The sequence below is a fragment of the Streptomyces sp. NPDC048106 genome (assembly GCF_040706415.1).
Classification (GTDB): domain Bacteria; phylum Actinomycetota; class Actinomycetes; order Streptomycetales; family Streptomycetaceae; genus Streptomyces.
The window spans coordinates 1-47,628 of the sequence record NZ_JBEZND010000057.1 but is presented as its reverse complement, the minus strand read 5'-3'; the positions used below and the strand labels follow the sequence as shown (position 1 = coordinate 47,628).

General features: G+C 73.0%; 40 protein-coding genes, 5 tRNA genes and 4 pseudogenes. 22 read left to right on the top strand and 27 right to left on the bottom strand.

Annotation, left to right across the window (positions count from 1 at the left end; translation table 11 throughout):
- Window positions 1–128 (top strand): annotated as a pseudogene (locus AB0927_RS37220) (DsbA family protein); the annotation flags it as partial.
- Window positions 129–190: 62 nt separating this feature from the next.
- On the opposite strand, the gene AB0927_RS37215 reads toward AB0927_RS37220, so the two are convergent.
- The 3 genes from AB0927_RS37215 to AB0927_RS37205 form a co-directional block, all read right to left on the bottom strand.
- Window positions 191–1,018, bottom strand: a complete 828-nt coding sequence (locus AB0927_RS37215) for a GNAT family N-acetyltransferase (RefSeq protein WP_366672262.1) — start codon at window positions 1,016–1,018, stop codon at window positions 191–193.
- Between the two features lie 70 nt (window positions 1,019–1,088).
- On the bottom strand, window positions 1,089–1,910 hold the full coding sequence (locus tag AB0927_RS37210; protein ID WP_366672261.1) for an aminodeoxychorismate lyase: 822 nt from the start codon (window positions 1,908–1,910) through the stop codon (window positions 1,089–1,091).
- On the bottom strand, window positions 1,907–2,962 hold the full coding sequence (locus tag AB0927_RS37205; RefSeq protein WP_366672260.1) for a chorismate-binding protein: 1,056 nt from the start codon (window positions 2,960–2,962) through the stop codon (window positions 1,907–1,909). The genes AB0927_RS37210 and AB0927_RS37205 overlap by 4 nt, the downstream gene beginning before the upstream one ends.
- Before the next feature lie 177 nt (window positions 2,963–3,139).
- Here AB0927_RS37205 and AB0927_RS37200 point away from each other — a divergent pair.
- The 5 genes from AB0927_RS37200 (at window position 3,140) to AB0927_RS37180 (ending at window position 3,620) form a co-directional block, all read left to right on the top strand.
- Window positions 3,140–3,212 (top strand) — tRNA-Gly (locus tag AB0927_RS37200).
- Window positions 3,213–3,250: 38 nt separating this feature from the next.
- A tRNA-Cys gene (locus AB0927_RS37195) sits at window positions 3,251–3,324 on the top strand.
- Window position 3,325: 1 nt separating this feature from the next.
- Window positions 3,326–3,397: transfer RNA gene (locus AB0927_RS37190), tRNA-Val, on the top strand.
- A 50-nt stretch (window positions 3,398–3,447) separates the two neighbouring features.
- Window positions 3,448–3,519, top strand: a tRNA-Val gene (locus AB0927_RS37185).
- A gap of 29 nt (window positions 3,520–3,548) precedes the next feature.
- Window positions 3,549–3,620, top strand: a tRNA-Val gene (locus AB0927_RS37180).
- 53 nt (window positions 3,621–3,673) lie between these two features.
- On the opposite strand, the gene AB0927_RS37175 is transcribed toward AB0927_RS37180, so the two are convergent.
- Both AB0927_RS37175 and AB0927_RS37170 read right to left on the bottom strand, forming a co-directional pair.
- Entirely contained in the window at window positions 3,674–3,979 is a 306-nt protein-coding gene (locus AB0927_RS37175) for a zf-TFIIB domain-containing protein (RefSeq protein WP_366672259.1), read from the bottom strand.
- Between the two features lie 101 nt (window positions 3,980–4,080).
- Window positions 4,081–4,965, bottom strand: coding sequence for an aminoglycoside phosphotransferase family protein (locus AB0927_RS37170; protein WP_366672264.1), 885 nt, complete (start codon window positions 4,963–4,965; stop codon window positions 4,081–4,083).
- Window positions 4,966–6,038: 1,073 nt separating this feature from the next.
- Here AB0927_RS37170 and AB0927_RS37165 point away from each other — a divergent pair.
- Window positions 6,039–7,469 (top strand): serine/threonine-protein kinase, encoded by a 1,431-nt coding sequence (locus AB0927_RS37165; RefSeq protein ID WP_366672258.1) that lies wholly within the window; start codon window positions 6,039–6,041, stop codon window positions 7,467–7,469.
- A gap of 109 nt (window positions 7,470–7,578) precedes the next feature.
- Window positions 7,579–8,061, top strand: coding sequence for an SMI1/KNR4 family protein (locus AB0927_RS37160; RefSeq protein ID WP_366672257.1), 483 nt, complete (start codon window positions 7,579–7,581; stop codon window positions 8,059–8,061).
- 22 nt (window positions 8,062–8,083) lie between these two features.
- Here the strand turns inward: AB0927_RS37160 and AB0927_RS37155 are convergent, their stop codons facing one another.
- From AB0927_RS37155 to AB0927_RS37120, 8 genes are all read right to left on the bottom strand, one after another.
- Window positions 8,084–8,902 (bottom strand): RNA methyltransferase, encoded by an 819-nt coding sequence (locus AB0927_RS37155; RefSeq protein ID WP_366672256.1) that lies wholly within the window; start codon window positions 8,900–8,902, stop codon window positions 8,084–8,086.
- Between the two features lie 89 nt (window positions 8,903–8,991).
- Window positions 8,992–10,224: a uroporphyrinogen-III C-methyltransferase gene (cobA, locus tag AB0927_RS37150; protein WP_366672255.1), complete on the bottom strand. Its 1,233-nt coding sequence runs from the start codon at window positions 10,222–10,224 to the stop codon at window positions 8,992–8,994.
- Window positions 10,225–10,436: 212 nt separating this feature from the next.
- Complete coding sequence (gene cobT, locus AB0927_RS37145; RefSeq protein WP_366672254.1) at window positions 10,437–14,261, bottom strand: nicotinate-nucleotide--dimethylbenzimidazole phosphoribosyltransferase; 3,825 nt, start codon at window positions 14,259–14,261, stop codon at window positions 10,437–10,439.
- A 392-nt stretch (window positions 14,262–14,653) separates the two neighbouring features.
- Window positions 14,654–15,877 carry a precorrin-6y C5,15-methyltransferase (decarboxylating) subunit CbiE gene (gene cbiE / locus AB0927_RS37140; protein ID WP_366672253.1) on the bottom strand — a complete coding sequence of 408 codons (1,224 nt, stop codon included), beginning with the start codon at window positions 15,875–15,877 and terminating at the stop codon, window positions 14,654–14,656.
- Window positions 15,878–15,990: 113 nt separating this feature from the next.
- Window positions 15,991–16,629: a GNAT family N-acetyltransferase gene (locus AB0927_RS37135; RefSeq protein ID WP_366672252.1), complete on the bottom strand. Its 639-nt coding sequence runs from the start codon at window positions 16,627–16,629 to the stop codon at window positions 15,991–15,993.
- Window positions 16,630–16,822: 193 nt separating this feature from the next.
- Window positions 16,823–17,653 carry a MetQ/NlpA family ABC transporter substrate-binding protein gene (locus AB0927_RS37130; protein ID WP_366672251.1) on the bottom strand — a complete coding sequence of 277 codons (831 nt, stop codon included), beginning with the start codon at window positions 17,651–17,653 and terminating at the stop codon, window positions 16,823–16,825.
- A 119-nt stretch (window positions 17,654–17,772) separates the two neighbouring features.
- Complete coding sequence (locus AB0927_RS37125) at window positions 17,773–18,510, bottom strand: methionine ABC transporter permease (RefSeq protein ID WP_366672250.1); 738 nt, start codon at window positions 18,508–18,510, stop codon at window positions 17,773–17,775.
- On the bottom strand, window positions 18,507–19,550 hold the full coding sequence (locus AB0927_RS37120) for an ATP-binding cassette domain-containing protein (protein WP_366672249.1): 1,044 nt from the start codon (window positions 19,548–19,550) through the stop codon (window positions 18,507–18,509). Before AB0927_RS37120 ends, AB0927_RS37125 begins: the two co-directional genes overlap by 4 nt.
- Before the next feature lie 599 nt (window positions 19,551–20,149).
- Here AB0927_RS37120 and AB0927_RS37115 point away from each other — a divergent pair.
- Together AB0927_RS37115 and AB0927_RS37110 are read left to right on the top strand one after the other, a co-directional pair.
- The gene (locus AB0927_RS37115) at window positions 20,150–20,509 is read left to right on the top strand and encodes a hypothetical protein (RefSeq protein WP_145483871.1); all 360 of its coding nucleotides are present in this window, start codon (window positions 20,150–20,152) and stop codon (window positions 20,507–20,509) included.
- Window positions 20,510–20,511: 2 nt separating this feature from the next.
- Complete coding sequence (locus tag AB0927_RS37110) at window positions 20,512–20,931, top strand: hypothetical protein (protein ID WP_366672248.1); 420 nt, start codon at window positions 20,512–20,514, stop codon at window positions 20,929–20,931.
- Window positions 20,932–20,944: 13 nt separating this feature from the next.
- Here the strand turns inward: AB0927_RS37110 and AB0927_RS37105 are convergent, their stop codons facing one another.
- Entirely contained in the window at window positions 20,945–21,442 is a 498-nt protein-coding gene (locus AB0927_RS37105; protein ID WP_366672247.1) for a GNAT family N-acetyltransferase, read from the bottom strand.
- 120 nt (window positions 21,443–21,562) lie between these two features.
- Window positions 21,563–22,744 (bottom strand): glycerophosphodiester phosphodiesterase, encoded by a 1,182-nt coding sequence (locus AB0927_RS37100; RefSeq protein ID WP_366672245.1) that lies wholly within the window; start codon window positions 22,742–22,744, stop codon window positions 21,563–21,565.
- Between the two features lie 366 nt (window positions 22,745–23,110).
- On the opposite strand from AB0927_RS37100, the gene AB0927_RS37095 reads away from it, so the two are divergent.
- On the top strand, window positions 23,111–23,782 hold the full coding sequence (locus AB0927_RS37095) for a lysophospholipid acyltransferase family protein (protein WP_366672244.1): 672 nt from the start codon (window positions 23,111–23,113) through the stop codon (window positions 23,780–23,782).
- Between the two features lie 147 nt (window positions 23,783–23,929).
- Window positions 23,930–25,585: a multicopper oxidase family protein gene (locus tag AB0927_RS37090; protein WP_366672243.1), complete on the top strand. Its 1,656-nt coding sequence runs from the start codon at window positions 23,930–23,932 to the stop codon at window positions 25,583–25,585.
- Between the two features lie 15 nt (window positions 25,586–25,600).
- Here AB0927_RS37090 and AB0927_RS37085 read toward each other — a convergent pair whose 3' ends face one another.
- The 3 genes from AB0927_RS37085 to AB0927_RS37075 form a co-directional block, all read right to left on the bottom strand.
- Window positions 25,601–26,572: an aldo/keto reductase gene (locus AB0927_RS37085; protein WP_366672242.1), complete on the bottom strand. Its 972-nt coding sequence runs from the start codon at window positions 26,570–26,572 to the stop codon at window positions 25,601–25,603.
- A 110-nt stretch (window positions 26,573–26,682) separates the two neighbouring features.
- A complete protein-coding gene (gene argH / locus AB0927_RS37080; protein ID WP_366672241.1) occupies window positions 26,683–28,116 on the bottom strand; it encodes an argininosuccinate lyase in 1,434 nt (477 codons plus the stop codon).
- Between the two features lie 124 nt (window positions 28,117–28,240).
- Window positions 28,241–29,437: an argininosuccinate synthase gene (locus AB0927_RS37075; protein ID WP_366672240.1), complete on the bottom strand. Its 1,197-nt coding sequence runs from the start codon at window positions 29,435–29,437 to the stop codon at window positions 28,241–28,243.
- Window positions 29,438–29,566: 129 nt separating this feature from the next.
- On the opposite strand from AB0927_RS37075, the pseudogene AB0927_RS37070 reads away from it, so the two are divergent.
- Window positions 29,567–30,150, top strand: a pseudogene (locus AB0927_RS37070) (pyridoxamine 5'-phosphate oxidase family protein).
- Between the two features lie 2 nt (window positions 30,151–30,152).
- Window positions 30,153–30,866: a L,D-transpeptidase family protein gene (locus AB0927_RS37065; RefSeq protein WP_366672239.1), complete on the top strand. Its 714-nt coding sequence runs from the start codon at window positions 30,153–30,155 to the stop codon at window positions 30,864–30,866.
- Between the two features lie 4 nt (window positions 30,867–30,870).
- On the opposite strand, the gene AB0927_RS37060 is transcribed toward AB0927_RS37065, so the two are convergent.
- Together AB0927_RS37060 and AB0927_RS37055 are read right to left on the bottom strand one after the other, a co-directional pair.
- Complete coding sequence (locus tag AB0927_RS37060) at window positions 30,871–32,334, bottom strand: HAMP domain-containing sensor histidine kinase (protein ID WP_366672238.1); 1,464 nt, start codon at window positions 32,332–32,334, stop codon at window positions 30,871–30,873.
- A complete protein-coding gene (locus AB0927_RS37055) occupies window positions 32,331–33,077 on the bottom strand; it encodes a response regulator transcription factor (protein WP_366672237.1) in 747 nt (248 codons plus the stop codon). The genes AB0927_RS37060 and AB0927_RS37055 overlap by 4 nt, the downstream gene beginning before the upstream one ends.
- A 248-nt stretch (window positions 33,078–33,325) precedes the next feature.
- On the opposite strand from AB0927_RS37055, the gene AB0927_RS37050 reads away from it, so the two are divergent.
- The 7 genes and pseudogenes from AB0927_RS37050 (at window position 33,326) to AB0927_RS37020 (ending at window position 39,986) form a co-directional block, all read left to right on the top strand.
- Window positions 33,326–34,678 (top strand): ferric reductase-like transmembrane domain-containing protein, encoded by a 1,353-nt coding sequence (locus tag AB0927_RS37050; RefSeq protein ID WP_366672236.1) that lies wholly within the window; start codon window positions 33,326–33,328, stop codon window positions 34,676–34,678.
- Between the two features lie 10 nt (window positions 34,679–34,688).
- The gene (locus tag AB0927_RS37045) at window positions 34,689–35,144 is read left to right on the top strand and encodes an FMN-binding protein (protein WP_366672235.1); all 456 of its coding nucleotides are present in this window, start codon (window positions 34,689–34,691) and stop codon (window positions 35,142–35,144) included.
- A gap of 59 nt (window positions 35,145–35,203) precedes the next feature.
- Complete coding sequence (locus AB0927_RS37040) at window positions 35,204–36,586, top strand: ferredoxin reductase family protein (protein WP_366672234.1); 1,383 nt, start codon at window positions 35,204–35,206, stop codon at window positions 36,584–36,586.
- A gap of 19 nt (window positions 36,587–36,605) precedes the next feature.
- Window positions 36,606–37,013, top strand: a pseudogene (locus AB0927_RS37035) (FMN-binding protein); the annotation flags it as partial.
- 34 nt (window positions 37,014–37,047) lie between these two features.
- Window positions 37,048–37,788, top strand: coding sequence for an FAD:protein FMN transferase (locus AB0927_RS37030; RefSeq protein WP_366672263.1), 741 nt, complete (start codon window positions 37,048–37,050; stop codon window positions 37,786–37,788).
- A 96-nt stretch (window positions 37,789–37,884) separates the two neighbouring features.
- Complete coding sequence (locus AB0927_RS37025; RefSeq protein ID WP_366672233.1) at window positions 37,885–38,064, top strand: hypothetical protein; 180 nt, start codon at window positions 37,885–37,887, stop codon at window positions 38,062–38,064.
- Window positions 38,065–38,141: 77 nt separating this feature from the next.
- The gene (locus AB0927_RS37020; protein ID WP_366672232.1) at window positions 38,142–39,986 is read left to right on the top strand and encodes an ABC transporter ATP-binding protein; all 1,845 of its coding nucleotides are present in this window, start codon (window positions 38,142–38,144) and stop codon (window positions 39,984–39,986) included.
- 51 nt (window positions 39,987–40,037) lie between these two features.
- Here AB0927_RS37020 and AB0927_RS37015 read toward each other — a convergent pair whose 3' ends face one another.
- The 7 genes from AB0927_RS37015 to argC form a co-directional block, all read right to left on the bottom strand.
- The gene (locus tag AB0927_RS37015; protein ID WP_366672231.1) at window positions 40,038–40,823 is read right to left on the bottom strand and encodes a zf-HC2 domain-containing protein; all 786 of its coding nucleotides are present in this window, start codon (window positions 40,821–40,823) and stop codon (window positions 40,038–40,040) included.
- The gene (locus AB0927_RS37010) at window positions 40,813–41,400 is read right to left on the bottom strand and encodes a sigma-70 family RNA polymerase sigma factor (protein ID WP_366672230.1); all 588 of its coding nucleotides are present in this window, start codon (window positions 41,398–41,400) and stop codon (window positions 40,813–40,815) included. Before AB0927_RS37010 ends, AB0927_RS37015 begins: the two co-directional genes overlap by 11 nt.
- A gap of 122 nt (window positions 41,401–41,522) precedes the next feature.
- Window positions 41,523–42,068 carry an arginine repressor gene (locus AB0927_RS37005; protein WP_366672229.1) on the bottom strand — a complete coding sequence of 182 codons (546 nt, stop codon included), beginning with the start codon at window positions 42,066–42,068 and terminating at the stop codon, window positions 41,523–41,525.
- Between the two features lie 7 nt (window positions 42,069–42,075).
- The gene (locus AB0927_RS37000) at window positions 42,076–43,281 is read right to left on the bottom strand and encodes an acetylornithine transaminase (protein ID WP_366672228.1); all 1,206 of its coding nucleotides are present in this window, start codon (window positions 43,279–43,281) and stop codon (window positions 42,076–42,078) included.
- Window positions 43,278–44,186: an acetylglutamate kinase gene (argB, locus tag AB0927_RS36995; RefSeq protein WP_366672227.1), complete on the bottom strand. Its 909-nt coding sequence runs from the start codon at window positions 44,184–44,186 to the stop codon at window positions 43,278–43,280. Before argB ends, AB0927_RS37000 begins: the two co-directional genes overlap by 4 nt.
- Complete coding sequence (gene argJ / locus AB0927_RS36990; protein WP_366672226.1) at window positions 44,183–45,334, bottom strand: bifunctional glutamate N-acetyltransferase/amino-acid acetyltransferase ArgJ; 1,152 nt, start codon at window positions 45,332–45,334, stop codon at window positions 44,183–44,185. The genes argB and argJ overlap by 4 nt, the downstream gene beginning before the upstream one ends.
- On the bottom strand, window positions 45,331–46,359 hold the full coding sequence (gene argC, locus AB0927_RS36985; RefSeq protein ID WP_366672225.1) for an N-acetyl-gamma-glutamyl-phosphate reductase: 1,029 nt from the start codon (window positions 46,357–46,359) through the stop codon (window positions 45,331–45,333). Before argC ends, argJ begins: the two co-directional genes overlap by 4 nt.
- A gap of 455 nt (window positions 46,360–46,814) precedes the next feature.
- On the opposite strand from argC, the pseudogene AB0927_RS36980 reads away from it, so the two are divergent.
- A pseudogene (locus tag AB0927_RS36980) lies at window positions 46,815–47,376 on the top strand (transposase family protein); the annotation flags it as partial.
- Window positions 47,377–47,628 lie beyond the last annotated feature (252 nt).

The window sequence follows — 47,628 nt, the reverse complement described above, 5'->3', positions numbered from 1 at the left end:
TCGGCGTGACCGGCACCCCGACGTACGTCATCGGCGGCGAGCGGCTGGACGGCGGCAAGAGCCAGGAGGGGCTGCGCGAGCGGATCGAGGAGATCGCGGACCGGCTGCTGGGCGAGCGGGACGCCTGAGGCCACCTCCCAGCAGCGGGTCCGCGACACCGCGCCGCCCCCGCGAGCGGCCCCGGCCCCGCCTACAGCAGCGGCTTCGACAGGGAGTACGTCACCGTCTCGTAGCCGAGCGACTCGTACAGTCGCTCGGCCGGGATGTTGCCCGCGAACACGTTGAGGCCGAGGAGCGGCCGGCCGGCCTCCAGGGCCTGGCGTTCCGCGAGGAGCATGAGTGCCCGGCCGTGCCCCCGGCCGCGCTCGGCGGCGTCGGTCGCGACGTCGTACACGTACGCCGTGGCCTCCCGCAGGGCCAGCCACAGGGTGCCGACCCGGCTGCCCTCGCTCTCCAGGACGCTGAAGAGCATGTTCCCGGTCGCGAGCCCGTGCGGCAGCAGCCGGGCGTGGTCGTCGCGGGCCTTGGCGCGGGCGGTGGCCTCGGGGACGCCCCGCTCGGTCCACATCCGGGCGTAGCGCTCGCCCTCGCGGACCCGCCACGCCTCGAACTCGGCCTCCGTCATGGGCCGTACGCGACGGCCCGGCGGCAGCGCCGGCGGGGCGGCGTCGAGACGCTTCTCCATGCCCCGGTTGCGGAGGGTGTAGCCGAGGGCGTCGAACAGCCGCAGCGCGATGTCCGCCGAGGCCGCCGGCACGAGGACCTCGATCTGCCGGCAGCCCCAGCCGCGCGCCACCTCCTCCGCGGCGAGCGCGGCGATGGTGCCCCGGCCGCGGCGGCGGTCGGCCTCGGCGATCCGCAGCTCGTCGATGCGGGCCACCGTCTCCCCGAGGGTCGGCGAGGTGCCGAGGTGGATGTCGCCGACGGGACGGCTGTTCACGCACACCTGGTAGCGGCGCGAGCGCGTGCCGTCGGGATGCTGCTGAAGCGGCTCGACCGGCCGCAGGGTCGTGGTCATCACAGCTCTTCTACCCACGGCGCCGGGCCGATCCCCTGGGCGCCGGCGGCCCGTCGCCGCGCCGTCCGGCTCACGGGTCGAGGTCCTCGCCCGCCCGCTCCTCGAAGATCCGCATCGCCTTGGCGGTCACCGGCCCCGGCGCGCCCGGGAGTTCACGGGCGTCCACCCGGTGCACCGCCTGGATGTCGCGCAGGGTGGAGGTCAGGAAGATCTCGTCGGCCCGGTCCAGCACGTCGAGCGGGAGGTCGGTCTCCCGGGCGCCGGTCCATTCGACGGCGAGGGCGCGGGTGATGCCGGGGAGGCAGCCGGAGGCGACCGGCGGGGTGTGGATCTCGCCGTCCAGGACCACGAAGACGTTCGAACCGGTGCCCTCGCACAGCCGGCCGACCGTGTTGCCGAACAGGGCCTCGGAGGCGCCCTGTTCGTGGGCGCGGGCGAGGGCGACGACGTTCTCGGCGTACGAGGTGGTCTTCAGACCGGTGAGGGCGCCGCGCTCGTTGCGGGTCCAGGGGACGGTGATCACGGCCGTGGTGTCGGGACGGCGGGTGGTCGCGCCGAGGGCGACCAGCAGGGTCGGGCCCTGCTCGCCGCGGTCGGAGCCGAGCGGGCCGTGGCCGCCGGTGTAGGTGATCCGCAGCCGGCCGAGCGGCATCGGGTTGGCCGCGAGCACGGCGGCGCAGGCCTCGCGGACCTCGTCGTGGTCGGGCTCGGGCAGGCCGAGGCCCCGGGCGGAGCGGGTCAGCCGGTCGAGGTGCCGGGCGAGCGCGAACGTGCGCCCGTCGACCGCCTTCACGGTCTCGAAGATGCCGTCGCCGACGGTCAGCCCGTGATCGAAGACGGAGACCCGGGCGGCTTCCGCGTCCCGCAGCCCGCCGTCCAGCCAGATCCTCATGTGCACGCCTCTCCACTCTGCTCGTACGCCCCCGACGCTACCGCGAGCAGCCGGGACGCCTTCAGCTCGGTCTCCCGCCACTCCCCCTCGGGGTCCGATCCCCAGGTGATGCCGGCGCCGGAGCCGAAGCGCAGGACGCCCTCGGCGCGGTCGGTCCAGAAGGTGCGGATGCCCACGGCCAGCTCGCCGGTGCCCCGGTCGGCGTCCACCCAGCCGATGCCGCCGCAGTACGGTCCGCGCGGGGCCGGCTCCAGTGCCTCGATGATCCCGAGGGCGCTGGACTTGGGCGCGCCGGTGACGGAGCCGGGCGGGAAGGCGGCGTCGAGCAGCTCGGGCCAGCCCGCGCCGGCGCGCAGCTCGCCGCGGACGGTGGAGACGAGGTGCACGAGGCCGGGGTGCTTCTCCACCACGCACAGGTCCGGGACGGTGACGCTGCCGGTGGCGCAGACACGCCCGAGGTCGTTGCGGACCAGGTCCACGATCATCACGTTCTCGGCATGGTCCTTCTCCAGGAGGTCCGCCTCGGTGCGGCCGGTGCCCTTGATGGGGCCGGACTCCACGGTGCGGCCGGTCCGGCGCAGGAACAGCTCCGGGGAGGCGGTGGCGATCTCCACCCCGTGCGCGGGCAGGCGAATCGTTCCGGCGTACGGCGCCGGATTGCCGCGGGCGAGCAGGGCGGTCAGGGCGTCCACGTCGGCGTCGGGGGCGAGCGGCGCGCTGAGCACCCGGCAGAGGTTGGCCTGGTAGACCTCGCCGGCCGCTATGTGCGCGCGGATCCGCCGGACGGCCGCGGTGTAGGCGGCGCGGTCCAGGGAGGAGGTCCAGTCCCCCACCGCGGGGCCCCGCCAGGCGCCGGGCGCCGGGGCGGGCACCGGGGCCCGCCGTACGTCCGCGAAGCGCGCGCAGGTCAGACGGCCCTCGAAGGCCGCGCACACGGCCCAGAAGCCGGTGGACTCCAGGGCGGCGGGATCGCTGGTGACGTCGAGGAGGCCGGTGGCGAGACGGTCGCCGAAGCGGGCCAGCGGGGGGAGACCGGGAGCATGGTGGAACACGTGGCCGAGTCTAGGTGGGTGGCGCGGAGGTGACCCGGGGATGTCCCGGAGGGGGCCCCGGCCGCCGGTCCCGCCGGGCGCAGCGCAGCACGCTGCGCAAACGCGTTTTTGTACTGGCCCGGGAATCCGCTAGAGTTCAACACGTCGCCGGGACGCGCAAGCGGACCGAAACGACAGGCGGACGTAGCTCAGTTGGTAGAGCGCAACCTTGCCAAGGTTGAGGTCGCGAGTTCGAGCCTCGTCGTCCGCTCGAAGGAAGAAGGGGTCATCCCGATCCCCTACACTCCTGGTGGAGTGGCCGAGAGGCGAGGCAACGGCCTGCAAAGCCGTCTACACGGGTTCAAATCCCGTCTCCACCTCCAAGGACGATTAGCTCAGCGGGAGAGCGCTTCCCTGACACGGAAGAGGTCACTGGTTCAATCCCAGTATCGTCCACTGGATCACCGGTTCGTCCGGAGGTCCGGGTCTCTCGAAGATCCATCCCCGCGCGATTAGCTCAGCGGGAGAGCGCTTCCCTGACACGGAAGAGGTCACTGGTTCAATCCCAGTATCGCGCACTGAACGTGATCCCCGGATCACTGTCCGCGGACGATTAGCTCAGCGGGAGAGCGCTTCCCTGACACGGAAGAGGTCACTGGTTCAATCCCAGTATCGTCCACACATCGGAAAACCCCCGGCCGTCTCCACGGCCGGGGGTTTTCGCGTGGGGCCTCAGCTGGAGAACAGCATGTGCGTGAAGCTCCGGTGGCGATCGTGGTGCCCGTGGTGCCCGTGGTGCCCGTGCTCGTAGTGGCCGCCGTACGGGGCGCCCCAGGCGGGCGCGGACGGGGCCGGGTACCCCTGCGGGGCCGCGGGCGGGGCCGGCGGGACGGGCTTGGACCACTGGGATTCCAGCTGGGTCAGGGCCTCCAGCTCGCCGTAGTCGAGGAAGATGCCGCGGCACCCGCTGCACTGCTCGATCTGGACGCCGCTGCGGTTGTACGTCTGCATGGGTGCGTGGCACTTCGGACACTGCATGGTCGGCTCAACTCCTCGCCGGTCGGTACTGCTTCCTGGTTCCCCAGGACAGACTGCGTTTCGCAGCGCTTGGTTGCGACGTCCCGCGGGGAAGGGGCGCGTCACAGGGCGGACATGCGGGCGCAGGCGTCGACGAGGGCTTCCTCGGTCTCGTCCAGCGGGCGGTCCGCCGCGAGCGCCCTGGTGATCGCCAGGGCGGCCGTCTGCACGGTGAGGGCGCGGGCCGGGACGTCCAGGGCGGCCCAGGGGTCGCCGGCCGCGGGGACGGCCGGACCGTCCGCCCGCCGGTAGGCGGTCAGGAAGCGGGTCCACTCGTCGGGCGACAGGAGTCCGCAGGCGTACCAGGCGGCGGGTCGGGCGAGGTCCCAGGCGGGGACGCCGAGCCCCAGGTCGTCCACGTCGATCAGCCGCCAGGGGCCGTCGGGGGCCGGGTGCCGGACGAGTTGGCCGAGGTGGAGGTCGCCGTGGCACAGGAAGGCCGGGCCGGGCATGGGGGCCTCGGCCCGGGCCCAGGCGGGCAGGGCGGCCCAGGCGTCGAGGACGGGGCGGGCGGCGGGGTGGGTCCGTGCGCGGAGGGCGGCGTGGAGGCGGGTGACGGCACGCGCGGCCTTGGCGGGGCCGCGCATCGGGGGCAGGGCGGGGCGGGGGGCGCCGGCGTGCAGGCGGGCGAGGAGGGTGGCGACGGCTTCCCACGGGGCGGCGGCGGGTGCGTCGGGGTCCACCGGGGTGCCGTACGGCCAGGAGGTCACCAGGCGGTCGTGCAGGTGTTCCGCGGCGGGGGCGAGCGGGGGCAGGAGGATGCCGGGGAGGCGGCTGGCGGTTTCGAGGCGCCGCGTCAGGTGGGCGGGGTCGGTGCCGGGGGCGTGGGCCTTGACGACGGTGTCCCCGAGACGGATGACGGTGGCGTCGGGGCGGTCGGCGAGGGTGGTGGGCGCGGCGGACCGGGGGTGCGTGGCGCGGATGTGCGCGAGGAGCGCGGGGACGATGTTCACGGTGCCTCGGGCGGTCGGGGGCGGTGAGGTGTACGACGGTGGGGCGCGGGCCGGCGGTTGCGGTGTCCGGCGCCGCGGCCGGGGCGGGCCCGGGGGGCGCGCGGGACCGCGCGGCCGGCCGGGGCGAAGTCACCGGGGGCGCCGTCCCGGCGGGAAACGGCAATGCCGGCGCAGCTCCCCAGCTGCGCCGGCATGTGTGCCGTCCGCCGCACCCCCGTCCCCACGGGGTTTCATGGATCGATGTCCCCGCCCGGACCGCTCTTCCGGGCCTGGGGTCGCCGCTCAGCGCCCCAGCATCGCACCTACGGACGACGCCTGTGTGGCCACCGTCTCCCAGCCGTCGAAGACGAGCAGGAGCAGGGCCGCCAGGGGAAGGGCCATGAGCGTCGCCACCAAGGGGTGACGGCGACCCGTGCGGCGGGGTGCGAACGCGGTACGTCGCGGTGCCGGGTGGGTCATGGTCCCTCTCCTGACCGTTTCGGTTGTCTGTTGCCTTCGCAGCGGCGGGTGTCCGACCTCGGGGGGCGAGCGCTGCACCCGCCGCTTGACCTCAAATCTAGGCGCGGGGCGCGAACCGGGCGTCATGCCCTCGTACCGATTGCCGGGCCTCCCGGAGGATGAGCCCCCGGCCGCGATCTACTCCCCAGGGTGGAGAGCCGGTCCCCGGTCTCGGGGTCTTCCCTGAAGGGTGGCCCGCCGTGTCGGGCATGTCGGACCCGGACAGCGCCCCGGAAGGCGTGACTTCGATCACTCGAAGCGGTCGTGGGGCGGGTGCCGGGTGCTGTCCGGACGCCGGTCGGCGACGGGTGGGACGGGGTGCCCGCGGCGGGTTCCGGGACGGCGGGAGAGGACGGGGAGCCCTGGTCGCGGCGGGGTCAACCTCCGTGCGAGTGCCCCCGGTTGGCGATGACGGTCGGTCAAAGGTCCGTCTGAGGCTGCCCTCTTGACCGCGTTCCGCCCCGCCCGCGCGGCGCGCACAATCCATCGCGCCGAGAGGGCGCGGCCTCTGCGCGCGGGCGGCCCGGTAAACGTAAGCTGTGCCACGTCAGAGGGACCGGGCAGCGGGGATGAACATGGCGATGATGCGCCTGAGGCGCGAGGACCCGCGCGTCGTCGGCTCGTTCAGGCTTCACCGACGGCTCGGCGCGGGCGGAATGGGCGTGGTCTACCTCGGCTCCGACAAGAAGGGGCAGCGGGTCGCCCTGAAGGTGATCCGGCCCGACCTCGCCGAGGACCAGGAGTTCCGCTCGCGTTTCGCGCGCGAGGTCTCCGCGGCCCGTCGTATCCGGGGCGGCTGCACGGCCCGGCTGGTGGCCGCCGACCTGGAGGCCGACCGCCCCTGGTTCGCCACCCAGTACGTCCCCGGGCCCTCCCTGCACGACCGGGTCGCCGAGGAGGGCGCGCTCCTCGCGGCCGACGCGGCGGCGATCGGCGCGGCCCTGTCCGAGGGCCTGGTCGCGGTGCACGAGGCAGGGGTGGTCCACCGGGACCTGAAGCCCTCCAACATCCTGCTGTCCCCCAAGGGGCCGCGGATCATCGACTTCGGCATCGCCTGGTCCACCGGCGCGTCCACCCTCACCCACGTGGGCACCGCCGTGGGTTCCCCCGGCTTCCTCGCCCCCGAGCAGGTGCGCGGCGCCGCCGTCACCCCGGCGACCGACGTCTTCTCGCTGGGCGCGACCCTGGCCTACGCCTCGACCGGCGACTCCCCCTTCGGACACGGCAGTTCGGAGGTGATGCTGTACCGGGTGGTGCACGAGGAGCCGCACCTGCACGGCGTGCCCGACGCGCTCGCCCCGCTGATCCGGGCCTGCCTGGCGAAGGACCCCGAGGACCGGCCCAGCACCCTCCAACTGTCGCTGCGGCTCAAGGAGATCGCGGCCCGCGAGGCTCAGGGCCTGACCGAGGTACGGCCGCCCGCCCCGCGCCCGGCGGAGGCGGACCGGCCCACCGGGCGGCTCGTCGACACCTACCCCGAGCCGCAGCGCGCCGCGCGCCGCCCCGCCCCGGGCACGCCGGTGCCGCGCGGCGCCTCGCCCCGCAACGGGGCGCCCTCGCGGGGCGGCGCACGCGGTGGCGGCTCCCCCTCGCGTCCGGGCGCGGCCCGGACCGGACCGGAGCAGCGTGGCAGTGGGCCGCGTTCCGGCGGCGGGAGCCGTCCCGGCACGCGCGGCGGCGCCCGGCGGCCGGCTCAGCGCACCACGAAGACCAAGCTGCGCCCCGCCAACCCCCGGCTGCTGCGGCAGCGCCTGTTCGTGTTCGTGGTGGTGACCCTCTTCGTGGCCCTCGGCATCGCCCTGGCCCAGGGCTGCCAGGGCCCGGCCCGGGGCCTCGGCGACGGTTTCGGCAGCCTGCTCGGCGGGGCCGGCGTACGGCAGTCGCAGCAGTCTCAGCCGCAGCGGGCCGACCGACCACGGACGACCGGGGACACACGGCCGTCCGCCGGCCCGCGGGGCTCCTCCTCCGCGGCGAGCGGCGCCGGAGAGTCCGGGGAGTAAGGACGCGCACGCCTGCCGGTGTCAGACGTCGACGGGTGGGTCGGCAGCCCTCCCGGTGCGGTCCGGCAAAGCTCCCCCCATGGCATCGTCCGCCTGACAGCATGGGCGGATGACCGAAGACGAGATGGTCGAGCGCCTCCGCGTCGTCGCGCGGGCGCGGGACATGCCGCCACCGGCCACACCGGAGGCTGTCGCCGAGGCGGAACGGATCATTGGGTTCCGGGTCCCCCCGCTGCTGCGGAGGCTGTATCTGGATGTCGCCAACGGAGGATTCGGGCCCGGGCGCGGTGTGCTCGGGGTCCGGGGCGGCAACTGGGACGGCGGCAATTTCCAGCACATCGCCGAGCTCTACGAACAGGGACCGGACCCGTCCGGGCGGATCCCCGCCGGCATGGTGCTGCTTTACGACTGGGGCTGCACGATCTGGTCCATGGCGGACTTCCGCGATCCGTCAGGGCCGATGTGGTGCACGCACCAAGGAGACTTCTGGCCGCAGGGCATCACGCTGGCGGAGTGGATAGCGGACACGACCGCGGGGTCCCAGAACCTTGACACGCTCCTGGCGAGCGGGCCCGCCTCCGCACGAGAGTGACCGGACGCGCTCCCCACCGGGTTCAGGACCCCGGTCGCCCCGCCGTCACCGCGTAGAAGGAGACCGCGGCCGCCGCGCCCACGTTGAGGGAGTCGACGCCGTGGGACATCGGGATGCGGACCCATTCGTCGGCGGCGGCCAGGGCCTTGGCGGAGAGGCCGTCGCCCTCGGCGCCCAGCATCAGCGCGACCCTGTCCATCGTGTGCGGGGCGGCCTCGTCCAGGCTGCGGGCCTTCTCGTCCGGGGTGAGGGCGAGCAGCGTGAAGCCGGCCTCGCGGACCTGCTCCAGGCCCTTCGGCCAGTTGTCGAGGCGGGCGTAGGGCACCGCGAACACCGCGCCCATCGACACCTTGACGCTGCGCCGGTACAGCGGGTCGGCGCAGTCGGGCGAGAGCAGGACCGCGTCCATGCCGAGGGCGGCCGCCGAGCGGAAGATGGCGCCGATGTTGGTGTGGTCGTTGACCGCTTCCATCACCACCACGCGGCGGGCGGTGCGGAGCAGTTCGGGGGCGGTCGGCAGTTGCTTGCGCCGCATGGAGGCGAGGGCGCCGCGGTGCACGTGGTAGCCGGTGACGCGCTCGGCGAGGTCCGGGCTCACGGCGTAGACGGGCGCGGGGAGTTCGTCGATGACGTCGCGCATGGCGTCGATCCACTTGGCCGAGAGCAGCATGGAGCGCATCTCGTAGCCCGCTTCCTTGGCCCGGCGGATGACCTTCTCGCCCTCGGCGATGAACAGCCCCTCGGCGGGCTCGCGCTTGCGGCGCAGCTCGACGTCGGTGAGGTCCGTGTAGTCGAAGAGGCGGGGGTCGTCGGGATCGTCGACGGTGATGAGATCGGCCACGGGGGTGTTACTGCCTTGTCCTGGGTGTGGTGCCAACGGCTGGATGGGGATGCCTTACCCGAGGTTACGCGTGTTCCGGGGGGATTCGGTCAGGCGGTCGGCGCGGGGCCTTGCCTGACGACCTCGCCGATCACGATGACCGCCGGAGGCTTCACGTCCTCGGCGCGCACGGTCTCGGCGACCGTGGCGAGGGTGGCGTCGACCCGGCGCTGCGCGGCGGTCGTGCCCTCCTGCACCAGCGCGACCGGGGTCCCCGGGGACCTGCCGTGCGTGACGAGCGTCTCGGCGATCTTCCCGATCTTGTCGACGCCCATCAGGATCACCAGTGTGCCGGTGAGCTTGGCCAGCGACGGCCAGTCGACCAGCGAACGCGCGTCGTCGGGGGCGACATGGCCGCTGACGACCGTGAACTCGTGCGCGACGCCCCGGTGGGTGACCGGGATGCCGGCCGCGCCGGGCACCGAGATGGAGCTGGAGATGCCCGGGACGACGGTGCACGGGATGCCGGCCTCGGCGAGCGCCTGGACCTCCTCCATGCCCCGGCCGAAGACGAACGGGTCGCCGCCCTTGAGCCGTACGACCGCCTTGCCCTGCTTGGCGTGTTCGATCAGCGCGTTGTTGATGGCCTCCTGGGCCATGTAACGGCCGTAGGGGATCTTCGCCGCGTCGATCACCTCAACGTGCGGCGGGAGTTCGGCGAGCAGGTCGCGCGGGCCGAGCCGGTCGGCGATGACGACGTCCGCCTCGGCGAGCAGCCGCCGGCCGCGGACCGTGATCAGGTCGGGGTCGCCCGGACCGCCGCCGACCAGGGCGACGCCGGGGGCGCGGGTGCGGTGGTGGGGGGCGACGAGGGTGCCGTCGCGCAGGCCCTCGACGACCGCGTCCCGGATGGCGGCGGTGTGCCGGGGGTCGCGGCCGCGGGCGTCCGTGGTGAGGACGGCGACGGTGACGCCCGCGCTGGTGCCGGTGGCGGGGGTCCAGGCGGTGGCCTGGTCGGCGTCGTCGGAGCGTACGCACCAGACGCGGTGGCGCTCGGCCTCGGCGGAGGCGGCGGTGTTGGCCTCGGGGTCGCTGGTGGCGATGAGGGCGTACCAGGCGTCGGCGAGGTCGCCGTCCTCGTACCGCCGTCGGTGCCAGGCGATCTCGCCCGCGTCCGCCATCGCCTCGACCGAGGGCGTCGCCTCGGGGGAGACGAGGAGGATGTCCGCACCGGCCGCTATGAGCGCGGGCAGGCGGCGCTGGGCGACCTGGCCTGCGCCGAGGACGACCACGCGGCGGCCGGCGAGGCGGAGGCCTACGGGGTAGGCGGGGTGTTCGGCCATGGGGGGCTCCTCTGGGGACGGCGGTGCGGGGCCCTGACGTGCGGATCTTACGGTGGCGGAGAGGGGAGCCGGGAGGGTTGTCCGCAGGGTGGGCGAAGCGGCCGGTGCGCGGGGCCGTGCCGGTACGGCAGGACGGCGACCGGAACCGCCCTGCCGTAACCCCTCGGTGCCTGCTTCTCAGTACCTGCTTCTCGGTGCCTGCTTCACGGGGCCTACTTCTCGGTGACGCCGGCCGAGTCGAACGTCGCCACCTCGTGCATCGCCCGCGCCGCGCTCTGCACCAGCGGCAGGGCGAGCAGCGCGCCGGTGCCCTCGCCGAGGCGCAGGTCGAGGTCGACGAGGGGGCGCAGGCCGAGCTTGTTGAGGGCGGCGACGTGGCCGGGTTCGGCGCTGCGGTGTCCGGCGATGCAGGCCGCGAGGACCTCGGGGGCGATGGCGCGGGCCACGAGGGCCGCGGCGCCGGCGCTGACGCCGTCCAGGATGACCGGCGTGCGCAGGGACGCGCCGCCGAGCAGCAGGCCGACCATGGCCGCGTGCTCGAAGCCGCCGATGGCCGCGAGGACGCCGATGGGGTCGGCCGGGTCCGGCTGGTGGAGGTCCAGGGCGCGGCGGACCACCTCGGTCTTGCGGGCCAGCGTCTCGTCGTTGATGCCGGTGCCGCGGCCGGTGACCTCGGCCGGGTCGGTGGCGGTGAAGACGGAGATCAGCGCGGCGGACGCGGTGGTGTTGGCGATGCCCATCTCGCCGGTGAGCAGCGCCTTGTTGCCGGCCGCGACCAGGTCGCGGGCGGTCTCGATGCCGACCTCGATGGCCGCCTTGGCCTCCTCGCGGCTCATCGCGGGCCCGGCGGTCATGTCGGACGTGCCGCCGCGGATCTTGCGGGGCAGCAGGCCGGGGGTGGCGGGCAGGTCGGCGGCGACGCCGACGTCCACGACGCACACCTCGGCGCCGACCTGGGCGGCGAAGGCGTTGCAGACCGCGCCCCCGCCCAGGAAGTTGGCCACCATCTGGCCGGTGACCTCCTGGGGCCAGGGGGTGACGCCCTGGGCGTGCACGCCGTGGTCGCCCGCGAAGATGGCGACGGCGGCGGGCTCCGGGATCGGCGGCGGGCACTGCCGGGACAGCCCGGACAGCTGCGCGGAGATGATCTCCAGCATGCCGAGCGCGCCGGCCGGCTTGGTCATCCGCTTCTGGCGCTCCCAGGCCTCACCGAGGGCCTTGGCGTCGAGCGGGCGGATCTGGGCGACGGTCTCGGCAAGCAGGTCGTGGGGTTCCTCTCCGGGCAGGGCACGGCGGCCGTACGTCTCTTCGTGCACCACCCAGGACAGGGGGCGTCGCTTGGACCAGCCGGCCTGCATCAGCTCGGGCTCGTCCGGGAATTCGTCGACGTACCCGACGCACAGGTAGGCGATGACCTCCAGGTGCTCGGGCAGGCCGAGGGCGCGCACCATCTCGCGCTCGTCGAAGAAGCTGACCCAGCCGACGCCGAGGCCTTCGGCGCGGGCGGCGAGCCAGAGGTTCTCGACGGCGAGCGCGGCGGAGTAAGGCGCCATCTGGGGCTGGGTGTGCCGGCCCAGGGTGTGCCGGCCGCCGCGGGTGGGGTCGGCGGTGACGACGATGTTCACGGGGGTGTCGAGGATGGCCTCGATCTTCAGTTCCTTGAACTGCTTCGCCCGGCCCTTGGGCAGCGACTTCGCGTACGCCTCACGCTGGCGCATGGCCAGTTCGTGCATGGTGCGGCGGGTCTCGGCGGACCGGATGACGACGAAGTCCCAGGGCTGCGAGTGGCCCACGGAGGGCGCGGTGTGGGCGGCCTCCAGGACGCGGAGCAGCACCTCGTGCGGGATGGGGTCGCCGCGGAAGCCGTTGCGGATGTCGCGGCGCTCGCGCATCACCTTCAGCACGGCCTCGCGCTCGGCGTCGTCGTAGCCGGGGGCGGCGGGGCCGGTGGGCTGCTGCGGCGCGGGTGCCGCCGGGGTCTCCCCCTGCTCGGCGGCGGGGGCCTGCGGGGCCTCGGGGACCTCGGGGATCTCGGCGTGCGGCACCGTCTCGGCCTCCCGGGGCGCGGGCACGGTGGCCTGCGGCGCGGGACCCTGCGCGGGCAGGACGAGGGGGTGCGGCGGGGTCGGGGCCAGGTGCGGCGTGGTCGGCACCTGTCCCTGCACCGGCACGAACTCACCGAGCGGCAGCTCGGGGTCCGGCTCCAGGGGGACACCGCCGGGCAGGGTTTCCGCGGGAGCGGAAGCGGTCTGCTCGGGGACGTCCGCCGGTACGGGGGCCTGCTGGACCGGGGCTTCGACGGACGCCGGGGTGACCTGCGGCGGTACGGGGGCGGCGGGTGCCGGGTCGGTGACACCCTGCGGGTACCCGGTCTCGGCGTCCGCGGCTGCGGCCGGCGCCGGGGCGGCCTCGGCGGGCTGCCGGGCGCCGGGGTCGAGTACGGCGGGGTCGCCCGCCGGGACGGGCTCGGCGAGGGGAGCCGCGGGGGCCTGGGGCTGCGGCTGAGGCGTGCCGGGCACGGCCTCGGCGGCCTGGGCCACGGGTTCGGCCGGCTGCGGGGCCTGGACCTGGAGAGGGGCCGGGGCGTGCGCGGCGGGAACCTCGTCGACCTCGGCCTGCTCGACCGGGACGGCGACGGGCTCGACGGGCTCGGCGGGCTCGGCGGGCTGGGTGGGCTCGGCGGGCTCCACGGCGACGGGCTCGACGGCGACGGACTCTGCCGGGGGGATCATCGGGACGGCCTCGGCGGCGACGGGCTCGACCGGCTCGGCGGCCTGCACGACCTGCACGGCGACCGGCTCGGCCGACTGGATCACCTGGACGGCCTCGGCGGGAACCGGCTCCGCCGGCTGTGCGGCCTCGGCCGCGGGCACGACGCCCTCGGGGACCTGAAGATCCAGTGCGGGCGCGAGGGAAACCTCGCCCGTGTCCGCCTCCGGGGCGACGGCGGCGACCGGCTCGGTCGCCTGGACTGCCTCGACGGCAACCGGCTCCGACGGCTGCGCGGCCTCGGCCGCGGGCACGGCGGCAGCGGGCTGCCAAGCGTCGGCCGGGACGGCGGCACCGGCCTCCGGCGCGCCTTCCGCAGGAGCCGCCTCGGTGACCCGCGCCTCCTGGACCGGCTGGCCGGGCACGCCCGCTTCGGCAACGGCCGCGACCTGGGCGTCCGGCAACTGAGCGGACTCGACGGGCTCGGCGGCGACCGGCGCGCCCTCTCCGGCCTGCGGCGTGTACACACCGTCATGGCGGTCGGCGGGCTGCGGACCGTCGTGGCCCCGCACCACCGGCTCGGGGGCGGGCGCCTGCGCGGCGGCCTGGTGGGCCAGGCGGTCCACGGCGGCCTGTGCGGCACCCTCACCCGCGGCGGCCTCCCCCGCCCCGGCGAGCGGCACGGCCGCATCCGGCACCTCGACGGCCACCGGCACGGCCTCGGCCGCCACCGGCACCTGCACAGCGGCCACCGGCACGCCCGGCACCTGGCCGGCGAGCTGACCGGTCTCCGCCACACCAGGCACCTGGCCGGCGACCGGCGCGGTCTCCACCGCGCCCGGTACCTGACCGGCGGCCGGCGCCCCCATGGCCGTACCCGCCGGAGCAGTGCCCCAGGGGGCCGCGCTCTGCGGGCCCATGTCCCTCAGCGGCTGCGCGTCGAGGTACTCGGGGCCCCGGTCGGCGAGGGAACGGACCGGACCGGCGGAGGTGTTGGGGATGGGCGGGCCGAGGTGCAGCGGGCGGCGCGGCGCCGAGGCCTCCTGCGGAGACGGGAGGCGGACGCCGTTCAGGTCCACGGAGCCCGTGTCACGGCCGGCGGCCTCGTGCGGCCCCGGCTCGTGCAGGGCCTCGACCACCGGCTCCGGTGCGGGCGGCGGCACCTCGTTGCCCCACGCGCCCTGAGCGCCCGGCAGCAGCAGGTCCTCGTCCTCGGCGGGTGCCTCGGAGAGGTAGGTGTACGCGCCGTGCGTGTGGACGCCCGGCTGCTCCACCATGCCTGCGCTCTCCGGCTGTCCCTCGCCCGGGACCTGGCCGGTGTCGGTCATGCGTACCCCTCGCCCCATCGGTTAGTGCTCCTACGACCAGCTCACCCGGAACGGCACACCGACCGCCCCATCGTGAAGAACGAGCGTCCGTGCCCAGCGGCACGAACGACTCGCCGGAAAAGGCGACAAAGCCATTCAGTGGCATTGTCCCGGTCGTTGCGCCGTCGCGACAGCATGATCCGCGACAGGCCGCTGTGGACTGCGCCACGTTGCGCGTCCACCGGTTCGCCGTACCACACCCACCCCAAAACGGGCGTGCGTTCCGGACATTGGCGAACGAAGTTCCGGGCCGCCGGTGCGGTACAACGATCGGCCAGCCTACCGCGCGCGGTACGACTACCGGATCACGGGTTGCGATCCGGCGGTGCCGCCCGCCGCCCGGCCACCGCTCCTCAGCGAGGCGCTTCGCGCCCCGGCAGTTCCCCTGTGAGCAGGAACACCACGTTCCGCTCGGTCTCCCGCCAGGCGCGCGTGTCGAGTTCGACGGACTGGAGCAGGGCGCACTCCACGCGGTATCCGTGCTCGGTCAGGTCGCGGCCGACGAGTTCGGCCGCGTCGCGGGTCGCCGCGTGGGTCACGATGCGCTGCGGACGCCGGTCGGCGACCGCCGAGACCACGGCCGCTCCCCCGCCGCCGACCCGGACCACGTCGGGTTCGGGCAGGTCCTCCAGGACGTGCGGGGCACCGCCGTGCACCACTTGGAGCTGGACGCCGTAGCGGCGGGCGGCGCCGTCGGTGCGGGCGCAGGCGGCCGGGTCGTGGTCGACGGCGATGACGGCGGCGCCGGCGCGCGCCGCCTCGGTGGCGAACGCGCCGGAGCCGCAGCCGATGTCCCAGACGAGGTCGCCGGCCCGGGGCCCGAGGCGGGCGAGCTGGGCGGCGCGCAGCAGTTGGGTCTCGCCCTCGCCGAGGGCGGTGCCGTCGCCGTACGCCTCGTCGGGCTGGACCCAGCCGCGCGGGCCCGTGCCCGGGTCGCGGCCGGCGATCCAGCCGCCGTCCTCCGCGGCGCTCACCGGGCCGCCGATGACGATGACGACGTTGGGGTCGCGCCAGGTGTGGTCGGCGGCCTTGTCGGAGGTGACGACGGAGACCTGTTCGCGTGCGGTGCCCAGTTCCTCGCAGATGACGAACGTGCGGTGGACGCCGGCGAGGAGCAGGCCGAGTTCGGCGGGGCCCGCGCCCGGTGAGGTGAGGACGGCCACCTTGGCGTGGGCACGGCAGACGTTCACGGCCCGGCGCAGGGTGCGCGGGTGGGCGACGACGACCTGGGCGTCGTCCCAGGGCATGCCGGCCCGGGCGAAGGCGGTGGCGACGGAGGAGACGGCGGGGACGACCTCCACCTCCAGGCCGAACTCCGGTGCGCGCAGGGTGCGTACGACGCCGAAGAAGCCGGGGTCGCCGTCGGCGAGCACGACCGCGGTGCCGCGGTGGGCCGCGATGCGGCGGGCGGCGAGCGCGACGCTGCCGAGGCGGATGCGTTCGGCGGCGGGCGGGATCTCGGGCAGTGCCAGATGGTGGGCCGCGCCTGCCACGAGGGTGGAGGCGCCGAGCGCGGAGCGTGCCGCGGCGGTCAGCGGCGAGCCGTCCCAGCCGATCACCGTGACCCGGTCGGCCATCGTCGTCCATCTCCAGGTTTTCGCAGGTCGTCAGGGGTACAGGGCCCGTGGGCGCACTCCGTGAGGGTACCCGCCCCCGCCGTACCGCCGACGAGGGGCCAGGGCGGGTGGCGTCAGTTCCAGTCGGCGTACGACGTGAAGCCGTCGGCGTCGGAGAGCTGATCGTCGGCGCCCTCCAGGTCCTCCGGCAGCAGGCTCCACACGATGAAGTCGGTGCGCAGGTCGGTCCAGCCGCCGTCCTCGGTGCGCACATGGACTATGCAGGCGTTGCGCAGCACGCCCTCGCTGATGCAGCCGATCTTCTGGGCGACCTGCTGGGAGGCGGTGTTGTCGGCGGCGGTGCGCAGTTCGATGCGCTCGAAGCGCTGGTCGCCGAAGAGCCAGCGGGCGGCGGCGAGCGCGGCCTCGGAGGCGTAGCCCTCGCCGCGGGCCCAGGGGGCGACGATGTACGACAGTTCGGTGGCGCGGATGTGCCAGTTGGTCTTGGAAAGCTGGACGATGCCGACCAGGCGCTGGGTGAGGAACTCGGTGACGGCGAGGTCGAGACCGCGGCCCGCGGCGCGCTCGGCGGGCGCGTACTCGGTGATCCAGCGCCGGGCGCCGTCCTCGGTGAACGGCTGGGGCACGTCGGTCCAGGCGGCGACCTGCTCGTCGTTCATCATCTCGGCCAGGGCCGGCACGTCGTCCTCGTCGAGGGGGCGCAGCACCAACCGCTCCGTGCTGATGGAGATGTTGGGGAAGGTGCTCGTCATGCGCCGCTCCGTAACCTTCGGAAGAACTCTCGTGACATCAGGGCCGTGACACGGGCCTGCTGAACTGCCCAGCATGCAGCATGAAACCACCGAACCGCACGACGGGGTCCACACCCGGTGAGGGAGTGGACCCCGTGGGTCGCGACGCGGTGCGTGCCGGTGGCCGGATCGCGGGCGGGTGCCCGCGGGCCGGTCAGAAGGACGGGATGACCGAGCCCTGGTACTTGTCCTCGATGAACTTCTTGACCTCGGGCGAGGTGAGGAGCTTGGCGAGCTTCTTCACCCGCGGGTCGTTCTCGTTGCCCTTCTTGACGACGAGGAGGTTCACGTAGGGGTTGTTCTCCGCCTTCTCCAGGAGGATGGCGTCCTTGGCGGGCTTCAGGCCCGCGGAGATGGCGTAGTTGCCGTTGATGACCGCCGCGTCCACGTCGTCCAGGGAGCGCGGGGTCTGGGCCGCCTCGACCTCCTTGAACCGCAGGTGCTTGGGGTTCTGGGCGATGTCCTCGGGGGTGGCCTGGGCAGCGGCGCCGGACTTGAGGGTGATGAGCCCGTTGTCGACGAGCAGCTTCAGGGCGCGGGACTCGTTGTCGGCGTCGTTGGGGACGGCGATGGTCGCACCGTTCTTGAGGTCGCCGGCCTTCTTGACCTTGTGGGAGTAGAGGCCGAGCGGCTCCAGGTGGACGCCGGCGACGGACACGAGGTGGGTGCCGCGCTTCTTGTTGAAGTCGTCCAGGTACGGCTTGGTCTGGAAGTAGTTGGCGTCCACCGAGCCGTCCTCGGTCGCCGTGTTCGGCGTGATGTAGTCGGTGAACTCCTTGACCTGGAGGTCGAGTCCGGCCTTCTTCGCGAGGTTCTTCTCGACGAAGTCCAGGACCTCGGCGTGCGGCACCGGGGTGGCGGCGACGACGAGCGGGCCGGTGTGGTCCTGGGAGGCGGAGGAGTCGCCGGAGCCGCAGGCGGTCAGCCCGAAGGTGAGGGCTCCGGCGGCGAGGACGGCGGTGGTGAGCTTGGCGGTGTTACGCACGAAAAGTGCCTTTCCTTATGGGTGGTGCGACCCCGTGAGGGTGACGGGGAGTCTGGGGGGGGGAGCTGCGCGGAAACGTTTATGCGGCCTGGCCGACGGTCACGCGGCCCGGCCGACGGTCACGCGACCTTGTCGACGTCCGCCGCCTCCGGCCCCTTCGCCTTCAGCAGCCGGAGCCTGGGCGCGGGGCCGGAGCGGCCGCCGCGGCCGTGCAGGGCGCGGGCCGCGAAGTCGCCGGCGAACTGGATGAGGGAGATGACGACGGCGAGGATCGCGACGGTGATCCACATCAGCCCGGTCTCGAAGCGCTGGTAGCCGTAGCGGACGGCGAGGTCGCCGAGACCGCCGCCGCCGACCGTGCCGGCCATGGCGGAGTAGCCGATGAGGGCGATGACCGTGGTGGTGGTGCTGGCGATCAGGGAGGGCAGGGACTCCGGCACGAGCACCTTGCGGACGATGGTCCAGGTGTTGCCGCCCATGGACTGCACGGCCTCCACGAGCCCGTGGTCCACCTCGCGGACGGCCGTCTCGACCAGCCGGGCGAAGAACGGGATGCCGCCGATGGCGAGCGGCACCACCGCGGCGGCCGTACCGATCGTCGTCCCGGTGACCCAGCGGGTGAAGCTCATCAGGGCGACCATCAGGATGATGAACGGCAGGGAGCGGCCGACGTTCACTATCTGGCCGATCACCTTGTTGGCGACGATGTTCTGCAGCAGGCCCCCGCGGTCCGTGAGGACGAGGAGCAGGCCGAGCGGGAGGCCCACGACGACGGCGATCACGGTGGACCAGAACACCATGGCGAACGTCTCGGAACAGGCCTGCGAGAGCAGGGGCTGCGTCTCGGACCAGGTCACTTGGCACCGTCCTTCACCAGCACGGGCTCCTCGCCCACGACGTCGATCTGGAGCCCCTGCTCGCGCAGGAAGCCGATGGGCACCACGTTGTCCTCGTAGCGGCCCGGCAACTCGATGCGCATCCGGCCGATCTGGAGGCCGCCGACGGTGTCGATGGCGGCGCCCAGGATCGAGATGTCGATGTTGTAGGTGCGCGAGAGCTGGGAGATGACCGGCTGGGTCGCGGCCTCGCCGTGGAAGGTGACGTCGACGACGGTGCGTTCCGCGTCCGTGCGCTCGCCGCTCACCGGGAACAGGGCGGCGGCCAGCTGGGAGCCGGGGGTCGCCAGCAGCTCGCTGACCGTGCCGGACTCCACGATCCGGCCCTTCTCCATCAGGGCGGCGGAGTCGCAGATCGACTTGACCACGTCCATCTCGTGGGTGATGAGCAGGACGGTGAGGCCGAGCTGCCGGTTCAGGTCGCGCAGCAGCTGGAGGATGGAGCGGGTGGTCTCCGGGTCGAGGGCGCTGGTGGCCTCGTCGGACAGCAGCACCTTGGGGTCGCCGGCCAGGGCGCGGGCGATGCCGACGCGCTGCTTCTGGCCGCCGGAGAGCTGGGCGGGGTAGGCCTTGGCCTTGTCGGCGAGGCCGACCAGGTCCAGCAGCCCCAGCGCCTTGCGGGAACGTTCCTTCCCGGAGACGCCGAGGATTTCCAGGGGCAGCTCGACGTTGTCCTGCACGGTCCGCGAGGACAGCAGGTTGAAGTGCTGGAAGACCATGCCGATCCGGCTGCGCGCCTGGCGCAGTTCCCGGCCGGCGCGCGGGCCGCGGCCGGCCAGGGCCGTGAGGTCCCGCCCGGCGACGGTCACGGTGCCGGAGGTGGGGCGCTCCAGCAGGTTGACGCAGCGGATGAGCGAGGACTTGCCGGCGCCGGACTGCCCGATGACGCCGTAGACCTCGCCTTCGCGGACGTGGAGGTCGACGCCGTCGAGGGCGGTGACCTCGCGGCCGCGGGAGCCGCCGGCCCGGTAGATTTTGGTCAGGCCCGATGTGGTGATCACAGGATGTCCATCACTGTCGAGTGCGCGGGCGCGGGGGTGCGCCCGGCACGGGTGCGTTGCGTGCGTTCGTCGGGGCGCGGCACGGTTCTCGCGTGGCGGTGAGGCGGGGAGAACGGCGTGTGCGCGGGCGGCCCTCGGGGTCACACACACCCGGTCACGGGCGCGGGACAGGCCGCGGCTCTCGCTTCGGGGCGCGAGGCTCGGATGGTGCGGGGGCCCTCTAGAAGGCGCACATTCGCCACGGACACGCACAAACAGCACCGGGCGTCATGGTCGCCTCGGTCGCAGGGATGCGGCTGTTCGTCGTGGTCATGCGGCCCAGTAAAGCAGACGCCCGCCGAATACCGGTGACCACTGTCCGCATAGTGGACAGTGGCGGACACCGGTGGCGGGGCCCGGCCGCGGACGGCGGTCCCCGCTCCCCCGCCGGTGGCCAGCGCGCGCAAGGCCGCGAGGTCGTCCCCGACGAGGCCGGCCGGGTTCCCCGGCGCGGCCGGCTGTGGCCAACGCCACGGTCCGCCCGCGTCCCGGACCTCGACCCTACGGCGTACGGCGGGGTCGGCGGCGGTGACCCGTTTCCGCCGTAATAAGGTCACCGCATGCTCACTGTCCTGACGCTGGTGACCGGGGTCGCCGCGCTACTGCTCGCCGCATGGTGCGGCTGGGCCGCCTATCGTGACCAGCCGACGAAGGACTGGCACTTCATCGGCATGGCCGTGGTGTCGCTGCTGGCCGTGATCCAGCTGGTGATCGGGATCGTGCAGCTTGCCCGGGGCGAGAAGCCGGAGCAGGGGACCGCGATCTTCGTGGCGTATCTGCTGGGCGCGTTCGCGTGCGTCCCGGCCGCGGGGTTCATGTCGCTGGCCGAGCGGACCCGGTGGGGTTCGGTGACGGCGGCGGCGGGCGGTGTGGTGCTGGCCGTGTTGCAGGTCCGGCTCTTCGACATCTGGGGAGGCTGAGGATGACGACCGTCGAGGAGAAGCCGGCCCGGTTGATCAGCGGGCCGGGCATGCTGCTCGTGTGGTTCTACGGCGTGATGGTCGTCGGGGCGCTGTCGCGTTCCGTGTACCAGATCGCGACGGACTTCCAGCGGGCGCCGCTGGCGTACTCGCTGTCCGCCGTCGCCGGGGTGGTGTACGCGTTCATCACGTACACCCTCGTGCGGGGCGGGGAGACGGCGCGGCGGGCGGCGATGGTCTGCTGCGGCGTGGAGCTGGCCGGGGTGCTGCTGGTGGGGACGTGGACGCTGGTCGACAGCGCCGCGTTCCCCGACGCCACGGTGTGGTCGTACTACGGGATGGAGTACATCTTCATTCCCGTGCTGCTCCCCGTCTCCGCGATGTACTGGCTGCGGCGGACGCGGGCGCGGCGGACCGCCTGACGCGCCGCGCCGGTCACGCCGTGGTCGCGTAGGTGGCCGCGGGCTTCTCCAGGACGATCAGGTCCACCCCGTCCGTTCCCTTGGCGCGGCCCACCGCCTCGTAGCCGACCCGGCGGTAGAGGCGGAGGTTGCCCTCGCTGCGGTGGCCGGTCTCCAGGCGGAAGCGGGTGGCGCCGCGTTCCCCGGCCAGGGCGGCCTCGGCGGCGCGCAGCAGGCGGGCGCCGATGCCGTGGCCCTGGAGCCGGGGGTGGACGCAGAGCCGGGCGATGGCGGCGGCGCCGTCCTCGGTGACCTTGCCGCGGACGGCACCGACCACCTCGTCGCCGAGCCGGGCGACGAAGACGCAGTCGACGACGACCTCCCGGCGGACGGCGTCGAGAGTCTCGACGAGCGGGTCGATGCGGTAGTTGCCGTAGAGCTGCGCCTCGCTCTGAAAGCACAGGTACTGGAGGCGGAAGATCTCCTCCGCGTCCTGTTCGGTCGCCACCGAGATGGTCACGCTCATGCCCATGTGCGCATGCCTCCCGCTCACCTGATCATCTGTCGTCCCCCACACTCCTATCCCCGCGCTCGGCCGGAAGCAATCGCCGTCGCGCGGGGACGTCCTGTGAGATAGCCAACTCCGCGCGGGTCAGCGCAGGAAGTCGGCGCGGGCGAGGAGGCCGGTGTCGGCGTTGTCGGTGAAGACGCCGTCGATGCCGGTCGCGAAGTACGCCTGGAAGGCGCCGAAGGGGTCGCCGTAGCCGTCGGCCGCGCCGCCCTTGCGGAACTCGGCGGGCAGGAAGGGGTTCTCGTTGCGCATGGTGTAGGGGTGCAGGATCAGGCCGACCCGGTGCGCGTCGGCGACCAGGGTGGAGGGCTCGGCCAGGGTGCCGTCCGCCTTCCTCGGGATGACCAGGTCCAGGGTGGGGCCGATGCCCTGGGCGTAACCGGCGATCTCCCGCAGGCCCTTGGGCGTGATCAGGTCGGCGACCGTGCGCGGGTCGCCCGCCTCCACGAAGTCGTAGGGGCGGCTGTCGGCCGTGGACAGCAGCACCACGAGCGGGTTGTCGACCAACTGGTTCAGCCGCTGGATGCTGGTGGGCTCGAACGACTGGAGGATGACCGGGGAGTCGCGGTCGGCCTTGCCGTACTTGCGCAGCAGTTTGGCCACCCGCTCCTCCAGGGGCAGGCCCAGCTTGCGGAAGTAGGTGGGGTGCTTGGTCTCGGGGTAGATCCAGACCTGCTTGCCGCGCTTGCGGGTCTGCTCGTCCTGCCAGCGCAGGACTTCCTCGAAGGCCGGGATCTCCCAGCGGCCGTTGTAGAGGGTGTTGTGCGGGCGGTTGGCCGGGATGCGCTCGATCGCGCGCAGCGTCTTCAGCTCGGCGAGGGTGAAGTCCTCGGTGAACCAGCCGGTGGTGGGCACTCCGTCGAGCACCTTGGTGGTCTTCCGGTCGGCGAACTCGGGGTGGTCCGCGACATCGGTGGTGCCGCCGATCTCCGGTTCGTGCCGGCAGACGAGGTGGCCGTCCTTGGTGGGGCAGAGGTCGCCGGCCTCCACGATGTCGGCGCCGAAGTCGAGGGCCAGCTCGTAGGAGCCGAAGGTGTGCTCGGGGCGGTAGCCGCTGGCGCCGCGGTGGCCGATGACGGTCGGCACCGGCAGGCCCTTGAGCCCGCGCGCGGTGCGCCCCGGCGCCGGGGCCTCGGCGGCCCTGGCCGTGCCGGACAGTCCGAGGACCGCCCCGCCCGCGCCCAGCATCGCGGCGCCGAGGAGCGCCCGCCGTCCCGTGACCTGCTTCGGTGGCTGCGTCTCGTCGGTTCGCTCGGTTCCCATGGCGGCCTCCTGCCGTCTGCTGTCTTCTTCTGTCTTCGTTCTGTCTTCGCTGATCAGTCCGAGTGATCGTAGGGGTGCGTACATGACAGAAGGACGGCTTCGCGTCGAACTCCGGGGTGACGGCGGATGGCCCGTGCGTGCGGGCGGGTGACGGGCCCTCGCGTACGGCGCCGGGCCCGCGATGTCCGTCACATCGGCACCAGGGCGGCACACGCCGTCCGCCGCGCGTCACCGCAGGTAAACCCGCGTCAACACTTCGTAAGACCTCGGTGAACCGGCCGTACCCGATGTGCGTTCGCGCCCGAGCCGCGAGTAATGTCCTCACCTGCACAGACTCATATCGCTCCCCTGACATCGGAGGACCCGTTGTCCCGCTTCCGCCTCATCAAGGCAGTGCTCGGACCGATCATGCGCCTGATGTTCCGCCCACAGGTGGAGGGCGTGGAGCACATTCCCGGGGACGGCCCGGTGATTCTGGCCGGAAATCACCTCACCTTCATCGACTCGATCGTGCTGCCGGTGGTCACGAAGCGTCAGGTGCTCTTCATCGGCAAGGACGAGTACGTCACCGGCAAGGGCTTCAAGGGCCGGCTGATGGCGTGGTTCTTCACCGGCGTCGGCATGATCCCGGTGGACCGGGACGGCGCGAACGGCGGTGTGGCGGCGCTGATGACGGGGCGGCGGGTCCTGGAGGAGGGGAAGGTCTTCGGGATCTACCCGGAGGGCACCCGGTCCCCCGACGGCCGCCTCTACCGGGGGCGCACGGGCATCGCCCGGCTGACCCTGATGACCGGTGCGCCGGTGGTGCCGTTCGCCATGATCGGCACCGACAAGCTCCAGCCCGGCGGCAACGGCATCCCGCGGCCCGGCAAGGTCACCGTCCGGTTCGGCCCGGCGATGGAGTTCTCCCGCTACGACGGCATGGACCGCGACCGCTATGTGCTGCGGGCCGTCACCGACTCCGTGATGGCCGAGGTCATGCGGCTGTCCGGGCAGGAGTACGTCGACATGTACGCCACCAAGGCGAAGGCCGCCTGAGCCGCACGAGCGGATGGACGTGGGCCGTTCCGGTCGCACCGGGGCGGCCCGCGTTCGGCTGTCTGCCGGTGTGAATCTCCCCCCGGGACACGGGCATTCGGCCTACGCCCCCGCGCAGATGATCCACCGAACATGTCTGATGCAGACATGGATACACCTTCGCGGCGAACCCTCCTCCGTGTCCCTCTCGCAGCCGCCGGCGCGGGCTTCCTGGCGGCCTGCGGCTCCGGTTCAGGGCCCGAGAGCCGCTCCGGTCCCCACCACGCGGACACCGGCCCCCTCGGGGCGGGCGTCGGGGGGAACTTCGTGCCGGCGGGGCCCAAGGGGTACGTCAACCCGTCGGACCCGGAGGTCCTCGCCGCCGAACGCAGGCGGGGGGCGGGCCGCGTCCGCACCTACCGGTTCACCGCCGCGGAGGCCAAGCTCGACCTGGGCGGGCGCTCCGTGCGCACCTGGGCGTACGACGACACCGTGCCGGGGCCGCTGGTCCGGGTCACCGCGGGCGACGTCCTCGACCTGACGCTCGCCAACCGGCTGCCGACCACCACCACCCTGCACTCCCACGGGGTGCGGCTGCGCTGCGACATGGACGGCGTCCCGGACCTGACCCAGCGGCCCGTGCCCACCGGCAGGGACTTCCGCTACCGGTTCACCGTGAAGCACCCCGGCACGTATCTGCTCCACTCCCACGTCGGGATGCAGCCCGACCGCGCCCTGTACGCGCCGCTCGTGGTGGACGACCCCAAGGAGACGCTCGCCTACGACAAGGAGTGGATCGTCGTCCTGGACGACTGGCTCGACGGCGTGGACGGCTCCACCCCCGACGGCGTGCTCGAACAGCTCAAGCCGGGCGGTTCCGGGATGGCCGGCATGGGCATGGGCCCCGAGCACCCGCACCCGAGCGGGAGCCCGGGCAAGCCGGCCAAGGCGAAGTCGTCACCGTCCGCGAAGGCCCATGGCGGCCCCGACCGGGTGCTGCGCGACTCCCACAGCCGCATGCTGCACGGCGACGGCGGCAGCGTCGACTACCCGTACTACCTCGCCAACGGCCGACTGCCGCACAACCCCTCGGAGTTCCGCTGCCGTCCCGGTGAGCGCATCCGGCTGCGCTTCGTCAACGCGGGCTCGGAGACGGCCTTCCGGGTCTCGCTCGGCGGCCACTCCATGACGGTCACGCACACCGACGGTTACCCGGTGCGGCACACGGAGACCGACGCCCTGCTGATCGGGATGTCCGAGCGGTACGACGTGCTGGTGACCGCCAAGGACGGCTGCTTCCCGCTCGTCGCGCTCGCCGAGGGCAAGAAGGGCAACGCGCTCGCCGTCCTGCGCACCGACAAGGGGAAAAACCTTCCCGCACCGGATGTCCGCCCCCGGGAACTGGACGGCGAGTGCGTGCCCGCGCGGCGGCTGGAACCGGCCGACTCGGTGGCCCTGTCCGACCGGCATCCCGACCGCCAGCTCCGCATCCGGATCACCGGCGGGATGCGGCGGTTCGACTGGGGGTTCGACCACAAGCCGTACGACGTGCGGCAGCGGCACGAGATCCACGCCGGGGAGCGGGTGCGGCTCACGCTCATCAACGCGACGGACATGTGGCACCCGATGCATCTGCACGGGCACACGTTCGCGATGACGGGGCTGGACGCGGTGGGGGCGCGCAAGGACACGGCGCTGGTGCTGCCGCACCGCAAGCTGGTGGTCGAGTTCGACGCGGACAACCCGGGGCTGTGGATGCTGCACTGCCACAACCAGTACCACTCGGAGAGCGGGATGATGACGGTGCTCGGCTACAAGCGGTGAGGGCGAGCGCGCTCCTCAGTGCCAGGGCAGTTGCCCGCGCCGCTCCCAGTAGGCGCCCGGGTCCTCCGTGAGCGTGGCGAGGCGGGTCATCCGCTCGTCGTCCAGGTCGACGGCGGGGGCGTGCAGGTTGGACGCGAGCTGGGTGAGGGTGGCGGCGCCGGAGAGGACGACGCCCACCCAGGGCCGGCGCAGGATCCACGCGAGGGCGACGGCGTCACAGCCGAGTCCCGCCTCCGCGGCGACCGACTTCAGCGCCTCGGGGGCGTTCGGACCGGCGAGCCGGCCGTTCGCCATGCCCTCCTTGACGATCACGGTCAGCCCGGCGTCGTGGGCCTCGGCGAGGGCCGGGGCGGCCGAGTGCTCCAGGATGTTGTACGTCGACTGGACGGTACGGAAGAGGGGTTCGCCGTCGACCGTCACCGCGAGGGCGGCCCGGACGGTGTCCGCCTGCCGGGGGCCGCTGGTGGAGAAGCCGATGGTCAGGCCCCCGGCGGCGGCCTCCGCGAGCCTCGCGTGCAGTTCCTTGTCGGTGAGGGCCGGGCTGTCCGGGGTGAGCGAGTGGATCTGGTAGAGGTCGAGCCGCTCGCCGAGCAGGGCGTCGGTCTCGGCGCGCTGCCGCTCGTACGTCGCCAGGCCGTGGTCCTTGACCTCGTGCCGCTCGGCGTCGGTGGACCAGTCGGCGGTGTAGGTGTAGCCCCACTTGCTGCCGACGACCACGTCATCGAGGCCGGGGTTCGCGTCCAGCCACTGGGCGAGGAACTCCTCCGAACGGCCGTAGGAGCGGGCGACGTCGAAGTAGCGGACGCCCTGGGCGTAGGCGGCGTCGAGGAGTTCGTGGGTGCGGGTGCGCAGGGCGTCGACGCTCCGCTCCGCTCCGAGGTCCTCGTCCCGGCCGAGGTTGATGTAGCCGGGGCGGCCGACCGCGGCCAGGCCGAGGCCGAGGTGGCAGGTCGCGGTGGTGGCGTGGGCGAGGCGGGCGAAGGGCATCGCGGGCTCCGTTCGGTCGGTCTGGCTCCCGACCAACGTAACCCGTGATGCCCTTCGCACCCGCCTGGCAGCGCGTACGGGCGCTGACGCGCGGCTTCGCGCGGCGTCCGTCAGTTCCGCTTCTTCGCGTCGGCCCACGTGTGCTGCTCGGCCACGTCCGCCTTCACCTCGGCCAGTTGCACCGCCACCGCGCTCGGGGCGGTGCCGCCGCGGCCGTTGCGGGAGGCCAGGGCGCCGGGGACGTTGAGGACCGTACGGACCTCGGGGGTGAGGTGGGCGGAGATCCCGGCGAACTGCTCGTCCGTCAGTTCGTCCAGCTCCTTGCCCTCGGCCTCGGCGACCTTGACGCACTCGCCCGCGACCTCGTGGGCCACCCGGAAGGGGACGCCCTGGCGGACCAGCCACTCGGCGATGTCGGTGGCCAGGGAGAAGCCGGCCGGGGCCAGTTCCTCCATGCGGTCGCGGTGGACGGTGAGGGTGGCCATCATGCCGGTGAAGGCGGGCAGCAGGATCTCCAGCTGGTCGCAGGAGTCGAAGACCGGCTCCTTGTCCTCCTGGAGGTCGCGGTTGTAGGCGAGGGGCAGGGCCTTGAGCGTCGCCATGAGACCCGTCAGGTTGCCGATCAGGCGGCCGGACTTGCCCCGGGCCAGCTCCGCGATGTCCGGGTTCTTCTTCTGCGGCATGATCGAGGAGCCGGTGGAGAACGCGTCGTGGAGGGTGACGAAGGAGAACTCCTTCGTGTTCCAGATGATGATCTCCTCGGCGATCCGGGAGAGGTTGACGCCGATCATCGCGGTGATGAAGGCGAACTCGGCGACGAAGTCCCGGGAGGCGGTGCCGTCGATGGAGTTGGCGGCGCTGCCGTGTTCGAACCCGAGGTCCGCGGCCACCGCCTCCGGGTCCAGGCCCAGGGAGGAGCCCGCGAGGGCGCCCGAGCCGTAGGGCGACACCGCGGTGCGCGCGTCCCACTGGCGCAGCCGCTCCGCGTCCCGGGACAGGGACTGGACGTGGGCGAGGACGTGGTGGGCGAAGAGCACCGGCTGGGCGTGCTGGAGGTGGGTGCGGCCGGGCATCGCCACGTCCGGGTGGGCCTCGGCCAGCGCGATCAGGGCGTCCTGGAGGTCGGCGATCAGGCCGCCGATGATCCGGGCGTGGTCCCTGAGGTACATCCGGAAGAGGGTGGCCACCTGGTCGTTGCGCGACCGGCCGGCGCGGAGCTTGCCGCCCAGGTCGGGGCCGAGGCGCTCCAGCAGGCCGCGCTCCAGGGCGGTGTGCACGTCCTCGTCGGCGATGGTGCCGGTGAAGGAGCCGTCGGCGACGTCCGCCTCCAGCCGGTCGAGTCCGGCGATCATGCGGGTCAGCTCGTCCTCGGTGAGGAGCCCGGCCTTGTGCAGCACCCGCGCGTGGGCACGCGAGCCGGCGATGTCGTAGGGCGCGAGCCGCCAGTCGAAGTGGACGGACGCGGACAGCTTCGCCAGGGCCTCGGCGGGACCGTCGGCGAAACGGCCGCCCCAGAGCCGTACGTCACCGCTGTTGCTGCTCACTGCGTTGCTCCTCGGAAGTGTCTCTGTGCGACCGCCTCCCCACCCTTGCAGGTGAGGAGGCGGCTGTCAGGCTGATGCGTGCGAGGTGAACCCGTACGGGGTTCACGCCGGGTCTGCGTGCGGGTCAGCCCGCGAGGTCCCGGCGCGCGGCGATCTTCGACGACAGGCTGTAGATGTCGATGAAGCCCTTGGCCGCCGCCTGGTCGAAGGTGTCGCCGGTGTCGTAGGTGGCGAGGTTGAAGTCGTACAGGGACGACTCGGAGCGCCGGCCGGTGACGACCGCGCGGCCGCCGTGCAGGGTCATCCGGATGTCGCCGGTCACGTGCTGGTTGGCCTCGTTGACGAAGCCGTCCAGGGCGCGCTTGAGCGGGGAGAACCACTGGCCGTCGTAGACCAGCTCGCCCCAGCGCTGCTCGACCTGGCGCTTGTAGCGGGCCAGCTCGCGCTCGACCGTGACGTTCTCCAGCTCCTGGTGGGCGGTGATCAGGGCGATCGCGCCGGGGGCCTCGTAGACCTCGCGGGACTTGATGCCGACCAGGCGGTCCTCGACCATGTCGATGCGGCCGATGCCCTGGGCGCCCGCGCGCTCGTTGAGCTGCTGGATGGCCTGGAGGACGGTGACGGGCTTGCCGTCGATCGCGACCGGGACGCCCTGCTCGAAGCTGATGACGACCTCGTCGGCCTCGCGCGGGGTGGCGGGGTTGGAGGTGTACTCGTAGATGTCCTCGATCGGGGCGTTCCAGATGTCCTCCAGGAAGCCCGTCTCGACGGCGCGTCCGAAGACGTTCTGGTCGATGGAGTACGGGGACTTCTTGGTGGTGGCGATCGGGAGCTGCTTGGCCTCGCAGAAGGCGATCGCCTTGTCCCGGGTCATCGCGTAGTCGCGGACCGGGGCGATGCACTTCAGGTCGGGGGCGAGGGCGACGATGCCGGCCTCGAAGCGGACCTGGTCGTTGCCCTTGCCGGTGCAGCCGTGGGCGACCGTGGTGGCGCCGTGCTTCTGGGCGGCGGCGACGAGGTGCTTGACGATCGTGGGCCGGGAGAGGGCGGAGACCAGCGGGTAGCGGTCCATGTACAGGGCGTTGGCCTTGATCGCCGGGAGGCAGTACTCGTCGGCGAACTCGTCCTTCGCATCGGCGACCTCGGCCTCGACCGCGCCGCACGCGAGGGCGCGCTTGCGGATGACGTCCAGGTCCTCGCCGCCCTGGCCGACGTCGACCGCAACGGCGATGACCTCGGCGCCCGTCTCCTCGGCGATCCAGCCGATGGCGACGGAGGTGTCCAGACCGCCTGAGTAGGCGAGTACGACGCGCTCGGTCACGGGTTTCTCCTCACAGTGCATTTGCTGACATGCATGAGTATGCAGAACTCTGCATGATTCGTCAATCGCCTCTCCGGGTGACATGAGAGTCCTTAGACAGTCGAACGAGTTCCGGGAATAATCCCGGCCATGGGAAAGACCTACGAACGCATCGACGGCCGACTCCGCACCTTCATCGAGGAACAGCCCCTCTTCTCGCGACCGCGCCGCTGTCCGGCGACGGGCGGGTCAACCTCTCCCCCAAGGGCCTGCGGGGCTCGTTCGCCGTACTGGACGAACTCACCGTGGCCTACCTGGACTTCGCCGGATCCAACGCGGAGACCGTCGCCCATCTGCGCGAGAACGGGCGGATAACCCTGATGTGGTGCGCCTTCCAGGGCCCGCCGAACATCGTGCGGGTGCACGGCCGGGGCGAGCCGGTCTTCCGTGACGACCCGCGCTTTCCCGGACTGCTCGCCCGCTTCCCCGACGCCGACCCGGCACAGCACGGGCTGCGCGCGATCATCGTGGTGCGCGCCGAACTGGTGCGGGACACCTGCGGGTACGCCGTCCCCTTCATGGCGTACGAGGAGGAGCGCGATCTGCACGAGCGGCGCTTCGCGCGGGAGGACGACGCCTCGCTGAACGAGTACTTCACCAAGAAGGAGCACATCGCCACGAGCCTGGACGGACTGCCCGGGCTGCCGTTGCCGCTGCCCCCGTCTAGCGTCTGAGCATGCGCCCCGGTGTCCTCGCCAGCCTCCTGTCCGTCTCCGCGCTCGGCCTGCTCGGGGCCGCGCCCGCCCCGCGCGGGCCGGCGCCACTCCCCTTGCCCGCGCGGATGGCGGACACCGGCGGCGGCACCCAGCTGATCATCGCCCAGGCGCCGGACACGAGGTCCACGACGGGCACCGTCACGTGGTGGGACCTGCGGCACGGGACCTGGGTGCGCGCCGGTTCCGCGCCGGCCCGGTTCGGGGCGAAGGGGCTGGTGGAGGGGGGTTCGCGCAGGCAGGGCACGAACACGACGCCGACCGGGCTGTACGACCTCCCGTTCGGCTTCGGGATCAGGGCGGCGCCGGCCGGCACGAGGATCTCGTACCGGCCTGTGCGGGAGAGTTCCTGGTGGTGCCAGGACGACCGGTCGTCGTCGTACAACCGGTGGACGGATCCGCTGCCGGACGACTGCCGCGCCGCCGAGTCGGAGCGGCTGAGCGCCTACACCGGGCCGTACGCGTACGGGCTCGTCGTGGGGTTCAACTACCACCGGCCGGTGCGGGGCAGGGGGGCCGGGATCTTCCTGCATGTCGACGGCAAGGGGGCGACGGCCGGTTGCGTGTCGGTGCCGGAGGCCGCCATGCGGCGGATCCTGCGGTGGGTGGCGCCCGGCAAGGGGCCGCGCATCGCCATCGGCACGCGGGACGGCGCCACGAGCGTCACCCGCTACTGACACGTCAGGCGGGCAGGGTGACCCGGAAGGTCGTGGCGCCCGGCCCGCTCTCCACCGCCACCGTCCCCGCGTGCGCCTCCACCACCGCCGCCACGATGGACAGGCCCAGGCCCGCTCCGGTGGCGGACGCGTCGCCGTGGCGGCGGTGGTCGGCCCGGGTGAAGCGTTCGAAGACCGCGGAGCGCAGGTCCTCGGGGATGCCGGGGCCGTCGTCGTGGACGGAGAGGCGAACGGCGTCGGGCCGGGGGTCCAGGGTGAGGGTGACCGTGGTGCCTTCGGGAGTGTGCAGCCGCGCGTTGGCCAGCAAATTGGCCAGCACCTGGTGGAGGCGGTGGGCGTCGCCGGTGACGGTGACCGGGTCCTCCGGGAGGTCCAGCACCCAGCGGTGGCCGGGCCCCGCGGCGCGGGCGTCGGTGACCGCGTCCAGGACCAGACGGGTCAGGTCGACCGGGCCGCGCTCCAGCGGGCGCCCGGCGTCGAGGCGGGCGAGCAGCAGCAGGTCGTCCACCATCAGCCCCATCCGGGAGGACTCGGCGGCGATGCGCTCCAGGGCCCGGCCGACCTCCGGCGGCACCGGGCCGGGGTGCAGCAGGGCCAGTTCGGCGTGGCCGCGGACCGAGGCGACGGGGGTGCGCAGCTCATGGCTGGCGTCGGCGGCGAACCGGCGCAGCCGCTCCTCGCTGGCGTGCCGTTTGGTGAGCGCGTCCTCGACATGGCCGAGCATGCCGTCGAGGGCCGCGGCGACCTGGCCGACCTCGCTGTGCGGGTCGGCGCCGGGGGTGCGCGGGGGCAGCGCCACCTCGCCGCTGGCGAGCGGCAGTTCACTGACCCGGGTGGCGGTGGCGGTGACCCGGCCGAGCGGGCGCAGGGACCAGCGGACCCAGAGGGCGCCGGTCACCCCGGCCGTCACCAGGGCGAGGCCGAAGACGACCCCGGCGACCAGTTCCAGGCGGTGCACGGTGGCCTCGACCGGCTCCAGCGGGAGCCCCGCCATCAGCACGTCGCCGTCGCGGCCGGCGGTGGCGATGACCCGGTAGTCGCCGAGGGCGGAGAGGTGGACGGTGTGCGGGCGGCTGTCGGCGGGGATCCGGGCGAGCCGCCCGGCGTCGCCCGCGGGCAGGGCGACGTCCAGGTCGGCGGACAGGTCGCCGGAGCGGATGAGGCCCTTGTGGGTGACGGTGCCATGGACCAGGCGGGCGCCGAAGGTGCCGGTGGCCATCCGGCGGGTGTCGGCCTGCTCGTCGCCGTCGTGGTCGTCGGGCAGCTTGCCGTGGTGCTCCAGGCTCTCGGGGAAGCGGGTGCCGACCTGGGCGAGCTGTTCGTCCAGGCGCTGGGTGAGGAAGCCGTTCAGCTCGACCACGGCGGCCACGCCGACCGCGGCGCAGCTCACCGCGAGCAGGACCACCAGGCCGAAGGTGAGCCGGGCACGCAGGGTGCGGAAGCGGGGAAGGCGGGCGAGGGGGTTCACCCGGTCACCGGTTTCAGCACGTAGCCGGCCCCGCGGACCGTGTGGATCATCGGCTCGCGGCCGGCGTCGATCTTCTTGCGCAGGTAGGAGATGTACAGCTCGACCACATGGGCGCGGCCGCCGAAGTCGTAGGACCAGACCCGGTCCAGGATCTGCGCCTTGCTCAGGACGCGGCGGGGATTGCGCATCAGGAAGCGCAGGAGTTCGAACTCGGTCGGCGAGAGTTCGATCAGCTCGCCGGCCCGCGTCACCTCCCGGGCGTCCTCGTCCATCACCAGGTCGCCCACCACCAGTCCGGGCTCCTCCTCCGGCTCCGGGCGGCCGGCCATGCCGGCGCGGCGCAGCAGTCCGCGCAGCCGGGCCACGACCTCCTCCAGGCTGAAGGGCTTGGTGACGTAGTCGTCGCCGCCCGCGGTGAGCCCGGCTATCCGGTCCTCGACCGCGTCCCGCGCGGTGAGGAAGAGCACACACACCCCGGGCTGGGTCTCGTGCAGCCGGCGCAGCACCGTGAAGCCGTCCATGTCGGGGAGCATCACGTCCAGCACGACGGCGTCGGGCACCAGCTCGCGCGCGGCGGCGAGGGCGGCGGTGCCGTCGGCCGCGGCGCGCACCTGCCAGCCCTCGTAGCGCAGGGCGCCGGTGAGCACCTCGGCGAGGTCGGGGTCGTCGTCGACCACGAGGACGCGCAGCGGGGTGCCGTCGGGACGGGTGAGGGCCGGTCGGCCGGAGCGGGTCGTGTTCATCGCTCCTCCAGCATCGCCGCTGGGCGGGGCGGCCGGCCGCCGCGGGGGCTCTGAGTTTCCTCTGAGTGGCCTCGGCGAGGCGCCGTAGCTCCTGGTCAGGCCGGGTTTCTGAGAGAACTCTGAGACCTCTGTGAGAAAGCCCTCGAAGAACCGGCCGAGGGCCCTTTCTCAGAGGTCCCTCAGAGCTTCGGCCCGCACAGTGGCCTGGCCGGCCGGTGGGCCGGGTGGCGGACGAAGGGACGGCAGTGATGACAGCCGTGGACATGAGGCGGCCGGCGCCGCCCCTGCCGGGGACCGCGCGGCGCTCCCCCGCTGGGCCGCTGCTGGCGGTGCTGTGGGCGGGGGCGGCGGCCGTGGTCGCGCTCTGGTGGACGGACACCGCCTCCGTGGTCGGTGCGGCGGGCTGGCTGACCGGGGCGGGGCGGCTCGCGGGGCTGCTGTGCGGGTACGCCTGCGCGGTGCTCGTCGGCCTGATGGCGCGGGTGCCGCCGCTGGAGAACCGGGTGGGCTCGGACCGGGTGTCCCGCTGGCACGCGATGGCCGGGCGGTACACGGTGTGCCTGCTGGTGGCGCATGTCGTGCTGATCCTCACCGGGTACGCCGCGCAGGACCGGGCGTCGCTGTGGCACGAGACGGTCACCGTGGTGCTGGACTACCCGGACATGCTGAAGGCCACCGCGGGCACGGTGATCCTGTTCGCGGTCGGTGTCACCTCCGCGCGGGCGGCCCGGCGCCGTATCCGTCACGAGGTCTGGTACTACGTCCATCTGCTCACGTACGCGGCCGTGTTCCTCGCCTTCTTCCACCAGGTGTCGCTGGGCGACGAGTTCAACGGCGAGCCGGTGGCCACCGCCGCCTGGTACGCGCTGTACCTCTTCGTCGCGGCGCTCGTGGTGTGGTTCCGGATCCTCGCGCCCGTCCGGCTCAACCGGCGCCACCGGCTGCGGGTGGAGTCGGTGCAGCGGGAGGCGCCGGGTGTGTACTCGGTCGTGGTGCGCGGGCGGGACCTCGGCCGGCTGGGGGCGCGGCCCGGCCAGTTCTTCCGGTGGAGGTTCCTCGCCGAGGGCATGGCCTGGACGTCCACGCCGTACTCCCTGTCCGCGCCGCCGCGCCCGGATCTGCTGCGGATCACGGTGAAGGCGCTGGGCGACCACAGCACGGCCGTGTCCCTGCTCAGGCCCGGCACCCGGGTGTGGGCGGAGGGCCCGTACGGCGCGCTGACCGCCGACCGGGCGAGCGGCGGGCGGTCCCTGCTGATCGCGGCCGGTGTCGGCATCACCCCGCTGCGGGCCCTGTTCGAGACGCTGCCCGGGGAGGTCACCCTGCTGTACCGGGCGCGCTCGGCGCAGGAGCTGGCGCTGGGCGGCGAGCTGGAGGCGATCGCCCGGTGGCGCGGCGCCCGGGTGCTGTACGCGCTGAACGGTCCGCGAGGTGAGCGACCTCACATCACGGCCGAGTCGCTGCGGGCGACCGTGCCCGATCTGCCCGCACATGACGTCTACATCTGCGGACCGCACGGGTTCGCGCGGGACGTCTACGAGGCCCTGCGGGCAGCCGGGACGCCGGACCACCGCATCCATCACGAGTCGTTCGAACTGTGAGGCGGAAGCAATGCACGCATTGAGGAAGAACCGGCCGCTGCGCCGCATCGTCCTGGCGAGTGCCACGACGGTCTCCGCTATGGTGCTGCTGCTGTCCCTGAAGCCGCACACCAGTTCGGGTCTCGTCGTGGGCGCGTCGACTCCGTCCCCAGGGGGCGGCGCGAGCGCGCCCGCCTCCCCCAAAGGCGCCTCGAAGACCGTCACCGGCCAGACCTCGCAGACCCGCTGGGGCCCGGTCCAGGTGCGGGTGACCATCAAGGACGGCAAGCTCACCGACGTGACGGCCGTCCAGTACCCCCAGGACAACCCCCGTGACCAGGAGATCAACAGCTACGCCCTCCCGCAGCTGCGGCGGGAGGCGCTGGCCGCGCAGAGCGCGCGGATCGACATGGTCTCGGGCGCCACGTACACCAGCACCGGCTACCAGCAGTCCCTCCAGTCCGCGCTGGACGCGGCGGGCGGCTGAGCGGCGGACCGATGCGAGACGCGGCTGAGGGCCGACGGCCCGGACCGGATGGAGGAACCATGACCACCACGCTCGCGGGCGGACGCGCCGCCCGACGGCAGACGATGCGCCGGATACGGCGGCGCCGCTCGCCCGCCGTCCCGCTGCTGCTCGTGGTCTGGGCGGGCGCGGCCGCGGTGCTCTGGCTGTGGTGGCACGACACACCGGCCGTCGACGGCAACACCGGCCGGATCCTCAACGCGGGCCGGATCACGGGCCTGCTGGCCGGCTATCTGATGGCCCTGGTGGTGCTCCAGATGGCGCGCGTCCCGGCGCTGGAGCGGCGGGTCGGCTCGGACCGGGTGACCCGCTGGCACGCGATGAGCGGCCGGTACACGCTGAGCCTGGTGGTGGCGCACGTCGTGCTCACGATGGTGGCGTACACCCGGCAGGCGGGCAGGCCGCTCGGCGGCATCGTGCGGGAGACCGTGGAGTCGGTCGAGCAGATGCCCGACATGGGCAAGGCGGCGATCGGCACCGGTCTGCTGGTGCTCGTCGGGCTGACGTCGGTGGGGTGGGTCCGCCGCCGGCTGCCGTACGACACCTGGTACCACGTGCATCTGCTGACGTACGCGGCGGTGTTCCTGGCCTTCTGGCACCAGCTCAGCACCGGCAACGACTTCGCGGTGACGCCGCTGGCCAAGACCTTCTGGTACGCCCTGTACGGCGCCGTCACCGCGCTGGTGGTCTGGTACCGGATCGTCACCCCGGTCCGGCTGAACCGGCGGCACCGGCTGCGGGTGGAGGCGGTCGTGGAGGAGACCCCGGGCATCGTGTCGGTGCTGATCCGCGGGCAGCGGCTGCACCGGATGGGCGCGGAGGCGGGCCACTTCTTCCGCTGGCGCTTCCTCGCCCCGGGGATGCGGTTCAGCTCGCACCCGTACTCGCTGTCGGCGGCGCCCCGCCCGGAACTGCTGCGGATCACGGTCAAGGCGATCGGCGACCACAGCGAGCGGCTGCGCGAGCTGCGGCCCGGCACCCGGGTGTGGGCCGAGGGCCCGTACGGCGCGCTCACCGCGCAGCGGCGCAGCCGGGGCAAGGTGCTGCTGGTGGCGGGCGGGGTCGGCATCACGCCGATGCGGGCGCTGTTCGAGACGCTGCCCGGCGGGGCCGGCGACATCACCCTGCTGTACCGGGCCAGCAGCACCAACGACCTGGCGCTGTGGGACGAACTGGCGGCGATCGCCGAGGAGCGCGACGCGCGCCTGATCTACGCGGTGAACAGCCCGGACGGCGAGCGCCCCGACATCTCGTCGGAGAACCTGCGCCAGAAGATCCCGGACCTCCACCGGCACGACGTCTTCATGTGCGGCCCGGCCGGGTTCACGCACGCGGTGTACGAGGCGCTGCGCGGCGCGGGCGTCCCCGCGCGGCGCATCCACCACGAGTCGTTCGAGATGTGAGACCGGGAGTAAGAGGCCGATGAGAAAGAGCCATCCCGTACGACGGGTCGTCCTGGCGAGCGCCGCGACCGTCTCCGGCGTCGTCCTGCTGGTGACGCTGAAACCGACGGCCGACCCGGCGTCGGCGGCCGCCCCGGACCCGTCCCGAGACGCCTCCCGGGCCCCCGGCACGCTGACCGGCGACGCGGTCGCCACCCGCTACGGCACCGTCCAGGTCCGCATCACCGTCAGCAACGGCAGGATCACCAAAGCCGACGCCGTCCAGGCACCCCACGGCGGACTCAACAGCAAGAAAACCGCCCTCGCCGTACCCAGACTCGACCAGGAAGCCGTCGCCGCGGGCACCGCCCGCATCGACACCGTCTCCGGGGCCACCTACACCAGCGACGGCTACGTCAAGTCGCTCCAGTCGGCGCTGGACCGGGCCCATGGGTGAGGCGGTGCGGCACGCGGAGGAGGTCATGGGGACCGTGTTCTCCTTCGACGTGCGCGGCGGGGAGAGCGGCGCGGTGCGGACGGCGCTCGCGGAGGCCGTGGAGCAACTGCACCGTGTGGACGCGGTGTTCAGCACATATCGCGAGGACAGCGAGGTGTCGCGGCTGGCCCGGGGCGAGCTGACGGTGGAGCAGTGCGGGCCCGACGTCGCGCGCGTGCTGGGGCTGGCGGCCGAGGCGGAGCGGGTGAGCGAGGGCTGGTTCAGTACGCGCTACCGGGGGGTGCTGGATCCCACCGGGATCGTCAAGGGATGGTCGGCCGAGCGCGCGGCGCGGCGGCTGGCCGAGGTGGACGGGGTGTCCGGGGTCAGCGTCAACGGCGGCGGGGACGTGCAGCTACTGGGCGCGCCCGAGGCGGGGCGGCCCTGGCGGGTGGGGATCGCGGATCCCCTGCGCCCCGGCGGGCTCGCCGCGGTGGTGTCGGCGGCGGGGGCGGCCGAGTTGGCCGTGGCCACGTCCGGCACGGCCGAGCGGGGCGCCCATATCGTCGATCCCCGCACGGGGCGGGCCGCGGTCACGGACCTGGTCTCGGTGACCGTGGTGGCACCTCGGCTGACCTGGGCGGACTGCTGGGCCACGGCCGCGTTCGCGCGGGGCTCGCGGGCGGGTCTCGCCTGGCTGGAGTCGCTGCCAGGCGCCGAGGGACTGCTGCTCACGGCGCACGGCGAGGTGCGCTGCACCGAGGGACTGGCCGCCTACGTGGAGTGAAAAAAGGGTTGAAAGGGAGATTTTTCCTCGGAGAAGCCATCCGAGTGGGGTCCCCGGACGTACCCCTGGTGCAGCGAAATCTCCGGGAGGAACACCATGGCAATCTTCAGCAGTCTGCTGCCCACCAGGGATGACCACGGCGGTCACGGCCGCGACCACGGCCGCGACCGCGACGACCGCTTCGACGACTTCGACCGGCACGACCACGACCACGGCGACCGCCACGGCGACCGGCACGGCCACGGCCACGGTCACGGCGGCCACGGCGGCTACTGACCGGCCTCCGCACAGGCCGGGCGGACCGGGGACCACAGGACCCGGCCCGCCCGGCCGATCCCCGAGGAACGCATCCCATGGCGCGAGTCCTGCGGCGTCCGCCGTCGCCGGGAGACCCCGGCGACCCCGGCCCCGGCACCCCCGAGGCCGCCGGCGACGTCGTCGCACCCGCGCCCGCGGTCTCCCCGCGCGAGGTGTTCCGGCGGTTCTGGCCCTACACCCGCGGCAACCGCCGCTGGCTCGTCCCGCTGCTGCTGCTCAGCCTCACCGGACCGGCCGTCGACGCCGGGGAACTGTGGCTGTTCAAGTCGGTCGTGGACGAGGTGCTGGTCCCCCGGGACCTGCTCCCCTTTCTCTGGATCGCCCCCTCCTACCTGGGGCTGATCCTGTGCTCCGGCATCCTCGGCTTCGCCGACGAGATGACCTCCACCTGGGTCGGCGAACGCTTCCTGCTCACCTTGCGCAGCGACGTCTTCCGGCATGTGCAGGGTCTGTCCCTCGGCTTCTTCGAACGCCGCCGGCTCGGCGACGTGCTCTCCCGTGTCACGGGTGACGTGGACGCGGTCGAGACCTTCCTGTTGTCGGGCGTGGCGGACGCCCTGTACTACGTCCTCCAACTGGCCGTCTTCGTCGGCCTGTTGTTCTATCTGAGCTGGGATCTGACGCTGCTCGCGCTGGTCATCGTGCCGCTGTTCTGGGGCGCCGCCCGGCACTTCTCGCGGCTGATCAAGGAGGCGTCCCGGGAGCGCAGACGGCGCAGCGGCTCGCTCGGCGCGATCGCCGAGGAGGCGCTCGGCAACGTCGCGCTCGTGCAGGCGTACAACCGGCAGGACTGGGAGGGGCGCCGGTTCGAGCGGGAGAGTGTGGGCCGGTTCCGGGCGGTGATGGCCTCGACGCGGATCCGGGCCCTGTACGGCCCCCTCGTGGAGCTGATCGAGGTGGCCGGCGGGCTCGCGGTGCTCGGACTCGGCACCTGGAAGCTGTCCCAGGGCCAGCTCACCCTCGGCGGGCTGCTGGTCTTCCTCGCCCTGATCGGCAAGATGTACGGCCCGGTGCACGGCCTGTCCGGCCTCGGCACCACCTTCTACTCCGCCGCCGCCTCGGCCGAGCGGATCATCGAGCTGCTGGACCAGCGGCCGCAGGTCACCGAGCGCGCGGGTGCCCGCCCCGTCGGCCGGGCGCGCGGTGCGGTGGAGTTCGACGGCGTCTGGTTCCGCTACCCCGGCACCACACCCTGGGCCCTCGCCGACGTGTCGTTCCGGGTGGCGCCCGGACAGACGCTGGCGCTGGTCGGGGCCAGCGGCGCGGGCAAGTCCACCGCCGCGAGGCTCCAGTTGCGGTTCTACGACCCCGACCGGGGCGCGGTCCGGCTCGACGGCACCGATCTGCGCGACCTGCGGCTGGCCGATGTGCGCGAGAGCGTCGCGGTGGTGCTCCAGGAGACCCTGGTCTTCCACGGCACCGTGCGGGAGAACATCGCCTACGGCCGCCCGGCGGCCTCCGAGGCGGAGATCGTCGCGGCGGCGCGCGCGGCGGACGCGCACGAGTTCATCGAGCGGCTCCCGGACGGCTACGACACCCTGGTCGGCCAGCGCGGCCGCACCCTGTCCGGCGGCCAGTGCCAGCGCCTCGCCATCGCCCGCGCGATGGTCAGGGACGCGCCCGTGCTGCTGCTGGACGAGCCGACCACCGGGCTCGACGCGGGCTCCGGGCGGCGGATCATGGGTCCGCTGCGCCGGCTGATGGCCGGGCGGACCACCATCGTCATCTCGCACAACCTGCTCACCGTGCGCGACGCGACCCGGATCGTGGTGCTCGACCGGGGCCGGGTCGTGGAGGACGGCGTCCACGGCGAACTGCTGGGGCGCGACGGGACGTACGCCCGGCTGCACCGGCTGCACACCGGCACCGTGCTGTCGTGAGCGGGCTGCCGTGAGCGGGCCGCACCCGTCCGCCGCCGCCGTGCGGCGCCCTCACGTCTGCCGTGAGGGCGCCCCCGTCCCCTTGGTCAGCACATGCCCGGTCTGGAGGTGGGCGTGGGCGAGGACCGTGCCGTCGGCGGAGGTCAGCCGGGCGCCGGAGACCGAGTCCGGGTCGATGGGGGCCGTGGCCCCCCAGTAGCCGCGCCCGTCCCGCAGGGTGAAGTCGCCCACGCGCACGGTCGTGCCGTCGGAGCGCTCCAGCACACAGCCGACCCGGCCGGTGTACGCGGCGCCGTGCCCGGCGAGGTCGACGGTCATGAAGATCCAGCCGGGGCTGCCGGGATGGGCGTAGACCTCGCCGACGGGCGAGCCGCCGGCCGAGGCCGAGGTCATGTCGCCGACCAGCATGGGCTCGGACTCCATGGCCCGCGGGGGCGCGGCGGTGACCGTCTCCACGGCGGTGCCGATCCCCCAGCCGGCGAACCCGGCGACCACCGCGAGGCCGGCGGCGGCCGCCGCGAGCCGGATCCGGGCCCGGCGTGCGCGCCTGCGCAGTACCGGGAACGCCTGGGCGCGCGCGGGGGCGCGCCCGTCCGCGGCCGCCTGCTGGGCGAGGCTGCGCGCCACCCGGCTCTCGAAGCCCAGCGGCGGCTCCTGGCAGGGCAGCAGGCCGATCAGCCGGTCGCCGACCAGGGTCAGCTGCCGTACGAACTCCCGGCAGTCCGCGCACCGGTCCAGATGGGCGACCGCCTCCGCGCGCTCGCGGCCGGGCAGCACGCCCAGCGCCAGCTCGGCGCCGATCTCGCGCAGCTTCTCGCAGTTCGCGTCACTGGACATGGCCGCCTCGCTCCGGAGCCGACAGTGTGGTGCGCAGTTTGCCCATCGCCGCCCTGATGCGGGTCTTGGCGGTGCCCAGCGGGATCTGTTCCGCGTCGGCGACCTGCTGGGCGGTCATCCCGTAGATGCCGGCCATCATCAGGGCCCGCGCCTGTTCCCTGGGCAGCCGGGCCACGGCGGCCCGCAGCCGGGCGGAGGCCTCGTCGGCCAGCGCCCATCGCTCGGGGGTCTCGGTGACGGTGCCGAGGAGGGCGTCGAGGTCCTCGGGGGCCACCGGCTCCGTGCGCCGGGCGCGTACGGCGTCGATGGCCAGGTTGTGCGCGATGGTGGTCAGCCAGGTGGTGACCGAACCACGGCGCGAGTCGTAGATCTGCGCGTGCCGCCACGCGCGTTCGAACGTCTGCTGGGCGACGTCCTCGGCGAGCTGACGGTCCCCGGTGACGGCCATGGCGACACCGAAGACCCGGTGCTGGAACCGTCGCACGAAGACGACGGCCAGCTCCTGGTCTCCGGTTGCCAGCCCGGACAGCAGAGCCTCGTCCGGGAGGCGCCCCACGGGGAACCGCAAACCCGACACACCTCTTCATACGGCCGACGGCCGCCCGGGGATTGCCGCTCCCTCTTCCCCGGTCCGCCCGTCGCGGAGGACGACCCGCCCATTCTCCGCCGGGGGGCCGGGGCCCGCATGCCGTACCGGGCTCAGTGGCCGTTCTGGGCGAGCTTGAGCAGGTGGTCGGCCAGGGCCTGGCCGCCGGTCGGGTTGCGGCTGATCAGCAGCAGGGTGTCGTCGCCCGCGATGGTGCCGAGGATGTCGTGGAGTTCGGCCTGGTCGATGGCCGAGGCGAGGAACTGGGCGGCCCCGGGCGGGGTGCGCAGCACGACCAGGTTGGCCGAGGCCTCCGCGGAGATCAGCAGCTCCTGGGACAGGCGCCGCATCCGCTCCTCCTTGGCGGACTCGCCGAGCGGTGCGCGCGGGGTGCGGAAGCCGCCCTCGCTGGGCACGGCGTAGATGAGGTCGCCGTCGTTGTTGCGGATCTTGACCGCGTTCAGCTCGTCCAGGTCCCGGCTCAGCGTCGCCTGGGTGACGCTGAGCCCGTCGTCGGCCAGCAGCTTGGCCAGCTGGCTCTGCGAGCGCACCGGCTCCCGGTTGAGGATGTCCACGATCCGGCGGTGCCGCGCGGTGCGCGTCTGCGGCACGCCGGGCCCGGCACCTGTCTGCTGCTCGTGCTGCTGCGCCTGGCTCATCGTCGTCTCATTCTCCGGATCGTCCGTCCCCGCCTGCGTCGAGGATGCCGGGCAGTGCCTGGAGCAGGGCGCCCGCCTCGTCGTCGCGCAGGTTCAGCGGGGGCATGAGCCGTACGACGTCGGGGGCGGGGGCGTTCACCAGGAAGCCGGCCTCCTGGACCGCCTGCTGCACCTGTTGCGCGCGCGGCCCGGTGAGCACGATACCCAGGAGCAGGCCCGCGCCCCGGACATGGTCGACCAGCGGGTGGCCGAGGGCCTCGATGCCGGTGCGCAGCCGCTCGCCCTGCCGCTTGACGTTCTCCAGCAGGCCCTCGCCCTCGATGGTGGCGAGGACGGCCAGGCCCGCGGCGCAGGCGACCGGGTTGCCGCCGAAGGTGGTGCCGTGCTGGCCGGGCCGGAGCAGTTCGGCGGCGCGGCCGAAGGCGACGGTGGCGCCGAGCGGGAGGCCGCCGCCGAGCTGCTTGGCGAGGGTGACCACGTCGGGCAGCACGCCCTCGTGGGCCTGGTAGGCGAACCAGGTGCCGGTACGGCCGACGCCGGTCTGCACCTCGTCCAGGACCAGCAGGGCGCCGGTGGCGGCGGTGATGGCGCGGGCGGCCTTGAGATAGCCGGGCGGGGGCACGACGACGCCGTTCTCGCCCTGGATCGGCTCGATGATCACCAGGGCGGTCTCCTCGGTGACGGCCGCGGCCAGGGCCTGGGCGTCGCCGTAGGGGACATGGGTGACGTCGCCGGGCAGCGGCCGGAACGGGTCCTGCTTGGCGGGCTGTCCGGTGAGCGCGAGGGCGCCCATCGTGCGGCCGTGGAAGCCGCCCTGGGTGGCCACGACGTGGGTGCGCCCGGTGAGCCGGCCGATCTTGAAGGCGGCCTCGTTGGCCTCGGCGCCGGAGTTGCAGAAGAAGACCCGGCCCTCGCGGCCGAAGAGCTGGAGCAGCCGTTCGGCCAGGGCGATGGTCGGCTCGGCCATGAAGAGGTTGGAGACATGGCCGAGGGAGCCGATCTGCCGGGTGACGGCCTCCACGATCGCCGGGTGGGCGTGGCCGAGCGCGTTGGTCGCGATGCCGCCGACGAAGTCGGTGTACGCGCGGCCCTCGGCGTCCCACACGGTGGCGCCCGCGCCGCGCACCAGCGGCAGGCGGGGCGTGCCGTAGTTGTCCATGAGCGCGCCCTGCCAGCGCTGCGTCAGGTCCTGGTTCCCGTGGTTCCCCGTCACTGTGCGTCCTTTTCGGGCTCGTCGGGCACGACCATGGTGCCGATACCCTCGTCGGTGAAGATCTCCAGCAGGATCGAGTGCTGCACCCGGCCGTCGATGACGCGGGCGGTCTGCACGCCGCCGCGCACCGCGTGCAGGCAGCCCCGCATCTTGGGCACCATTCCGGAGCTCAGGTCCGGGAGCAGCTTCTCCAGTTGGCTCGCGGTGAGGCGGCTGATCACCTCGTCGGAGTGCGGCCAGTCCTCGTAGAGGCCCTCGACGTCGGTGAGGACCATGAGCGTTTCGGCGCCAAGGGCCGCAGCGAGTGCCGCAGCCGCCGTATCAGCATTGACGTTGTAGACATGACCGTCGTCCTGGCTTCGGGCGATGGAGGAGACGACCGGGATGCGGCCGTCGGTGAGCAGGGCCTCGATGGCGCCGGTGTCGATCGCGGTGATCTCTCCGACGCGCCCGATGTCGACCAACTCCCCGTCGATCTCGGGCAGATGCTTGGTGGCGGTGATGGTGTGCGCGTCCTCGCCGGTGATTCCGACGGCGAGCGGGCCGTGCCGGTTGAGCAGGCCGACCAGTTCGCGCTGCACCTGTCCGGCGAGCACCATCCGTACGACGTCCATGGCGTCCTCGGTGGTGACGCGCAGGCCCGCCTTGAACTCGCTGACGATGCCGTGCCGGTCGAGGGCGGCGCTGATCTGCGGGCCGCCGCCGTGCACCACGACCGGCTTGAGTCCGGCGTGCCGCAGGAAGACGACGTCCTGGGCGAAGGCGGCCTTCAGGTCCTCGTCCACCATGGCGTTGCCGCCGAACTTGATGACGACGATCTTTCCGTGGTGCCGGGTCAGCCAGGGCAGCGCCTCGATGAGGATCTTCGCCTTGGGCAGGGCCGTGTGTTTACGGGTCGTGGTCATGAGGAGTACGCGCTGTTCTCGTGGACGTAGTCGGCGGTCAGGTCGTTGGTCCAGATGGTCGCGGTCTCGCTGCCGGCGGCCAGGTCGGCCACGATGTGGACCTCGCGGTAGCGCATGTCGACCAGGTCGCGGTCCTCGCCCACGGAGCCGTCCTTGCACACCCAGACGCCGTTGATGGCGACGTTCAGCCGGTCGGGCTCGAAGGCGGCGCTCGTGGTGCCGATCGCGGACAGGACGCGGCCCCAGTTGGGGTCCTCGCCGTGGATGGCGCACTTGAGGAGGTTGTTGCGGGCGATGGAGCGGCCCACCTCGACGGCGTCCGCCTCGCTCGCCGCGTTGACCACCTCGACCTTGATGTCCTTGCTGGCCCCCTCGGCGTCGCCGATGAGCTGACGGCCGAGGTCGTCGCAGACCTTCCGTACGGCCTCGGCGAAGGCGTCGTACGCGGGGGTGACGCCCGAGGCGCCGGAGGAGAGCAGCAGCACGGTGTCGTTGGTGGACATGCAGCCGTCGGAGTCGACGCGGTCGAAGGTGACCTTGGTGGCGGCGCGCAGGGCCTTGTCCAGGGTGGCCTGGTCGAGGTCGGCGTCGGTGGTGAGCACGACCAGCATGGTGGCGAGGCCGGGGGCGAGCATGCCGGCGCCCTTGGCCATGCCGCCGACGGTCCAGCCGTCCCCGGTGGCGACCGCGGTCTTGTGGACGGTGTCGGTGGTCTTGATGGCGATGGCGGCCTTCTCGCCGCCGTGCTCGGACAACTGCCCGGCGGCGGTGTCGATGCCGGGGAGCAGCTTGTCCATGGGCAGCAGGACGCCGATGAGGCCGGTGGAGCAGACGGCCACCTCGATGGCGCCGCGGCCCAGCGCCTCGCCCGCCTTCTCGGCGGTGGCGTGGGTGTCCTGGAAGCCCTTGGGGCCGGTACACGCGTTGGCGCCACCGGAGTTGAGGACGACGGCGGAGACCTGGCCGCTCTTCACGACCTGCTCGGACCACAGCACGGGCGCGGCCTTGACGCGGTTGGCGGTGAAGACGCCGGCGGCGGCCCGGCGGGGCCCGTCGTTGACCACGAGGGCCAGGTCGGGGTTGCCGTTCTGCTTGATCCCGGCGGCGATACCGGCCGCCCGGAATCCCTTGGCTGCCGTGACGCTCACGGTGCGACTCCGATCGTGGAAAGCCCGGTGGTCTCGGCGAGACCCAGGGCGAGGTTCATGCTCTGGACGGCACCGCCCGCGGTGCCCTTGGTCAGGTTGTCGATCGCGCTGATCGCGATGATGCGGCCCGCGGCCTCGTCGTAGGCGACCTGCACCTGAACGGCGTTGGAACCGTGGACGGCGGCCGTCGCGGGCCACTGGCCCTCGGGCAGCAGGTGCACGAAGGGCTCGTCGGCGTAGGCCTTCTCGTAGGCGGCGCGGACGGTGCCCGCGCTCACGCCGGGCGCGGCCTTGGCGCTGCACGTGGCGAGGATGCCGCGGGGCATCGGGGCCAGGGTCGGCGTGAAGGACACGGTGATCCGCTCGCCCGCGACCGCGCTGAGGTTCTGGATCATCTCGGGGGTGTGCCGGTGGCCGCCGCCGACGCCGTACGGCGACATGTTGCCCATGACCTCGCTGCCGAGCAGGTGCGGCTTGGGCGCCTTGCCCGCGCCGGAGGTGCCGGAGGCGGCGACGATCACGGCCTCGGGCCCGGCGATCCGGGCGGCGTACGCCGGGAAGAGGGCGAGGGTCGCGGCGGTGGGGTAGCAGCCGGGTACGGCGATCCGCTTGGCCCCGGTGAGCGCGGCGCGGGCACCGGGCAGCTCGGGGAGACCGTAGGGCCAGGTGCCGGCGTGCGGGGAGCCGTAGAACTTCTCCCAGTCGGCCGCGTCCGCCAGCCGGAAGTCGGCGCCCATGTCGATCACCAGCACGTCCGGGCCGAGTTGCTCGGCGACGGCCGCGGACTGCCCGTGCGGCAGCGCGAGGAAGACCACGTCGTGGCCCGCGAGTTCGTCGGCCGTGGTCTCCGTCAGCACCCGGTCGGCCAGCGGCCACAGATGCGGCTGGAGCGCCCCGAGCCGCTGCCCGGCGTTGGAGTTCCCGGTCAGGGCCCCGATCTCGACCTCGGGGTGCGCGAGGAGCAGCCGCAGGACCTCGCCACCCGCATAACCACTCGCCCCGGCAACCGCCGCACGTACCGCCATGTCCGTCCTCCTCTGGATGGCATGACTATACGCACGCCTGCACGTTTATGCAATGACTATGCAGAGGGTCCCGAGGGGCGCGGGTGTGACCGAGAATTTTTGTTGGCGCATGGAGAGTGTTAGTTGGCACACCTTGGTCACGTAGCGCTGTGTAACCAAAGCAGCTGTGTAGCCGGAGAGCCTTGCTCGAGGAAGTCGTACACGGTGGTGCGCGACGGAGTCGTACGTAACTGGGGACGATCGGCGGCACATCCCAGGCCACCGATGCGTGGAGCCGGGCTCCCGGTCCACCCCGGGCCACCACGGCTCCGCTCCCGGCCGCCCACGGAGGCCGGCAGTGAGCATTTTCAGGGTGACCACTGATCGGGTGACGAGGCCGACGTCCGCAACGCACGAGGCTCCTGTGCCGTTGAGAGAGGTGTTCGACGTCTCAACTCGTCAGCGCAGGAGCCTCGTTGGTTCCGTATCCTGCCGCACTCGACCTGCCTCACGCCTTGGTCGAGTGGGTAACCATGCTCATCGTCACCCGTGAGGGTGACCGCCGCTGCAAGCTACCGCCTCACCAGCGTGCTCTCGTCGGCTTGATCTACCTTCGCCGGCACGACCCACTCACGCAGATCGCCCCTGGTTTCGGCATATCCGTCGGCACCGCCCACGCCTACGTGACGGCCCTCGTGGATCACCTGTCCCAGCGGGCGCCCGGCCTGCTGCGAGTCCTGCGGCAGACCGACCCCGAGCACGTCCTGCTCGACGGGACCCTCGCCGAGTGCGACCGGGTCGGCGACAGCCGTGCGGACTTCTCCCAGAAGCACCGCCGCCATGGCGTGAACCTGCAGCTCGTGGCCGATCCAACGGGCAAGCTGCCGTGGATCTCGCCGCACTGCCCGGCCGCACCCACGATCTCACCGCGGCCCGCACCCACCGCATCATCCGGATCTGCGAACGCCAAGGCGTTCCCGTCCTCGCCGACCGCCACAACCGGCTCAAGGGCGATCTAGCTTGCAGCGTCCACCGGGGCGAGCGGCTCGTCCGCCAGCAGATCGAGATGACCACCGGCGACCGCATCTGGCACGTGTTCAACACCGAGCGCCGTACGGTCTGGATCGACAGCAACCCATGACCAACGCCGTGGCCGATTGGAGCGCCCGGCCCGCCCCGCCCTCCTCGCTCAGAATCTAAGGGCTGTCCCGTAACTGCTGGTCACGGGTGAGATGATCTCGCTGTGTCTGGTGTGATCACGGCGTCGGAGCCCTCCTGGATAGCCCCGTT

Excerpts from the sequence above, each read along its gene's own strand:
- AB0927_RS37175 (WP_366672259.1), bottom strand. The coding sequence starts at position 3,979 with ATGCAGTGTCCGAAGTGCCACGCACCCATGCAGACGTACAACCGCAGC.
- cobT (WP_366672254.1), bottom strand. The coding sequence starts at position 14,261 with ATGACCGACACCGGCCAGGTCCCGGGCGAGGGACAGCCGGAGAGCGCA.
- AB0927_RS37215 (WP_366672262.1), bottom strand. The coding sequence starts at position 1,018 with ATGACCACGACCCTGCGGCCGGTCGAGCCGCTTCAGCAGCATCCCGAC.
- AB0927_RS37165 (WP_366672258.1), top strand. The coding sequence starts at position 6,039 with ATGAACATGGCGATGATGCGCCTGAGGCGCGAGGACCCGCGCGTCGTC.
- AB0927_RS37015 (WP_366672231.1), bottom strand. The coding sequence starts at position 40,823 with ATGTCCAGTGACGCGAACTGCGAGAAGCTGCGCGAGATCGGCGCCGAG.
- AB0927_RS37005 (WP_366672229.1), bottom strand. The coding sequence starts at position 42,068 with ATGAGCCAGGCGCAGCAGCACGAGCAGCAGACAGGTGCCGGGCCCGGC.
- AB0927_RS37040 (WP_366672234.1), top strand. The coding sequence starts at position 35,204 with ATGACCACCACGCTCGCGGGCGGACGCGCCGCCCGACGGCAGACGATG.
- cobA (WP_366672255.1), bottom strand. The coding sequence starts at position 10,224 with ATGGCCGAACACCCCGCCTACCCCGTAGGCCTCCGCCTCGCCGGCCGC.
- AB0927_RS37055 (WP_366672237.1), bottom strand. The coding sequence starts at position 33,077 with ATGAACACGACCCGCTCCGGCCGACCGGCCCTCACCCGTCCCGACGGC.
- AB0927_RS37050 (WP_366672236.1), top strand. The coding sequence starts at position 33,326 with ATGACAGCCGTGGACATGAGGCGGCCGGCGCCGCCCCTGCCGGGGACC.
- AB0927_RS37115 (WP_145483871.1), top strand. The coding sequence starts at position 20,150 with ATGCTCACTGTCCTGACGCTGGTGACCGGGGTCGCCGCGCTACTGCTC.
- argB (WP_366672227.1), bottom strand. The coding sequence starts at position 44,186 with ATGACCACGACCCGTAAACACACGGCCCTGCCCAAGGCGAAGATCCTC.
- AB0927_RS37025 (WP_366672233.1), top strand. The coding sequence starts at position 37,885 with ATGGCAATCTTCAGCAGTCTGCTGCCCACCAGGGATGACCACGGCGGT.
- AB0927_RS37085 (WP_366672242.1), bottom strand. The coding sequence starts at position 26,572 with ATGCCCTTCGCCCGCCTCGCCCACGCCACCACCGCGACCTGCCACCTC.
- AB0927_RS37100 (WP_366672245.1), bottom strand. The coding sequence starts at position 22,744 with ATGGGAACCGAGCGAACCGACGAGACGCAGCCACCGAAGCAGGTCACG.
- AB0927_RS37105 (WP_366672247.1), bottom strand. The coding sequence starts at position 21,442 with ATGGGCATGAGCGTGACCATCTCGGTGGCGACCGAACAGGACGCGGAG.
- AB0927_RS37210 (WP_366672261.1), bottom strand. The coding sequence starts at position 1,910 with ATGAGGATCTGGCTGGACGGCGGGCTGCGGGACGCGGAAGCCGCCCGG.
- AB0927_RS37030 (WP_366672263.1), top strand. The coding sequence starts at position 37,048 with ATGGGGACCGTGTTCTCCTTCGACGTGCGCGGCGGGGAGAGCGGCGCG.
- cbiE (WP_366672253.1), bottom strand. The coding sequence starts at position 15,877 with ATGGCCGACCGGGTCACGGTGATCGGCTGGGACGGCTCGCCGCTGACC.
- AB0927_RS37065 (WP_366672239.1), top strand. The coding sequence starts at position 30,153 with ATGCGCCCCGGTGTCCTCGCCAGCCTCCTGTCCGTCTCCGCGCTCGGC.
- argC (WP_366672225.1), bottom strand. The coding sequence starts at position 46,359 with ATGGCGGTACGTGCGGCGGTTGCCGGGGCGAGTGGTTATGCGGGTGGC.
- AB0927_RS37160 (WP_366672257.1), top strand. The coding sequence starts at position 7,579 with ATGACCGAAGACGAGATGGTCGAGCGCCTCCGCGTCGTCGCGCGGGCG.
- AB0927_RS37045 (WP_366672235.1), top strand. The coding sequence starts at position 34,689 with ATGCACGCATTGAGGAAGAACCGGCCGCTGCGCCGCATCGTCCTGGCG.
- AB0927_RS37135 (WP_366672252.1), bottom strand. The coding sequence starts at position 16,629 with ATGACGAGCACCTTCCCCAACATCTCCATCAGCACGGAGCGGTTGGTG.
- AB0927_RS37090 (WP_366672243.1), top strand. The coding sequence starts at position 23,930 with ATGGATACACCTTCGCGGCGAACCCTCCTCCGTGTCCCTCTCGCAGCC.
- AB0927_RS37020 (WP_366672232.1), top strand. The coding sequence starts at position 38,142 with ATGGCGCGAGTCCTGCGGCGTCCGCCGTCGCCGGGAGACCCCGGCGAC.
- AB0927_RS37110 (WP_366672248.1), top strand. The coding sequence starts at position 20,512 with ATGACGACCGTCGAGGAGAAGCCGGCCCGGTTGATCAGCGGGCCGGGC.